General features: G+C 46.0%; 50 protein-coding genes (2 of these 50 running past the window's edge). 44 read left to right on the top strand and 6 right to left on the bottom strand.

Translation table 11 applies throughout. The annotated features are described in order from the left end of the window. The 3 genes in view from nirB to H1230_RS10275 are tightly spaced (at most 47 nt apart) and all read left to right on the top strand, a layout consistent with a single transcriptional unit that may run on beyond the window. Positions 1–403: the 3' end of a nitrite reductase large subunit NirB gene (nirB, locus tag H1230_RS10265; RefSeq protein ID WP_239715376.1), read on the top strand. It extends 2024 nt beyond the left edge of the window; 403 of the gene's 2427 nt are visible here — the last part of the coding sequence; its start codon lies beyond the left edge, outside the window; its stop codon occupies positions 401–403. A 30-nt stretch (positions 404–433) separates the two neighbouring features. Beyond that, entirely contained in the window at positions 434–754 is a 321-nt protein-coding gene (locus H1230_RS10270; RefSeq protein WP_239715377.1) for a nitrite reductase (NAD(P)H) small subunit, read from the top strand. Positions 755–801: 47 nt separating this feature from the next. After that, positions 802–1593: a formate/nitrite transporter family protein gene (locus tag H1230_RS10275; RefSeq protein ID WP_239715378.1), complete on the top strand. Its 792-nt coding sequence runs from the start codon at positions 802–804 to the stop codon at positions 1591–1593. A gap of 65 nt (positions 1594–1658) precedes the next feature. Here the strand turns inward: H1230_RS10275 and H1230_RS10280 are convergent, their stop codons facing one another. Further along, positions 1659–2738 carry an NADH:flavin oxidoreductase gene (locus tag H1230_RS10280; RefSeq protein ID WP_239715379.1) on the bottom strand — a complete coding sequence of 360 codons (1080 nt, stop codon included), beginning with the start codon at positions 2736–2738 and terminating at the stop codon, positions 1659–1661. 177 nt (positions 2739–2915) lie between these two features. Between H1230_RS10280 and H1230_RS10285 the strand changes: the two genes are divergently transcribed. Then, positions 2916–3512: a TetR/AcrR family transcriptional regulator gene (locus H1230_RS10285; protein ID WP_239715380.1), complete on the top strand. Its 597-nt coding sequence runs from the start codon at positions 2916–2918 to the stop codon at positions 3510–3512. Positions 3513–3668: 156 nt separating this feature from the next. Here H1230_RS10285 and H1230_RS10290 read toward each other — a convergent pair whose 3' ends face one another. Continuing rightward, positions 3669–4388 carry a Crp/Fnr family transcriptional regulator gene (locus tag H1230_RS10290; protein WP_154118612.1) on the bottom strand — a complete coding sequence of 240 codons (720 nt, stop codon included), beginning with the start codon at positions 4386–4388 and terminating at the stop codon, positions 3669–3671. Positions 4389–4832: 444 nt separating this feature from the next. Here H1230_RS10290 and H1230_RS10295 point away from each other — a divergent pair, with 444 nt between their 5' ends. The 26 genes from H1230_RS10295 to H1230_RS10415 all read left to right on the top strand — a co-directional run bounded on the left by H1230_RS10295 (position 4833) and on the right by H1230_RS10415 (position 41808). After that, positions 4833–7139 (top strand): glycoside hydrolase family 65 protein, encoded by a 2307-nt coding sequence (locus H1230_RS10295; protein ID WP_239715381.1) that lies wholly within the window; start codon positions 4833–4835, stop codon positions 7137–7139. Beyond that, positions 7136–9427: a glycosyl hydrolase family 65 domain-containing protein gene (locus H1230_RS10300; RefSeq protein ID WP_239715382.1), complete on the top strand. Its 2292-nt coding sequence runs from the start codon at positions 7136–7138 to the stop codon at positions 9425–9427. The genes H1230_RS10295 and H1230_RS10300 overlap by 4 nt, the downstream gene beginning before the upstream one ends. Before the next feature lie 255 nt (positions 9428–9682). Then, the gene (pgmB, locus tag H1230_RS10305; RefSeq protein ID WP_239715383.1) at positions 9683–10333 is read left to right on the top strand and encodes a beta-phosphoglucomutase; all 651 of its coding nucleotides are present in this window, start codon (positions 9683–9685) and stop codon (positions 10331–10333) included. Between the two features lie 63 nt (positions 10334–10396). Next, entirely contained in the window at positions 10397–11194 is a 798-nt protein-coding gene (locus H1230_RS10310) for an alpha/beta hydrolase (protein WP_239717247.1), read from the top strand. Between the two features lie 395 nt (positions 11195–11589). After that, the gene (locus H1230_RS10315; protein WP_239715384.1) at positions 11590–13383 is read left to right on the top strand and encodes a cache domain-containing sensor histidine kinase; all 1794 of its coding nucleotides are present in this window, start codon (positions 11590–11592) and stop codon (positions 13381–13383) included. A gap of 15 nt (positions 13384–13398) precedes the next feature. Then, on the top strand, positions 13399–14727 hold the full coding sequence (locus H1230_RS10320) for a response regulator transcription factor (protein WP_239715385.1): 1329 nt from the start codon (positions 13399–13401) through the stop codon (positions 14725–14727). Between the two features lie 118 nt (positions 14728–14845). Further along, a complete protein-coding gene (locus tag H1230_RS10325) occupies positions 14846–15769 on the top strand; it encodes a carbohydrate ABC transporter permease (protein WP_239715386.1) in 924 nt (307 codons plus the stop codon). Between the two features lies 1 nt (position 15770). Further along, positions 15771–16643: a carbohydrate ABC transporter permease gene (locus tag H1230_RS10330; RefSeq protein WP_239715387.1), complete on the top strand. Its 873-nt coding sequence runs from the start codon at positions 15771–15773 to the stop codon at positions 16641–16643. A 132-nt stretch (positions 16644–16775) separates the two neighbouring features. Next, positions 16776–18245, top strand: a complete 1470-nt coding sequence (locus tag H1230_RS10335) for an ABC transporter substrate-binding protein (protein ID WP_239715388.1) — start codon at positions 16776–16778, stop codon at positions 18243–18245. 550 nt (positions 18246–18795) lie between these two features. Then, positions 18796–21417, top strand: coding sequence for a bifunctional acetaldehyde-CoA/alcohol dehydrogenase (gene adhE / locus H1230_RS10340; RefSeq protein ID WP_239715389.1), 2622 nt, complete (start codon positions 18796–18798; stop codon positions 21415–21417). 261 nt (positions 21418–21678) lie between these two features. Next, the gene (gene pflB, locus H1230_RS10345; protein ID WP_239715390.1) at positions 21679–23940 is read left to right on the top strand and encodes a formate C-acetyltransferase; all 2262 of its coding nucleotides are present in this window, start codon (positions 21679–21681) and stop codon (positions 23938–23940) included. Positions 23941–24110: 170 nt separating this feature from the next. Beyond that, complete coding sequence (gene pflA / locus H1230_RS10350) at positions 24111–24848, top strand: pyruvate formate-lyase-activating protein (RefSeq protein ID WP_239715391.1); 738 nt, start codon at positions 24111–24113, stop codon at positions 24846–24848. 345 nt (positions 24849–25193) lie between these two features. Beyond that, positions 25194–26600 carry an ABC transporter substrate-binding protein gene (locus H1230_RS10355; RefSeq protein WP_239715392.1) on the top strand — a complete coding sequence of 469 codons (1407 nt, stop codon included), beginning with the start codon at positions 25194–25196 and terminating at the stop codon, positions 26598–26600. A gap of 596 nt (positions 26601–27196) precedes the next feature. Further along, a complete protein-coding gene (locus tag H1230_RS10360) occupies positions 27197–28081 on the top strand; it encodes a carbohydrate ABC transporter permease (RefSeq protein ID WP_239715393.1) in 885 nt (294 codons plus the stop codon). Next, the gene (locus tag H1230_RS10365; protein ID WP_239715394.1) at positions 28081–28911 is read left to right on the top strand and encodes a carbohydrate ABC transporter permease; all 831 of its coding nucleotides are present in this window, start codon (positions 28081–28083) and stop codon (positions 28909–28911) included. Before H1230_RS10360 ends, H1230_RS10365 begins: the two co-directional genes overlap by 1 nt. A 28-nt stretch (positions 28912–28939) precedes the next feature. Further along, entirely contained in the window at positions 28940–30793 is a 1854-nt protein-coding gene (locus H1230_RS10370) for a cache domain-containing sensor histidine kinase (protein ID WP_239715395.1), read from the top strand. After that, entirely contained in the window at positions 30771–31565 is a 795-nt protein-coding gene (locus tag H1230_RS10375; RefSeq protein WP_239715396.1) for a response regulator transcription factor, read from the top strand. Before H1230_RS10370 ends, H1230_RS10375 begins: the two co-directional genes overlap by 23 nt. 380 nt (positions 31566–31945) lie before the next feature. After that, positions 31946–34177 carry a stalk domain-containing protein gene (locus H1230_RS10380; RefSeq protein WP_239715397.1) on the top strand — a complete coding sequence of 744 codons (2232 nt, stop codon included), beginning with the start codon at positions 31946–31948 and terminating at the stop codon, positions 34175–34177. Between the two features lie 200 nt (positions 34178–34377). Further along, the gene (locus H1230_RS10385) at positions 34378–34839 is read left to right on the top strand and encodes a Fur family transcriptional regulator (protein WP_239715398.1); all 462 of its coding nucleotides are present in this window, start codon (positions 34378–34380) and stop codon (positions 34837–34839) included. Between the two features lie 2 nt (positions 34840–34841). Then, on the top strand, positions 34842–35105 hold the full coding sequence (gene yidD, locus H1230_RS10390; protein ID WP_239715399.1) for a membrane protein insertion efficiency factor YidD: 264 nt from the start codon (positions 34842–34844) through the stop codon (positions 35103–35105). A 123-nt stretch (positions 35106–35228) separates the two neighbouring features. Further along, positions 35229–35390, top strand: a complete 162-nt coding sequence (locus H1230_RS31595; protein ID WP_481857129.1) for a hypothetical protein — start codon at positions 35229–35231, stop codon at positions 35388–35390. Between the two features lie 71 nt (positions 35391–35461). Next, the gene (gene metG / locus H1230_RS10395; protein WP_239715400.1) at positions 35462–37501 is read left to right on the top strand and encodes a methionine--tRNA ligase; all 2040 of its coding nucleotides are present in this window, start codon (positions 35462–35464) and stop codon (positions 37499–37501) included. 202 nt (positions 37502–37703) lie between these two features. Continuing rightward, on the top strand, positions 37704–38636 hold the full coding sequence (locus H1230_RS10400) for a metal ABC transporter solute-binding protein, Zn/Mn family (protein ID WP_239715401.1): 933 nt from the start codon (positions 37704–37706) through the stop codon (positions 38634–38636). 33 nt (positions 38637–38669) lie between these two features. Next, positions 38670–39419: a metal ABC transporter ATP-binding protein gene (locus H1230_RS10405; protein WP_154118589.1), complete on the top strand. Its 750-nt coding sequence runs from the start codon at positions 38670–38672 to the stop codon at positions 39417–39419. Between the two features lie 817 nt (positions 39420–40236). Further along, positions 40237–41040, top strand: a complete 804-nt coding sequence (locus H1230_RS10410) for a metal ABC transporter permease (RefSeq protein ID WP_239715402.1) — start codon at positions 40237–40239, stop codon at positions 41038–41040. 54 nt (positions 41041–41094) lie between these two features. Further along, entirely contained in the window at positions 41095–41808 is a 714-nt protein-coding gene (locus tag H1230_RS10415) for a cytochrome c biogenesis CcdA family protein (RefSeq protein WP_239715403.1), read from the top strand. Positions 41809–41826: 18 nt separating this feature from the next. Here H1230_RS10415 and splB read toward each other — a convergent pair whose 3' ends face one another. Then, positions 41827–42903, bottom strand: coding sequence for a spore photoproduct lyase (gene splB, locus H1230_RS10420; protein WP_239715404.1), 1077 nt, complete (start codon positions 42901–42903; stop codon positions 41827–41829). 193 nt (positions 42904–43096) lie between these two features. Here splB and mntR point away from each other — a divergent pair, with 193 nt between their 5' ends. From mntR to H1230_RS10435, 3 genes are all read left to right on the top strand, one after another. Next, on the top strand, positions 43097–43522 hold the full coding sequence (mntR, locus tag H1230_RS10425; RefSeq protein WP_239715405.1) for a transcriptional regulator MntR: 426 nt from the start codon (positions 43097–43099) through the stop codon (positions 43520–43522). A gap of 232 nt (positions 43523–43754) precedes the next feature. Beyond that, complete coding sequence (locus H1230_RS10430) at positions 43755–45413, top strand: family 10 glycosylhydrolase (RefSeq protein ID WP_239715406.1); 1659 nt, start codon at positions 43755–43757, stop codon at positions 45411–45413. 59 nt (positions 45414–45472) lie between these two features. Beyond that, complete coding sequence (locus H1230_RS10435) at positions 45473–46399, top strand: patatin-like phospholipase family protein (RefSeq protein WP_239715407.1); 927 nt, start codon at positions 45473–45475, stop codon at positions 46397–46399. Between the two features lie 125 nt (positions 46400–46524). On the opposite strand, the gene H1230_RS10440 is transcribed toward H1230_RS10435, so the two are convergent. Both H1230_RS10440 and H1230_RS10445 read right to left on the bottom strand, forming a co-directional pair. Next, the gene (locus tag H1230_RS10440; protein ID WP_239715408.1) at positions 46525–46869 is read right to left on the bottom strand and encodes a hypothetical protein; all 345 of its coding nucleotides are present in this window, start codon (positions 46867–46869) and stop codon (positions 46525–46527) included. Positions 46870–46876: 7 nt separating this feature from the next. After that, complete coding sequence (locus H1230_RS10445; RefSeq protein WP_481857168.1) at positions 46877–47836, bottom strand: DUF1385 domain-containing protein; 960 nt, start codon at positions 47834–47836, stop codon at positions 46877–46879. Positions 47837–48045: 209 nt separating this feature from the next. On the opposite strand from H1230_RS10445, the gene H1230_RS10450 reads away from it, so the two are divergent. The 4 genes from H1230_RS10450 (at position 48046) to H1230_RS10465 (ending at position 51821) form a co-directional block, all read left to right on the top strand. After that, positions 48046–48537 carry a YqhR family membrane protein gene (locus H1230_RS10450; protein ID WP_239715410.1) on the top strand — a complete coding sequence of 164 codons (492 nt, stop codon included), beginning with the start codon at positions 48046–48048 and terminating at the stop codon, positions 48535–48537. Positions 48538–48611: 74 nt separating this feature from the next. Beyond that, positions 48612–49682, top strand: coding sequence for a M24 family metallopeptidase (locus H1230_RS10455; RefSeq protein ID WP_239715411.1), 1071 nt, complete (start codon positions 48612–48614; stop codon positions 49680–49682). 37 nt (positions 49683–49719) lie between these two features. Next, positions 49720–50277, top strand: coding sequence for an elongation factor P (efp, locus tag H1230_RS10460; RefSeq protein ID WP_239715412.1), 558 nt, complete (start codon positions 49720–49722; stop codon positions 50275–50277). A gap of 290 nt (positions 50278–50567) precedes the next feature. Continuing rightward, the gene (locus H1230_RS10465; RefSeq protein WP_239715413.1) at positions 50568–51821 is read left to right on the top strand and encodes an aspartate kinase; all 1254 of its coding nucleotides are present in this window, start codon (positions 50568–50570) and stop codon (positions 51819–51821) included. Positions 51822–52181: 360 nt separating this feature from the next. Here H1230_RS10465 and H1230_RS10470 read toward each other — a convergent pair whose 3' ends face one another. After that, a complete protein-coding gene (locus H1230_RS10470; RefSeq protein ID WP_239715414.1) occupies positions 52182–53048 on the bottom strand; it encodes a YitT family protein in 867 nt (288 codons plus the stop codon). A gap of 295 nt (positions 53049–53343) precedes the next feature. On the opposite strand from H1230_RS10470, the gene H1230_RS10475 reads away from it, so the two are divergent. From H1230_RS10475 to spoIIIAF, 7 genes are all read left to right on the top strand, one after another. Further along, complete coding sequence (locus tag H1230_RS10475) at positions 53344–53607, top strand: YqhV family protein (protein ID WP_481857130.1); 264 nt, start codon at positions 53344–53346, stop codon at positions 53605–53607. An 84-nt stretch (positions 53608–53691) separates the two neighbouring features. Continuing rightward, a complete protein-coding gene (gene spoIIIAA / locus H1230_RS10480; protein WP_239715415.1) occupies positions 53692–54693 on the top strand; it encodes a stage III sporulation protein AA in 1002 nt (333 codons plus the stop codon). After that, on the top strand, positions 54686–55204 hold the full coding sequence (gene spoIIIAB, locus H1230_RS10485; RefSeq protein ID WP_239715416.1) for a stage III sporulation protein SpoIIIAB: 519 nt from the start codon (positions 54686–54688) through the stop codon (positions 55202–55204). The genes spoIIIAA and spoIIIAB overlap by 8 nt, the downstream gene beginning before the upstream one ends. Before the next feature lie 13 nt (positions 55205–55217). Further along, positions 55218–55421: a stage III sporulation protein AC gene (spoIIIAC, locus tag H1230_RS10490; protein ID WP_154118574.1), complete on the top strand. Its 204-nt coding sequence runs from the start codon at positions 55218–55220 to the stop codon at positions 55419–55421. An 8-nt stretch (positions 55422–55429) separates the two neighbouring features. Next, on the top strand, positions 55430–55819 hold the full coding sequence (gene spoIIIAD, locus H1230_RS10495) for a stage III sporulation protein AD (RefSeq protein WP_154118573.1): 390 nt from the start codon (positions 55430–55432) through the stop codon (positions 55817–55819). Positions 55820–55863: 44 nt separating this feature from the next. After that, a complete protein-coding gene (gene spoIIIAE / locus H1230_RS10500) occupies positions 55864–57099 on the top strand; it encodes a stage III sporulation protein AE (RefSeq protein ID WP_239715417.1) in 1236 nt (411 codons plus the stop codon). A gap of 41 nt (positions 57100–57140) precedes the next feature. After that, on the top strand, positions 57141–57671 hold the 5' portion of the coding sequence (gene spoIIIAF, locus H1230_RS10505; RefSeq protein ID WP_239715418.1) for a stage III sporulation protein AF. It continues 249 nt past the right edge of the window; 531 of the gene's 780 nt are visible here — the first part of the coding sequence; its start codon is at positions 57141–57143; its stop codon lies beyond the right edge, outside the window.

The following is a 57671-nucleotide window of genomic DNA, read 5'->3' on the forward strand; positions in this document are numbered from 1 at the left end:
AGTCAATGGCTGCCCGCGCAACTGTGCAGAATCCTGTACGAAGGATATCGGCATCGTCGGCAATGACGGCGGCTGGGAAATATTTATCGGTGGGAATGGCGGTATCAAGCCCCGTATTGCTGACGCTTTCTGCAAGGTGAAGACGGATGAAGAGTTGCTAGAAGTATGCTCAGCAGTGATGCAATATTATCGTGAAACCGGCAACTACCTGGAAAGAACCTCGGAGTGGGTAGAGCGTATGGGACTGGAAACGATTCAAACAGCCATTATGGACAATGAGCTGAACCGTAAAGAGCTGGCTGCACGGATAGACTTTGCCTTGGCTCAGGTTACAGATCCTTGGAAGAAAATGCTGGAAGATGATAGTACGCGTACGGCACTTTTTGAGAAGACAACGGTTTAACAAAAGAGCTATAGAAGCGGAGGAACAACGATGGAATTGACCAAACAAGAGGTAATTGTAGGAGTAGTAGCGGATTTTCTACCTAGAATCGGCCGTGTAGTTGTCGCAGGCAATGTGGAGTTAGCTATATTCCGGGCCTCAGACGAAACCATTTATGCGCTGGAGAATCGAAGTCCTCATCCAAAAGGTGGACCCCTCGCAGAAGGAATCGTATCCGGCTACTATCTGTATGATCCATTATATGATTGGAAAATCGATCTTCGCACTGGTGAGGTACAAGCTCCAGATCAGGGTCAGGCCGTAACTTATCCGGTCACCCTTGTAGGAGAAACCGTTAAGGTCAGCTTATAGAAGCTGAGAATTGCCAGCTTAAATAGAAAATGGTGGGGTGGAGTGGGATGTTTACGCAAAATGTGGAGAATATCGTAGAAGTAGCGGTGGGTAAAAGGGATAAAATGAACGAAAGCTTGCCTAAGTACTTTCTGGCAGCACTATTAGCGGGGGCTTATGTAGGCATCGGTATTATTCTTATCTTTTCATTGGGAGCGCCGCTAGCGGCTATCAAATCACCTTTTCAACCGCTTGTTATGGGCGCGTCCTTTGGGATTGCACTGACACTTGTTGTCTTTGCTGGCTCGGAGCTGTTTACTGGCAATAATATGTACTTTACCGCGAGTACTCTTGCTGGCAGAACCAGTGTCTGGGATACCGTGAAAAATTGGGTTATCGTCTTCCTAGGCAACGTTGCCGGTGCTGTGATTCTGGCTCTACTGATTCAAGGTACTGGGCTGTTCAAGGCCATCCCCCCTGAGCATCTGATCTTTACCGCTGCGGCCAAAAAAATGAGTTTACCCTTCTCGGAATTGTTCTTCCGCGGGATCCTCTGTAACTGGCTGGTCTGTCTAGCCTTATGGATGTCCTCCCGTGCCAAGAGTGAAACGGCCAAGCTTGTTCTGATCTGGTGGTGTCTGTTCGCTTTTATCGCCAGTGGATATGAACATAGTGTAGCCAACATGACCCTGCTGAGCGTAGCCCTGCTGCTTCCAAACCACCCCGATACCATTACGTTTGCAGGTTGGATGCACAATATGATCCCGGTTACCTTGGGCAACATCATAGGTGGCGGTGTTTTTGTCGGCATGGCATACTGGTTAATCTCTCCCGTACGTGGGATTCGCCAGAACCGCTAAATAGCATTAATTTAAAAAGGCTGTACCCAGATCTAATAGATCACGGGTGCAGCCTTTTTTTGAGATTAGAACAGAGTGCTAATGGCTTCAGGTGTAAAAGCATGAAGTTCATGAAGTCGGCCTTCACGTATTTTGGTAGCCCATGCAGGATCGCCAAGCAGTGCTCGGGCAACGGCTACCAGATCAAATTCATGGTTGTCCAGCCGCTCCAGAAGATCATTCATATCACTATCCATACCTACAGCGCCCACAGTAATCGTTGTTTTCCCACTAAGCTTCTTCACCCAACCGGCAAAGCTAAGCTTGGAACCTTCAAATTCGGACTCCCCGAAGTGGCGTGTCGAGCAATGAAATATGTCCACACCTGCTGTTACCAACACACTCAAGAATTGCTCCAGTTGTTCCGGCGTATCGACCAGCTTCGCAGTATAATCATTCATCTTCCATTGGGACAGTCGCATCGCAATAGGGTATTCAGGACCTACAGCAGCACGGACAGCCTGAACAATTTGGGCGGCGAACTGCATACGGTTTATCATGTCACCGCCATAGCGATCACTCCGCTCATTTGTTTTCTCCCAGAAGAATTGATCAATCAGAAAACCGTGAGCACCGTGAAGTTCAACACCATCAAAGCCTATTGACTTTGCATTTGCTGCTGCATCAGCAAATGCTTGTATAACGCTGGCGATTTCTTCTTCTGTCATCGGTGCAGTCACTTTGTTTCCTTCCAGGTCCAGCCCCGAGGGTCCAATCGACAGAGCCTCCGGATTAGGCTGGGCTCCCAGAGGACGAACCATGCCCATATGCAGAATTTGCGGGAAAATCTTGCCACCAGCTTCATGAACTTGTCGGACCACTTCAGCCCAACCGTTTAAAGCCGCTTCGCCATACATATTAGGCAACCTCGGCTCACTCGTTGCAGCCGGATGCTCAATCATTGCACCTTCCGTAATAATAAGACCGACACCATTCTCCGCACGACGACGATAATAAGCCGCAACATCCACTCCCGGCACACCCTCTGGGGAAAAGGCACGGGCCATTGGCGACATGACTATACGAGTAGGAAGGATTAAATTATGAATCGTAAAGGGTTGAAACAATGCTTCCGTGGAATGAATTTTCTGCTGTTGGTTACTCATGCATAACGCCTCCTATAGGTTCATTTATTGTGTTCAAGCGGGGTATGAGTGCAATCTTAGCAATCTTCTATTTAACCTTCAACCAACAATCTACTCTTATTGTTGCTTATGCGAAAGGAGCGTGAAATTGTTGGATGTTACGTTTATAATAGATTTACCGAAAGGAGTGTTTTGAGGATGCCTGTTATACTTTCACCGAACCCAAACGATCCACGCGTCATTCGAACGCGTCAATTAATTATGGATGCATTCGCAGAGCTATTACATACCATGGACTTCAACACGATGACGATCAGCGATATTACTAGAAAAGCAACCATTAATCGGGCTACGTTCTATGCCCATTTTGCAGATAAATACGCACTGCTTGAAGCCCTTTTGGCAGCTGCGTTTCTGGAGTATTTTCTCAAAAGAATTGATGCTGAGGCACGCTTGACGGAGGAGACCATTCAGCAACTCATTTTTTCATTGTGTGATTATCATGAATCAAGCAATAGCTGCGTCAAAAAATATGATTCAGTGTCACTGATCATTGAAGAAAATATTAAGAAACGATTAGAGAAATTCATACTTCAACTAATAACTAAAGTCACTGACACAACGGATGAAAAAACATTGGAAACAACTGCAACCATGTTAGGCTGGTCAATCTATGGCGTAACCTATCGCTGGAATCTGGAGGGGAGAAAGGAAGCTCCGTCTGCCTTAGCCCAGAGAATCGTACCATTAATAGTTAATGGGGTTGCTTTATTAAATGCCTCAGGCACTAAATAACTTAGCAGTGAATGGAGAGGTAGCCACGTCTGGCATCTGCGGTAGACAAAAAAAATACGCCCGAATTTAGGCGCATTTGACCACTCTATTTTATTTTGCTGAATATTGGGCCATATATGTTTCAATGAGGTGAATAGAGGGTACTGTATTATGAAATTAAATGCGGCAAATTTCGTTCGGACACAATTCGCAGTGGCAAATATCTTGAAGCATGCCTAAGTCCTTGATCACAATCATGCCATTCTCGTACTCTACAGCGTCCTTCTTACGCAGATCGCTTAGCATCCGGTTGACACTTTCACGGGTTGCACCGATCATATTGGACAGGTCTGTATGCGTGATTTTTTTGTTGATCAGAATGTTCTCGCCGCTTCTCTCACCATAGGTGTTGCCCAGACGAATCAGCGTAGAGCAGAGAGCGCCCGGTTTGCCGTACATCATCAAATCACGGAATTTCGTCTGCGTGAGACGGTGGTGAATACCCATCCATTTCATAAAGTCGATGGCAAAATCGCAATGCTGGCAGATGAGAATCTCCAGATCCTTCTGCTCAATAACGCCAACTTCACTTTCTTCAATGACCTCAGCTGTGAAGCTGTGCTTTGTGCTGAAGAACGGGTCAGCTTGGCCCACCATGTCGCCGGCCTGATACATATAAAGAATCAATTCCTTGCCTTCGTCTGTTGATTTGGTTAACTTCACACGTCCACGTTTGATATAAAACAATTTATCCGAGTAGTCGCCTTCCCAGAACAGGTGTGATCCTTCAGGGATCATGCGCTCTTTCATTGTGACTAGAAGTCTGTTAAAATTTTGTTCGGAGAAACAGTTTGTATTCCCGCGGGCTTCGATAACATTATAATGTTCTTTTATCATAATCGACATCCCCTTTATTCCCTCAGTTTTTCAGTAAATTTTAAATTAATTATACCTTGAAATTCCTCTTTATGGTTAAGAAATTTCACGGAAAAGTGTCGAATTTTTTACATTGTGATTAATTTCACTTCAAAGGTGTGAGATTTAATATGCTTTTCCTCTAAAATAGCGTGAAATAGAGTAATTTTCAGTTATTTAAGCATTCGTAATCCATTATGAACAAATAATGGATTGCGAATGCTTTTTTGTATAACCAGACAGAAATGAAGGTAATTTTCGTGAACTGCCGAAATTTCCAACTCCGTATAAATACACACAACTCCATTACAGCCGGACATTGGCGACCCTAGGCCAGAGGGATATCCTAGAGATTGAGCGTTTAATCGTTTCCTGCTGCAACTGGGAAATGGGCAGGGCAAACTCAGGCGAAGGAGAAATCATAATATGGCTAAGGTAGCGGACAAATATTTAAAGGTCGATCCATGGGCAATCATTGAAGAGGGCTTTGATCCAGAGCGGAATCGGACCTCTGAATCCATTTTTTCATTAGGAAATGAGTACATGGGTGTGCGAGGATATGCTGAAGAAGGCTACAGTGGAGATTCCTTGCTGGGTAGCTATTTCAATGGATTAAATGAACAACTTGAGATTGGCAATCATTATAAAGGCATTATTCGCTCCCTGCGCTATATGGTAAATGCAGTCGATTGGCTCTACACCCGCATTACTGTGGATGGAGAACAGCTTGATCTGGCGAAGTGCAGGATATCAGACTATTCCCGCAGATTGGATTTTCGCAGTGGAACCTATCGGCGCGAGTTCGTATGGCATCTGGAGAATGGTAAGAACCTGAAAGTTATCTTCACGCGCCTGGTCAGCATGACCCTCTCCCACTTGGGACTGCAGCAGGTGGCCTTTCAGCCCCTTAATTTCTCGGGAAGTGTAGAGGTATGTACCGGACTTGATTTTGGCATCATTCATGAGGAACGCGGCGAGAATATGTGGAACAGCCTCCGCAGCGCTGAGGAAGGAGCAATAACTGCCATTATGGCCAGTACGGTTCATACCGGCAATAAGCTGTATTCCGGCTTTGCACTGCAATCCCCGCAGTCGCTCCAGACTACCCGCATTGAGCGGGATAAATTTATCGGGCAGAGCTTCAGCTTAAAGCTGTCGCAGGCAGAGACAACCTATTATACGAAGTTTGTGGTCAACTGTGCTGACAGCGATTCTACCCGGACTGCTGATGAGTTGTGGAATGAAGGAATGGGACTTGCTGCAGCTGCTGGTCAGTTGGACGAGACTGCGCTGCTTGCAGAACAGGCCGCCTACTGGAGCGGAATCTGGGAGACAAGCGATATCAACATAGAGGGAGATCCCGAGAACCAGCAGGGTATTCGTTTTTGCATCTTCCAGCTTTATCAGACCTATCACGGTGATCATCCAGGCTTCAATATTGGGGCCAAAGGGTTGACGGGTGAAGCCTATCGTGGCCTGGCATTCTGGGATACGGAATCCTATTGTCTTCCCTTCTATATGTTTAACAATCCCAAGGCAGCGCGCAGCCTGCTGGAATTTAGATATAAGACACTAGCTGAAGCTATAGAGCGTGCCAAAGATGTAGATTGTGAAGGAGCCTGTTATCCGATCGCTACTATTGATGGAACGGAAAGCTGTGATCTGTGGCAGCATTCCAATCTACAGTTGCATGTCGGCACAGCGATTTCCTACGGAATTTGGCATTATGTCAAAAATACCGGTGATCAAGCCTTCCTGCACAGCAAAGGTGCAGAAATGTTGATCCAGATCAGCCGTTTCTATGCCACCCGTGGACAATGGGGACAGCGGAGCGGGGAGTACGGTTATTTTGGCGTAATGGGTCCTGACGAGTTCCAACTGATGGTTAATAACAACTGTTATATCAATCTGATGGCCCAAAAATCATTTGAATACACGCTGGATACCCTCCGGGTGATGAAAGAGCAAGCTCCGGCTGAATATGCCGAGGTTGTTGCCCGAACAACATTGCGTGAAGAAGAACTAGGGGATTGGAGTTCCAAAGCGTTGCATATGCGGATTCCGCTTGACGAGATCAGCGGTGTGTACGAGGAGCATGATGGATTTTTTGATATGCCACATCTTGATATTCATTCTATTCCCGTGACCGACTTTCCACTCTACTCGAACTGGTCTTACGATCGCCTGTATCGTTATGACATGATTAAACAGCCGGATGTGCTGATGTTTATGTTCTTATACAGTGGGCAATTCTCCAAGGAAGCCAAAATTGCCAATTATGAATATTACGAGCCAAGATGCATTCATGAGTCATCCCTTTCGCCGTCCATTCACTCTATTCTCGCCAGCGAAATTGGCAAGCATGAGGAGGCATACAATTTCTTCGAGTTCGCAACACGTCTTGATCTGGATAACTATAACCGCAATACCCGCGAGGGTCTGCATACTACTTCCATTGCGGCAGCCTGGATGAATATAGTGTACGGCTTTGGAGGGATGCGCTCGGACGGAGAACGGTTATCCTTCCAGCCCACGTTGCCGGAGCGGTGGAGCTCTTACAGCTTTCAGGTAATGTACGAAGATGTTTTGCTCCGTATTGTTGTTGATCAAACGACAGTGAAGCTTAGTGCAATTAGTGGTGGGAGTGCCGAAGTAATTGTCTATGGGCAGCAGATTAAGGTGGATGCCTCCGGTACGGCGCTTCCGCTGGGCGAAGGGATGTTGGCAGGTTGAACTGGATCGTTAAAGAGCAGCATTTTGACAAGAATCTGGTGACGACTAACGGGAACAAATATATGATCGGCAATGGCTACCTGGGATATCGCGGTACGCTGGAGGAGTTTAGCAAGGAACAGCTTGTTGCGGTTACACTGGCCGGTCTGTATGACAAGGCTGGCGACAAGTGGCGTGAGCCTGTGAATGGCCCAAATGGTCTGTATACTTCAATAGCCTGTGACGGTGAGGCTCTTACAGTGCTGAACTCTAAAGTGGAGAGCCATGTACAGGAGCTTGATATCCGCAGCGCGGTCCACTTCCGGGAGACCGTGTACAACTTGCCTGAAGGGGGGACATTGACCTTTAGCGCAGAGCGTTTTGCAAGTCTGGCTCATCAACATCTGCTGGTAAGCATGCTGAATATTCACAGTACGCGTGACTGCCGGATTGTTATCGAGACGGGGATAGACGGCAAGGTATGGGATATTAATGGGCCTCATCTCTATGAGCTGCAGGAGCAGTTGGAGAATGATGTACTGATTACATCTGCAATGACAGGAGAATTGAAAATCCCGGTCGTTGTGGCCGAACAAACAGTGTTCAGCTTTGGAGAGCAGCAAATCGACGAAGGTAAAGCTTTACGGCGAATTTCTGTTGATGTCCGGGCAGGAGAGACCTATGAGTGGTTTAAGTATGTCGCGGTATATACAGGCCTGGATGAGCTAACTGCCGGAGGGACCCCGCTTGAGGCGGCGGTGCATGACGTCCACACCGCTCATGAGCAGGGCTATGCAGTGCTGTTGAATATTCATCGTCAGCTGTGGGAGGACAGATGGTCCCACAGTGATGTGATTATCGAAGGCGATGAAGAAGCACAGTTTGCTCTAAGATACAGTATTTATCAGCTGCTGATTATTGCCCCGACCGAATCGGAGAAGGTGTCAATCCCAGCCCGGGGATTATCGGGTCAAGTGTATAAAGGCGCAGTGTTCTGGGATACTGAAATGTTCATGCTGCCTTTTTTCCTGCATAGTGATCCGGGTATTGCTCGTAATCTGATGATGTACCGTATTCATACGCTGGACGGGGCGCGGCGCAAAGCGGTGGAATATGGTTTCCTGGGTGCTTTTTATGCCTGGGAAAGCCAGGACACAGGAGATGATGCCTGTACCTTATTTAATGTGAATGATGTGTTCACCGGCCGGCCAATGCGCACCTTTTTTCGTGATAAGCAAGTTCATATTAGTGCAGATGTTGTGCATGGGATTTGGCAATATGTACAATTTACCGGGGATGATACGCTGTTGATTGATGGAGGGGCCGAGGTTGTCTGGGAATGCGCTCGTTTCTTCTATTCTTATGCCTATTACAATTCGGTAAAAGAGCGCTACGAAATTCTAGATGTCACCGGTCCGGATGAATATCATGAGCGCGTGAACAATAATGCTTTTACCAATGCCTTAGTCAAGGAGACACTAGAAATTGCGCTGCGGATTGCAGAGCTGTTGAAAGAGAACTATCCGGAAGCCTACCGGGGTTTATCTGCACAGTTCAGTGCTGGACCCTATCTGGCAGAATTCGAAGCCATGCTGGACAGCTTTTATGTTCAGCAACCTGATCCTGCAAGTCTCATCATTGAACAATTCGACCGTTATCACAAGCTGGAGGAGGTAACACTGGCTGAGCTGAAATCGCGAGTGATTAACAAGCATGAGTATTGGGGCGGCGGCAACGGGCTGGCAACCACAACCACGATTCTGAAGCAGGCGGATGTTGTCTTGATGCTCAACCTGTTTAAGCATTCCTTCACTAAAGCTGTGAAAAAAGCGAACTGGGAATTCTACGAACCACGTACGGAGCATGGGTCCAGCCTCAGTCCGTGCATCTATGCGCTGGTCGCTGCTGATATCGGTTCTCCCGATTGGGGCTATCCTTATTTTATGCGGACTGCAACCGTTGATTTGACCGGAGAGTCGAAGCAATATGTAGGTGACCTCTATATTGGCGGAACCCATCCTGCCGCGAACGGTGGTGCCTGGATGGCTGCGGTACTAGGCTTCGCGGGACTTTATTTTGACGGTGAGATCGTCCATATCAATCCTTCATTGCCCAAACCATGGCAATCTGTGGAACTGCCAGTTGTTCTGCGGGGCGGAAGCTTCAGGCTGCATATCAGCCGCGATGAAGTAACGGTATCAGCCTCCGCCAGCAACCGCGAAGAATTAGCCTTCGCAATACAAGGTGGGCAGCACGAGCCCTGCTACCCAGGTGCGCAGCTGCGGCTTCGTTTGGAAGCGGCTATATAAGATGAACTAAACAACAAAAGAAAAAGGCAGAAGTAACGGAGGGGAATTTTGGAACTGTAGGAGCGATAGCGACCGCCCACAAGCTTTCCGTAGGAAAGCTCGCATCGTAAGCATAAGCAGTCTCCGGATTTCATCCGCAAACAGCGGCCGGAAGTCCAAACATTCACCGCAGTTATGATTAAAGCCGGTTTAGGGGAATCTTAGGTTCAACTTACTATTGCGCTGAATATATAAACAGAGAGGAAACGTGAGTCCATGCTGCAAACTATGAAAGGCGCCATTTTTGATCTTGACGGTGTCATCGTGGATACTGCCAAATATCATTATCTTGCTTGGGCGAAGCTTGCGGATGAGCTTGGCTTTGCGTTTACAGAAGAGCATAATGAACGACTCAAGGGCGTGAGCCGGATGCGCTCACTGGATATTTTATTGGAAGTGGGTGGCCAGAATTTTTCAGATGAGGATAAGCTCACTATGGCGGACAAGAAAAATAAACTATACGTAGAGTATATCTCCACACTGAATGAATCAGAGCTGCTGCCCGGTGTAAAGGAATATTTAATAGAACTTAGAGCTCACGGTGTGGGTATTGCGCTCGGTTCAGCCAGCAAGAATGCTGTATTCATCCTGGATAAGCTGAACATCGCAGAGCTGTTCGATGTGATAGTCGATGGCAATAAGGTGACACGCGCGAAGCCGGACCCAGAAGTATTTCTCATTGCTTGCACAGAGCTTGGTCTACAACCTGTAGACTGCGTTGTGTTCGAGGACGCCGAAGCGGGAGTGCAAGCGGCTATAGCAGCCGGAATGCAGGTAGTTGGAATTGGCAGGCCGGAAATTCTAAAGGATGCTGATCTTGTTGTTGCAGGATTGCATGTGCTGGAGGGTCTTGATAGACTGAAATAACCGGAGGAATATTTTCCAGCGGATTAATTTATCTATTATAGAAGGAAAGCATGAGGGATGATGATGGAAACGACATTATTATGGCCGGAGGGTGCTCCAGGAGCAACGGGCACTAGTACCGAGGATAGTCCGGCAATTACTTCTTATTTAGTAGAAGGAGAAGGCAATGCTGCAATCGTGATCTGTCCAGGTGGCGGGTACGGTATGCGGGCGGATCATGAAGGAGGGCCAATTGCGGAGTGGCTGAACAGTCTGGGGATATCGGCATTTGTACTGCGTTACCGGGTGGCACCCTACCAATATCCAAGAGCTCTCCAAGACGCACAAAGAGCGATTCGAACCGTTCGTCTGCATGCAGAAGATTACGGGATTGATCCAGCAAGAGTAGGAATTCTTGGTTTCTCGGCGGGAGGACATTTGGCTTCTAACGCGGGTGTACTGTTCGATAAGGGGGATGTGGAGGCAGTCGAACCTGTGGAACAACTTTCCAGCCGCCCGGACCTACTGATCCTGTGCTATCCGGTCATCTCGTTGGATGATCCGTATGTGCATCAAGGGTCAAAAGAAAACCTGCTTGGTGTCCACCCAGATAAGGATTTGGTGACAAAATTGAGCAGCGAGCTTCAAGTCAGCGCAGAAACTCCGCCGACCTTCCTCTGGCATACCTCGGATGACGAGGCAGTGCCAGTCGAGAATAGTTTACTCTTCGCCGCTGCGCTCCGGCGTCATGAAATCCCATTCGACCTTCACGTCTATGCGCATGGCATACACGGACTGGGCATGGCCGATGAAGAACCCCATACCAAAGGCTGGACGGATGCTTGCGCGTCGTGGCTCCGCTTGAACGGCTACACTAAATAAGAACTGTAGATTTCTTTAAAAGGACTGGAGACGCTCTTTATTGGCGCTCCAGTCCTTTCTTTGTTTGCAGTTTTTTAGTGAGGGCAGAAAGTCATGGAGAGGAAATTTGGAACTGGAGGAGCGGTAGCGTCCGCCTGAAAGCTTTCCGTAGGAAAGCTCGCATCGAAAGCATAGGCTGTCTCCGGATTTTATCCGCTAAGAGCGGTTAAATCAGAAAAATCTGGAGACTACAGCGGCCGGAAGTCCAAAGTTTTCTTGTAATGACACTTTGATGACCTCACTAACTTACCTGCCCACAAACAAAACTGCATACAAATAACCATAATAAACTTTAAAATAAACATATGTAAGCGGTTATCATTTTGATATATTATTGAAGCCGGAGGTGTATACAGATGTGGTCTGGGCTAATTAAACCAATTGTAAAGCTGAATGTTAAGCAGCAGTTGATCCTGCTGTTTCTAATTATGATCTCCCCTATTCTGATCCTGAACAGCTACGGTAATATGAAGGCAGAGCAGATTCTTAAGCGCCATGTCACGAATGCTTATGTGGAGCTGAACAAACAGAATTTCACTATTATCAGCAGGGATATCGATACGGTTAACAAAATCACCACCACCGTAATCCAGAATCCCTTAATTCAGCAGATCAATATGACTGGCAACGATCCGATATTGGAGCGGGTGATGCGATATGAAACGATCGAGAAGCTGCTGGCCAGCTATTCGCAGGGAGCCGAACGGGGAGACGGAATTTATTATTCCCTCTATGTCTATGATCCGGATGATTATTATTTTTTCGCTCCCAACTTTCCACAGGTTAAGAAGGCAGGCGTTTATTTTTTCTCCAAAGGTGAGCAACCGTACTGGTTTGAAGAGGCCGTACAGCAGAAGGGCCATGGGTATCTGATGTTCGCGGAGAAACTGAGTCCGCAGGCGGAGAATCTGAAGACGCTGACGTACGTAAGAGCGGTCAATAATATCTATAAGGGAGCAAAGACGATCGGCGTGCTCGTGGTTACCAAGATGGAATCCAAAATTGGTGCCTCACTTCAATCCATCTCATTGCCTGAGGGAGAAATTTACTTAACGGACCTGAATAATCGCGTGCTCGCCTCCACTACCAATGATACAGGTGAAGTTATTACGCTGCCGGATAGTGCCGAAGCAGGAGATCCGGAAGGAACCGTCGATGTGATCACTTCTGATTTTATTTATGTTGTCAATAATAACCATACGCTGGGGCAGAAGCTAGTCTATAAAATCCCCGTAAAAGCACTTTTACAGCAGCAAAACGAAATGAAACGGGTCATTCAATACATAACTGTCGCGTATGCTTTATTCGGGCTTATTATTATTACCTATTTCTGGCGTTCACTAATGACGCCGCTGCAGAAGCTGGCCTTCTTCGTGCGCAAGTATGAACCAGGCAACCGGGTGCCGGAGACGCCACGAAGAGGCAGCAATGATGAGGTCAGTGTGCTGATCGCCTCCACCTATGATATGGCCCGTCGGCTCAACGGGTTGATCATGTATAAGTACCAAATGGAGATCAAGCAGAAGGAGTCGCAGTTGCAGCTGCTTTATCAGCAGATTAACCCGCATTTACTCTATAACACCCTGGAAAGCATCTATTGGAAAAGCTCGCTGGAAGGCAATGTCGAATCCGCTGAGATGATCAAGGAGCTATCGAAGCTGATGAAGATCAGCTTAAGCCGGGGCAGAGAGCTCATCACGCTGGAAGAAGAGCTGGAGCATGCAACGGCCTACATCAAGCTGCAGCAGCATCGTTATGATTATGTGTTTGACGTGGTCTGGAAGATTCATCCGGATGCGAAGAGCTACCTCATTCCCAAAATCACCCTGCAACCCTTAATTGAAAATGCGATTATACACGGTGTCAAAAACATGGGTGAGGATGGAGAAATCATCATCAGTGCTTCAGTTGAGGAGGAGAATATCCGCATTACAATTGAAGACAACGGCTACAAAACCGTTGATTATATGGCTATTGAAGCTGTTCTGAACGATGAGAGTCCTAATCCCGCTAGCGGCTATGGTATTCGTAATATTAATCAGCGGATTCATTTGCATTTCGGACCGGATTACGGAATTGACTATGCTCAGCGTAAGGAAGGCGGAACCCTTGTAACCGTTAAACTTCCGAAATCGGAGAATCAAGAGTGAAAAGGAGATTAGCCTATGTTTAATATTCTGGTTGTGGATGATGAACCGTTGATTTGTAAAGGACTCAGCAGCCTATTAGCTTCTTCTGGGCTGGATATCGAGCATATTTATACTGCGCACAGTGGCTTTGAGGCCTTGGACTGTATTCGGATGGAGGAGATCGACCTGCTCGTCACCGATATACAGATGGGTACGATGAGTGGCATTGAGCTAATGCAGCATGCCAAGCTGGCTAAACCATGGGTTCAGACTATCGTTATCTCGGCGCATGAGACCTTTCAATACGCACAAATGGCTGTAAGGCTCGGGGCCAAAGATTATCTAATCAAGCCACTGAATAGTGAGCAATTTCTGGATTCGGTACGCAATGTGCTGCTTAAGATGAACAGACCAACACCAGAACTCGAAACCTTCATGGCCGGGATTGGCGAGAACTTTCGCCTGGAGGAGCCACTTCCGGAGTATAGCGAGCTATTGAACTTACTGCTTGTCAATCCTGATTCCGTGCTTGCTAATGAAGCTAATCGGGCCAAATTGGATGACCTGAACTTGCAGGGGCCATTTTTCTCAGTGATCAAGATTAAGGCTCCACTCCTAAGCGATCTTCAGGACAAAAAATATAATGCTCAAGATCAACTTTTAATGCGTTATGCCACCTTGAACATTGCCAAGGAACTGCTGGATCAGGAATGGAACTCCATCGCCTTTTATTCTCCAGAGGAAGAAATTACGGTTATTATTCAGTGGGATGAGAAGAGCTATGAAGAATCGTCGTCCGGTCAACTCAACAGGCTTGACGTGCTGGGCCGCAGTCTGCATTTTAATATTCACAAATATTTACATCTGCACGCAGTGATCGGAATCAGTCAGATCCTCAAGGGTTTGTCCTTCATGGATGTGCTGAACCGTCAGGCTTCCAAAGCCATTCTCTGGAACAAAGAGCATAATGATCATTATGTGTTCTACTATGGAGATTTCAACTGGAATAACTATACGGCTGATCCGTCGGTAGAGGAACTGCATACACGGAGTAATCTGATCGTGGAGAAAGCCCAGGAATACATTGATGAGAACTATGCCCAAAAAGGCTTGACCATTCATGAGGTCGCCAAGAAGAATCACGTCAGCCCCAATTACTTAAGTTATTTGTTCAAGAAGAATACAGGCTTTAACCTGTGGGAATATGTGATCAAGCTGCGGATGGAAGAAAGCCGTGAGCTGATTCTCAATACGGATTTACGGCGGTATGAAATAGCAGAGCGGGTAGGCTATGAATCACCGGAGCATTTCAGCAAAATTTTCAAAAAATACTACGGAATCAGTCCGAGCGAATTGAAGAAGTAAGAACAGTCACGATTGCGGTAGATATAGACATGTTCAGCACCTCTCTCTTTTCCTACAATTTAAGGTAGGAGTCATTATGTGAATAATGGCCTAAAGAACAGAGGAATGAGGGAGCCTGATGAACCAAACCGTAAGTATAAGCGAGAACCTGCCGGTGAAGCAGGAGAGTAAGCCGTACAAACAAAATCGTTGGAAAAAGAACTTCTGGGGATATTTGTTTCTCCTGCCCGCGATTGCTATCTTTATTATGTTTATGTGGGTTCCTATATTTAAAGGCTTATTGTATAGCTTCTATAATGTAGACTTTGTAAAAGGCAACAGCTTTGTCGGTTTGGATAATTACAGCAGAGCGCTTAGTGATCCCGACGTGTTGACGGCGGTCAAGAACACCCTGTATTACATGGTGTTAGGTCTCGCTATCGGCTTCTGGGTCCCCATTGCCTTTGCCATCGCGATTTCAGAGCTGCGGAAATTCGGGGGATTTGTACGGGTCGCGGCCTATCTGCCGTTCGTTGTTCCTGGTGTGGTACTGTATGGACTTTGGAGATGGCTGTATGATCCGGTGGGACCGATCAATGCCTTAATTGGTTCGCTCGGTTTGGACCAAGTTGCCTTTCTGACCGACAGTAGGTGGTCGATGGTGTCCCTTGTTTTTATGGAGACCTGGCAGCAATTCGGTTCAGGGATGCTGATCTATCTGGCCGCTGTGCTCAGTATTCCACGTGATTGGTATGAAGCGGCTGAAATCGATGGCGCTGGCGTTTGGGCTCGTATCCGTCATATCACGCTGCCTTCACTACGAAATCTCATTATTCTAATGTTGATATTGCAGATTATTGCGACTTCACAAGGTTATCAGTCACAGTTAGCTTTGCTGGATGGTGGGCCGAACAATACGACGCTGACCTATGCGCTGCTGATTGTGAAGTACGCTTTTACAAGGCTGGATTATGGAACAGCTACTGCGCTTGGCATGCTGATGTTCATTGTCCTTGGTGGTTTGGGCATCTTACAGTTCAAGCTTAACAAGGAGGACAATTAAGATGAAGAACACGGAAAGAGGCATACTTTCGCAGCATGATCTCAAAAAAACGAGCAACAAAGTAATTTACGGAATAATGGTTCTAGTTCTCCTTATTATGGTCTTTACCATGCTGTATCCGATACTCATGACGATGTTCAACGGCTTGAAGTCGAATCAGGAGGTCAACTCGTTTCCACCTCATTTTTTCCCGCAGGAATGGCATTTCAGCAATCTCAAGGATGCCATGAATTATATAGATCTGCCGATGTTCCTCAGGAACACGATTTATATTTTCCTCGGAAATATGGTTGTGACACTGGTGGTGCTGGGCATGGCTTCGTTTAGTATATCCCGGATGAATGTGCCCTACAAAAAAGCATTCTATTTCTTCTTCCTCATGACCTTATTTATTCCGGCGACCAGCTATATGATTCCGAACTTTGTGAATTTGAAGGAGCTTGGTCTGCTGAATCAGTATGCCGCCTTCTGGCTGCCTGCCGGAGCGAACACCTTTTATTTTCTGCTGCTGAAGAACTTTTTTGATGGACTTCATCCGGAAATCTTTGAAGCAGCACGCATCGACGGTGCCTCAGAGCCTAGAAGCTTTTTCTCCATTGCTGTGCCGTTGTCCATTCCAATCTTTGCAACACTGGCGATCTTTATCTTCTCTACGGCGTGGAATGACTGGTTCTGGCCATCTCTGGTCATGCATAGTGAGGATAAATATACGCTGGCGACAGCGATCTATAAATACGTCATTAATGTAAAAGCACTTAATACCAACATCAAATTTGCTATTCTGTTTATTGTTACCCTGCCGCCGATCATCGTCTTCCTGATCTTCCAAAGATTTATTATGCGTGGAGTCGCTTTATCGGCAGTAAAAGGCTGAGCATAGGATGACAGATTTAGAGGTGGATCGTAAACCTGCACATGAAAGGAATATAAATGCACCTCGTTTGTAAGCGATTTCTCTTTTATGATGAAGTTGTAAGATAATAATGAATTGAAAAGGGGAGTTTCAATGCGTAAATTTTCCAGCGTGTTAGCATGCCTCCTTGTGACCGGCACATTGTTGTCCGCCTGCGGCGGTAACAATAATAACAACGGTAACGCACAGGGAAACAAGGAAGGGGAAGCATCTCCGGCAGTAACCAATGCCGCAACTGATAACGCCAGCAGCGCAACCGAAGCGCCAGCGGATGATATCACCCAGAGAAAAGTAACCATTAAGATTCACTATCCTACGCCTGACCTGACAGAGATAAGAGCACAGGAAGATGACAAGATCAAGCGTTTCCAAGCAGAATATCCAAATGTAGAGATCGTTAAAGATGACTGGCAGTACAATGTAAGTGAAATCGGAGTTAAGATGGCGGCTAATGAAGCACCAACTTTCTTTAATACCTACGCTACTGAAGCTAAATTCCTGGTGGAAAAAGGCTGGGTTGCTGACATCACTGATCTGTGGAATAAATACGAATTCAAAGATCAAATTAATCCGGTGCTGCAGAATCAATTCATTATTGATGGCAAAGTATTCGGGGTCACGCAAAAGGGTTATGTTACAACTACGATGATTAATAAGAAAATGCTCGACGACAAAGGTGTTGCGGTTCCGCCTATGGATTGGACCTGGGACGATATGCTGAATACTGCCAAAGGTGTAGCTGATACCAAAAAAGGCATCTCCGGTATCGCACCCATGGGTAAAGGCAACGAAGCAGGTTGGAACTGGACCAACTTCCTGTTTGAAGCAGGCGGCGATATCCAAAAGATTGATGGTGGCAAGGTTGTCGCAACCTTCAATTCTGATGCAGGCATCAAAGCACTGGATTTCTACAAAAAGCTGAGATGGGAAGCCAATGCGATTCCTCAGGACTGGGCACTGGGCTGGGGTGATGCTGTAGGCGCATTCCAACAAGGACGTACGGCTATGGTTATGGCTGGCTCCGACGGTGTAATTGAGCAAGCCTTGAATCAAGGTGGAATGAAGCCTGAGGATGTGCTTACGTACCCAATGCCAGCTGCTGAAAAAGGCGGCAAGCATACCGGTGTACTCGGCGGCGATTATCTCGTCATCAATCCTAATGCCACAAAAGATGAGCAAGAAATGGCTTTCCGCTATATTACCTTCGATTATTTCTCTGACAAAGGCTTAGAAGCACTCGATGCTGTGTTACAACAACGGACAACAGACGGTAAATATTTCATTCCACCGCTTCTGGATTACTATTCCGCAGATTCCGATTTCGGCAAGAAAACAAAAGCTGTCTACGATAAGTATACCAATGTCTACCAATATAGCCCTGACATCATGGCTCTGTTGGACGGCAAACCGGAAGCGCAATACAATACGCAAGATTACTATGCAACAATGTCTAACGTTATTCAGGAGCTGTTCTCCAAAAAAGGCACAGATTCCAAAGCTCAGCTGGATGCTGCAGCCAAAACCGTACAAACGAAATTTTTTGATACTATTAAAGTGGAGTAGTCGTCGAACAGATCTTATAGCTGGATTGAACTAAAATGAGCATGCCAAAAGCCGGCCCTTTGGAGGGCCGGCTTTTGGCATGCTTGCTGAAGGATGGAAAGCATCTTACACTCCGGAAATGCCGCTTACATACGAGTGATACTGAACGGCCTTAGGCATTAAATGCCTAAGGGTGACTTTTGTTCAATGGTTATACTAATAATTGAGCGGGCAAAGTATCTAGATGGTACACTATTAACCTAGGAGGAGCTTGAAGGATGACTGGAAGCAGGTAATATGGCAACCTTATTGCATTCAAAAAGAACAAAGCAAAATCCAGGTGACGCAAAAGGAATTAAGGTCTACAATTTCATAATGAATGGAATTTTAGGCTTGGAAAAAATGAAAAAAATGGATTAAAATCCACAATATAATCGAATGAAAGCGCTTTGAAAACGAATCAAAAAAAGTTTAAAGTATGTGAAAGATTTCACTATGCATATTGGATAGAATGTGATAGAATGAATTTGTAGAGAAAAACAACTCAAAAATTGACAGGAGGACGAGGGAGATGGCAGTAAAGAATGAAGTCGCCGCCCAAGTTAAACAACCTACCGCTGAAGAATATATTCAAACGGTAGTTGACAAAGCAAAGAAAGCTTTAGCAGAATTCATGTTGCTCGACCAGGAACAAGTGAATAACATTGTTCAAGCCATGGCATTGGCTGGACTTGATAAACACATGTATTTGGCGAAATTGGCTGTCGAAGAAACAGGACGCGGAGTATACGAAGATAAGATCACGAAGAACATCTTCTCAACAGAATATATCTGGCACGGAATCAAGTACGACAAGACAGTAGGTGTTATCGAAGACAACGCTTATGACGCTTTCCAGAAGATTGCAGAACCAGTCGGAATCATTATGGGTATCACACCGGTAACTAACCCAACATCAACCACAATGTTTAAGGCCCTAATTTCCGCGAAGACACGTAACCCTATTATATTCGGTTTTCATCCATCTGCGCAACAGTGTAGCTCCGAATCCGCAAGAATTCTTCGTGACGCTGCTGTTGCAGCTGGCGCTCCTGAGAACTGTATTCAGTGGATTGAAATGCCTACAATGGACAAAACAAACGCATTGATGAATAACCCTGATGTTGCTCTGATTCTGGCAACTGGCGGATCGGCAATGGTTAAAGCAGCTTATAGCTGTGGCAAGCCGGCTCTCGGCGTAGGTCCTGGTAACGTGCCTGCCTTCATTGAGAAGAGCGCGGATATCGATCAGGCTGTAACTGACCTTATTCTTTCCAAATCTTTTGATAACGGCATGATCTGCGCATCCGAACAAGCAGTAATCATTGAAGAAGCTATCTTTGATCAAGTGAAGAAGAAAATGATCGCAAACGGCTGTTACTTCGTAAATAAAGAAGAATCTGCCAAACTGACTTCCGGCGCAATGAACGTTGAAAAATGTGCAGTTAACCCGGCAATTGTTGGACAATCTGCAACGAAGATCGCTGAAATGTGCGGAATCCAGGTTCCAGCTGGCACTAAGATCCTCGTAGCCGAACTTGAGGGCGTAGGTCCGAAATACCCGCTTTCTGCTGAGAAGCTCAGTCCTGTTCTAGCTTGCTACAAAGTAAAAAATGCTGATCAAGGTATCGAACGCGCAGCACAGATCGTTGAATTTGGAGGCATGGGTCACAGCTCAGCTATCCACTCCAACAACGAGGAAGTTATTATGAAATTCTCGCACCGTCTGCAAACCGGACGTATTCTTGTGAACTCTCCTTCTACACATGGAGCAATCGGTGATATTTACAATACAAATATTCCTTCTCTGACTCTGGGCTGTGGATCTTATGGTCGCAACTCGGTATCGCAGAACGTTACTGCCATCAACTTGATCAACGTGAAAAGGGTGAACCGTCGTAAAGTGAATATGCAATGGTTTAAAGTGCCGGATAAGATTTATTTTGAAAAGGATTCTACACAATACCTGACCAAAATGCCTGATATTACCCGTGTTGCTATTATCACTGACCCTATGATGGTTAAACTTGGATATGTAGAAAGAGTTGAACATTATCTGCGTCAACGCCAAACTCCGGTAGCTATCGAGGTCTTCTCGGAAGTTGAACCAGATCCTTCTACAACTACAGTTGAAAAAGGTACGGCTATGATGAACAGATTCAAGCCTGACTGCATCATCGCACTGGGCGGCGGTTCCCCAATGGACGCAGCCAAAGGAATGTGGTTGTTCTATGAACATCCAGATGCTGACTTTAACGGACTGAAACAGAAATTTATGGATATCCGCAAACGCGTTTACAAGTTCCCAGAATTGGGTAAAAAAGCGAAATTCGTTGCCATTCCAACAACTTCGGGTACAGGTTCGGAAGTAACTTCATTCGCTGTTATTACTGATAAAACTGGCGAAAACCACATTAAATATCCGTTGGCTGATTATGAGCTTACTCCGGATGTTGCGATCATCGATCCAGTATTTGTTTACAGTCTGCCTAAAACAGCTGTTGCCGATACAGGTATGGACGTATTGACACATGCGATCGAAGCTTATGTATCTGTAATGGCGAGTGACTACACTGATGGTCTGGCTATCAAAGCTATCCAGTTGGTACACCAATACCTGATCAAATCAGCGTTGGAAGCCGATAAACTTGCCCGCGAAAAAATGCACAACGCGTCGACACTAGCTGGTATGGCATTTGCCAATGCCTTCCTGGGTATCAACCATAGCTTAGCACATAAATGGGGCGGTCAATACCACACGGCTCACGGACGTACTAATGCCATCCTGATGCCACACGTAATCCGTTATAATGCGAAGAAACCATCGAAGTTCGCTTCGTTCCCTAAATACTCGCATTTTATAGCTGACGAGCGTTATGCTGAGATTGCCCGCATTTTGGGATTGCCTGCTCGTACTACTGAAGAAGGCGTAAACAGCTTGATTAACATGATTCGCGATATGAATAAACAGCTGGGTATTGAAGAATCATTCCAACAACTGGGCTTTGATCCAAAAGACTTTGAATCCAATGTAGATTACTTGGCTGATAAAGCTTTTGAAGATCAGTGCACGACTGCTAACCCTAAGCTTCCACTGGTTTCTGAACTGGCTGAAGTATACCGTGATGCATTCTACGGAAGATTCGAAAACTAAGAGACTGTAATTCAGGCAATAATAAAGCACTGCGAAATTAGATGGGAGTGACAAATATCACCGAAAAGGTGATATTTGTCACAGTCTTTTTTCAGAAAACAAACTAAAATGTATGTATAGACAAGGTCCCGGTTATGAAGTATCGATTGTGAAAATTATTACAACCATTTCATATTCTTAGGGATCAAACAAGACGCGGGATTAACCTTCAAGCCTGCGATCTCACAAAAATAATATAAATATAAATGGAGGGATTTAGCAATGTCGGTGATCGAAAAAGATGTACAAGAGGTTAAGTCGGGATGGCGCGGATTTACAAAAGGCAAATGGTCAAGAAAAGTAAACGTTAATGATTTTATTGAGAAGAACATTTTACCTTACCTGGGCAAGGAAGAATTCCTTGCAGGCGCAACTCACAATACCAAAGAACTTTGGAAACTTGTTTCCGAAATGACTAAGCAAGAAATTGCTAATGGTGGCGTTCTTGATGTGGATGTTAACACTGTATCCACTATTGTATCGCATAAACCTGGATACATTGACAAAGACAAGGAACAAATTGTCGGCGTTCAAACAGATGCACCTTTCAAACGTTCGATCCAACCATTTGGCGGTATTAAAATGATGATCGATGCTTGTAAAGCCTATGGCTTCGAGCTTCCACAAGAAATTGTTGATATGTTCACGAATATTCGCAAAACGCATAACCAAGGCGTGTTTGATGCATATACCAATGAGATGAGAGCAGTCCGCAAAGCAGGTATTATTACTGGTCTTCCTGATGCTTACGGCCGCGGTCGTATTATCGGTGACTACCGTCGTATAGCTCTTTACGGTATTGATTTCCTTGTTAAAGACAAGAAAAAAGACCTTCTTAATCTTGAATTGGATTCAATGAGCGAAGATCTAATCCGTCTTCGTGAAGAAGTTTCCGAACAAATTCGCGCTCTTGGCGAACTTAAGAAAATGGCTGAAATGCATGGCTTCGATATTTCCAAACCTGCTAACACAGCTAAAGAAGCTTTCCAATGGGTATACTTCGGCTACCTGGCAGCAATCAAAGAACAGAACGGTGCGGCAATGTCTCTTGGACGCGTATCCTCATTCCTTGATATCTATGTTGAACGGGATCTTGCAGAAGGCGTTCTGAGTGAAGAACAAGCACAAGAACTGGTTGATCATTTCGTAATGAAACTTCGTATTGTTAAGTTCCTACGTACACCTGATTACAACGATTTGTTCAGCGGTGACCCTACTTGGGTTACAGAATCCATCGGTGGTATGTCAGTTAACGGAGAAACTCGTGTTACGAAGAACAGTTTCCGCTTCCTGCACACTCTTTACAATCTGGGACCAGCACCAGAACCGAACCTTACTGTTCTGTGGTCCGAGAAATTGCCTGATGGTTTTAAGAAATTCTGTGCTAAGGTTTCTATTGAAACTAGTGCAATTCAATACGAGAACGATGATTTGATGCGTCCGATTTACGGCGACGATTACGGGATCGCTTGTTGTGTATCCGCAATGCGTATCGGTAAACAAATGCAGTTCTTTGGTGCTCGTGCCAACTTGGCAAAAGCATTGCTGTATGCAATAAACGGTGGTGTCGATGAAAAGTCCGGCGTACAAGTTGGACCTGAAATGCCGCGTATTACTTCCGATATTCTTGACTATGATGAAGTTATGTTACGCTTCAAAGCAATGATGGAATGGCTTGCAAAGACTTATGTAAACACATTGAATGTTATTCACTATATGCATGACAAATATTCCTACGAACGTGTTGAAATGGCTTTACATGACCGTGATATTCTACGGACAATGGCTTGTGGTATCGCTGGTCTGTCGGTTGCAGCTGACTCCCTGAGTGCTATCAAATTTGCTAAAGTAAAACCTATCCGTAACGAACAAGGAATTGCTATTGACTTCGCAACTGAAGGCGAATTCCCTTGCTACGGTAACAATGACGACGCTGTGGATAGCATCGCAGTAGAACTGGTAGAATCTTTCATGACTATGATTCGTAAACATCACACTTACCGTGACTCTCTGCCAACACAATCAATACTGACAATTACTTCAAATGTAGTATACGGTAAGAAGACTGGTACTACTCCTGACGGACGTAAAAAAGGTGAACCATTCGCACCAGGTGCTAACCCTATGCACGGACGTGATAAGAAAGGTGCTTTGGCTTCCCTGAGTTCCGTAGCCAAATTACCGTACGAAGATAGCATGGATGGTATCTCCAACACCTTCTCTATCGTGCCAAAAGCACTGGGTAAAGAAGAAGAAGGACGTAAATCCAACCTTGTATCTATGCTTGATGGATACTTTAACAGCAAAGGTCATCACCTGAATGTTAACGTATTTGCCCGCGAACAATTACTGGATGCTATGGAGCACCCAGAGAATTATCCGCAATTGACTATCCGCGTATCTGGCTATGCAGTTAACTTTGTTAAGTTGACACGCGAGCAACAAATGGATGTTGTTACACGTACTTTCCATGGTGCAATGTAATTTAATTAATGATGATATTAAATACGCAGTGAAATAGCTGCAAGGCCATACCGCCCTTGTCTCAAGGGCGGTATGATCTTGTTACAAGATAGTTAAAATTTAAAACTTCGTGGCCGCGATATTGGAGAAAAGCAGACTGTCATTCAATCGTGGAGAAAGGATGTCATCATATGGCTAAAGGACGTATACATTCCTTAGAAACTTTTGGAACCGTTGACGGCCCAGGTATTCGTTTTGTTCTATTCATGCAAGGTTGCTTATTGAAATGTCAGTACTGTCATAATCCAGACACATGGGAACTGAATGAAGGTAATGAAATGAGCCTTGAAGAGGTACTGTCTGAGATAGAACCTTATTTGCATTACTATCGTTCCTCAGGTGGAGGATTGACTGTATCAGGTGGAGAACCAACACTCCAAGCACATTTTGTAAAAGAACTATTCACCGAAGTGAAGAAACGCTGGAATTTGCACACTACACTTGATACTAATGGTTATAACGAAGGCGATAAGATCAATGATCTGTTAGATGTTACTGATTTGGTGTTGCTGGATTTAAAGCACATTGATGATGAAGCTCATATTAAACTCACAGGTAAATCTAATGAACGTACGCTGAAGCTTGCTCGATGGTTGTCTGATCACAATCGCAAGATGTGGATTCGTCACGTCTATGTTCCTGGCATTCATAATCGCGAAGAGGACTTAATTAACTTGGGCCGCTTCATAGGGACCTTGAATGGTGTAGAGAAATTTGAGATTTTACCTTACCATCAAATGGGTATCTACAAATGGCAGAGTATGGGTAAACCATACGAGCTGGAAGGTGTCCCATCTCCATCAGAAGAAGAAGTGCAGCGTGCTTATCGGCTGATTGAAGAAGGACGTAAACAGACTGCGTTAGTATAATATTTTCGGCAAATATAGTACGAGCCGTTCCGACAGTAATTTTTACTGGAGGGACGGCTCTTTTTGTCGTTGGTAGGCAGTGTGGAATTTATGGATTTGTGTAAATTATGATGTAGAGGTTTTATAACAGCAGCAGAGTATTTTAGATTGTGTAACAATAAAACTGAAATGTTTGCATTATGAATGTAAACTAAAATTACATAATAAGTCACGAAAGATGATTGTCAACGCTTACATCAGAGTATTTTGTCCCTTTTGTAGATGAATCTTGACCTTACGATAACAAAAATCATTTTCTATAATAAGAAGTGTAAAGGAAATCATAAATAGGGAGGGTCACCAACAATGAAAAAAAGTTTAACTATGCTTTTGTCTCTGATCTTCGTCACCTCTGCTTTATTGACTGGTTGTGGAAGTAATAATAATACAGCAAATAACGCTGAAGGAGACGCCACTGCGACCAACGCAGCGAACGCCACTAATGCGGTTGCAACAGAGGAGCCTGTCAGTACTGAACCATTCGAAATGACGATTCGTCATACTCAAGTCGGTGCAGATAAACAAAAACGTCTGGCCATCTTGGAAGACGTTGTAGGCAAAGTTCAAGCAGAAGTACCGGGCTTAACATTCAAGCTGGATGGGGTAGATTCGGATGTGAATCGTAAAGAAAAACTTCGCGGGGAAATGGCGGCAGGGAACCCTCCGGAAATATTTGATCTATTCGGCAGTCCGGACTCTAAGATCTATGCTAAAGAAAGCAAGTTGCTGGACCTCACACCTATTCTTGAAGAGCTGGGTATAAAAGATAAATTCTCGAACCTGGACCCTTTTACTTATGAAGGGAAGATTTATGGATTGCCAATTGGTGGTTCTGGCGAAGGGTTCTTCTATAACAAGGAATACTACACTAGCAAGGGCTGGCAGGCTCCGACTACTTTTGCAGAGCTTGAGAAACAGTTGGCTGAAATCAAGGCTGATGGCAAAGTGCCACTGGCTGGCGCATCCAAAGCAGGTTGGGTACCACTTATGCTGGCTAACCATTTATGGTCCCGCTATGCTGGACCGGATGTAACAGCTAAATTTGCTACAGGCGAAGCTAAGTGGAGCGACCCAAATGTGGTGAAGGGTTTTGCGAAGTATAAAGAATGGATCGACAAAGGTTATTTCAAAAAAGGCGAGCTCGGCTTCGAGTATGCAGAATATACAACACAATTTACTAGTGGTGAAGCGATTCTAATGTATGACGGTACTTGGAAATCCTCCGTGTTTAAAGCCGGACAATCTGGTGAAGGCTTGATTGGCAAAGTCGGATTCTTCAACATTCCAGCTGTTGATGGTGGTGTTGGTGATCAGACAGCGCTAATGCGGGATGTTAACAACGGTTATGGATTCTCAGCTTCCGTAGAAAAGGATCCTCGTCAATTGGCGGCAGTGAAATCATTCATCAAAAATATGTTCAATGAAGAAATGCAACTGCGTGGACTTGTAGAAGATGGTGTACTGCCGGCTATGAAGATTGATCAAGCCGTATTGAATGCGAATATTACGGATGATCTGATGAGTGAAATCGTAGGTGTACTCAATAATTCCAAGTCATCATTCCCAGCGTTTGACTCCCTTGTTCAGGCTGATGTAACTACTGAAATCAGTAACATTCAAATTCAGAAGTTGATTGGCGGTCAGACTACTCCTGAGAAGATGGGCGCAGCTCTACAAAAGATTCAAGAAGAAGCAAACGCAGCAGTGGAATAAGAAGACTCGCAAATTGAATGTACCCTGGTGCTTGCTCCAGGGTACATTTTTTAAAATATAAGAACATATATGTTTCACGCAATAATATATCTTTATATTTCTCGAAGAACCGGACGCCGTCCATATAAGGGCTGGCGAAGCCGGTTCATCTTGAAATATAAGAACATATATGTTTCACACAATAATTAATCCTTATATTTCTCGAAGAACCGAACGCCGTCCATATAAGGGCTGGCGAAGCCGGTTCATCTTGAAATATAAGAACATATATGTTTCACACAATAATTAATCCTTATATTTCTCGAAGAACCGGACGCCGTCCATATAAGGGCTGGCGAAGCCGGTTCATCTTGAAATATAAGAACATATATGTTTCACACAATAATTAATCCTTATATTTCTCGAAGAACCGAACGCCGTCCATATAAGGGCTGGCGAAGCCGGTTCATCTTGAAATATAAGAACATATATGTTTCACACAATAATTAATCCTTATATTTCTCGAAGAACCGGACGCCGTCCATATAAAGGACGACGAAGCCGGTTCATCTGGAAATGATCCATTATAGAGGATGTCAAAGCAATTGGAGGTAGTCATGAATAAAGCACTGAGAAATCCCGTAGTATTCACCCTATTTATCCTTCCCGGACTCATCTTGTTCCTAATGTTCTTTATTTATCCGATCTTTAGCTCCATCTATTATAGCTTTACTAGCTGGAACGGTGTGTCGGATACGGTTAAATATACCGGTCTCAGTAATTTCAAAAAGGCGTTCGGTGATGAGCGCTTCTGGATTTCGGTCAAAAACAATGGCTGGTTTATTCTTTTCTCCATCTGCATACAGGTACCTTTGATTGTATTCTTCTCCTTATTGATCGCTAATGTGAAGAAGCTAAAGGGCCTTTATAAAACAGCGGTATTTATGCCTTCTATCATGTCCACAGCGGTGATCGGCATCCTATGGGGCTTTATTTACGAGCCAAACATTGGCCTGTTTAACAAACTGCTAGGACTTGTTGGAATTGAGCCGATTTACTGGTTGTCTGATGAGCGATTCGCCATGCTGTCCATACTGATCACGAACGCCTGGCAGTGGACCGGATTCTACATTGTAATGGTGCTGGCAGCAATTCTCTCCATTCCTGGTGAACTAGATGAAGCTGCAGCCATTGACGGCGCTACCGGCTTCCAGCGAGCCACACGCATCACTTTGCCGCTAATAGTTCCGATTATCTCCGTTGTGATTATGTTATCCATCGCGGGAGCGATGAAAGCGGCGGATATCGTCATCGTCATGACGAAGGGCGGTCCAGCTGGATCGACTGAGGTTATGGCAACTTATATGATTAAATATGCGATAACAAACTTTAAGTATGGGTACGGAAACTCCATCGCTGTTTTAATCTTCATGTTTACGCTGGTGGTTACAGCCCTTTATCAACTGCTGGTTGCCCGGCGTACCGAAAGGATTGAATACTGATGCCACGTTTCCTGAAAAAGAGTCTGCCGCATGTTGTACTACTTTCTTATCTGCTTGTTGTTCTTTTCCCGTTCCTCTTCGTATTGTTCTCGTCTGTAAAGAAGGATAATAATTCCATTGCTTTGAATCCATTCGGCATTCCCAAGAATTTTGAATTCTCCAACTATGTAGAAGCATGGGTGAATGCCAAGATTAGCACCTACTTTTTTAACAGCTTGTACATTTCTGTTCTGTCATCGGTAGTCGCTATATTGCTGGCATCCATGTTTGCTTTCGCGGTGACACGGATGCGTCAAGGGAAATGGAATGGGATTCTATTTTCAATGGTACTGATTGGAATGCTTATTCCTAACAATGCGCTTATGCTGCCGATTTACACCATTGTGCGGAAGCTGCACATCTTAAACACGCACTGGGCACTAATCATTCCGTATATTGCCAATGCTATCCCGTTTACGATTATCATTTTGGCAGCCTTTATGCGTTCATTACCTAGTGAAATTGAAGAAGCAGCAGTTATGGATGGGTTGAAGGCACCAGGTATCTTTGCTAAGATAATTGTACCTCTGACGGTTCCCGCCATGGTTACTGTATTCATCATAAATTTCCTGGGAAATTGGAATGAATTCTTATTGGCCAATTATTTTCTTTCGAATGACGATTTGCGCACCCTTCCGGTGGGAATGGTCCAATTCCGCGATCAATATCAGATGAATTATGCTCAGATGTCTGCGGGTATCGTCTATAGCGTGGTGCCGGTAATTATCATTTATGCTGTTTTGCAGGAAAAAATTATTGAAGGTGTGACAGCGGGCGGCGTAAAAGGATAATCTTATTCACAGTCAGGAGCACTAGCCGATGAATTTGCGCTATAAATTATTTACGGCATTTCTGGGCCTGATTATCATCCCCTTGTTTATCCTTGGCATGTTTATGTTCTTCGTAACTTATAATTCAATTGAGAAGAAATATAGCCAGCAGTCCGAATATTCGCTTAAAGCGATCAGCTACAGTATTTCCAATGTGTTTAAGGATATGGATAACGTTACGGACAACGGAATTGCTACCTCGGTATTTCATATGGCTCTCAGCGCAGAGGACCCTTCCAAACAGGATCTGACTGATGCTGAGCAGCTAAGTCTGAATGCCAGTCAGCGTAATTTTCGAAGTTTGTTATATAACCATCCTTCGATTAGCTACGCTTTTTTGTATAACTTTAATGGAAAAGGCAGCTCGGAGATCGTATCTATTTTTAATAAAGAGAATTTCCGCACGCTTCCTTATGACAAGTTCAAAGAAAGCAGTCTGTATCAGGAAGTGATGGCGCTGAATGGTGTACCCAAATGGATTGCTCCGCATGAATATCCGGATCTAACCGGCGTTGAACCCGTATTTACGCAAATTAGGCTTATTAAGGAACTGAGCTTTTTTCAAAATATCGGTATTCTCGTAGTGCAGATCAAGAATTGGGAGTTTGAATCGATCTTTCGTAATTTGAAAATCGGCGACAGCAATCAGGGTGTTTCGTTTATGCTTGTTAATGATGACGGGATGATTCTGTTTGATCCGGATAGGAAACTGGATGGTCAGGATTTTCGGTCGTTTACAAACAAAGAAATTACCTTCAAACCGGGATTTCAGAGCTTCAAAACGCAGTTTGCCGGAGAAAAAAGCATTCTTTCCGTGTATCACCTCAAAGGATATCCTTGGAGTCTTGTGTCTACTACCTCATGGAACTCCTTATCGCGGGAGGTTACGGTTTTTGCCCGCTGGTTTGTTTTAGTCATCTTCCTTTGTTTTCTGGCTGCTGTAATCTTTAACTTGTTCTTTATGAACCGTATCACTGGTGGTATAGCCGTTATAGTCCGCTTTATGCGCCGGGTTGAAGATGGTGATCTTACTACACGTGTGGAAGAAAAGGGGAACGATGAGCTAACTCTGCTTGCCAAAGGCTTTAATGACCTGATGGACAAAATCAACGGGTTGTTCAACAGAATTCAGGTGGAGCAGCGACGTAAGAACCAAGCTGAAATGCGCGTGCTGCAGGCGCAGATTAAACCGCATTTTTTGTTCAATACCCTGGAATCTATCAATGTGCTGGCCGTTCAGAATGAAGGGCGTAAAGTTAGTGAGATGGTGTACAGATTAGCCAGTATTCTGCGTATTAGTATTCAGGACAGAGATGAAATTACACTGGAAGAAGAAGTGAAGCATCTGCGTAATTACCTCGACATTCAAAAATTTCGTTTCGAGGATTTATTTGATTATGAGATTGATATTCCTGACGCTCTGTTGAGTTGCGGTATCCTGAAACTTACGCTCCAGCCGCTTGTGGAAAACAGTATCCAGCATGGCTTTGAAGGTATTGCTTATAAAGGAAAAGTAAAGGTTAAGGGCTGGGAGGAACGGGGGAACCTGATTCTGCGGATTGAGGATAACGGTATCGGAATGACTTCATCTCAGTTGTCTATTTTTCAATATATGGTGAATGAAACACTTGAGCAGAAGGTAGGCATGGAGCCAGTAAGCCGAATGCATCTTGAACGTCGGGGGCTCGGCATCCGCAGCGTTGCTGATCGTATTCGTATTGAGTACGGCCACAGGTACGGTATATTTATATGCTCCACACCAGGTGAAGGGACAATGATCCAGTGCGTCATACCTAAATACGAGCAGGGGGAAGACCATTATGCTAAAAGTATTACTGGTTGACGATGAAGCACCGATTCTGAACAACCTGAACAAGGTGCTGCCTTGGGAGGAGATGGGGATGGTTGTTTCGGGAATGGCCCGTAGCGGTATGGAGGCACTACGTATCGCCGAGGAACAGCAGCCGGATCTTGTACTCTGTGATATTCGCATGCCGGTAATGGATGGTTTAACGTTCATCGGCAAGCTGCGGGAGATGGGGCTGGACAGTGAAGTGCTCCTCCTCAGTGGCTATCAGGAATTTGATTATGCGCGGGAAGCCATCCGCTTGGGTGTGAAAGAATATATTTGCAAACCGATCCATTATGAAGAGCTTGGCGATAAAGTACGGGAGATCGGAGCGCAAATCCGCAGCAGGCAGTTTAAAGATAAGCTGTATAACAGTATTCCTTTATTTCAGGAAATACCGGCTCTTGATCATGATTCTGCCAAAAAAACACCGGACCAGCAAATGAGTCTGGCTGCACAATATATTACTGAACGCTTGAATTCGGATATTGGTATTGAAGAAGTGGCGAATAAGATTGGGATCAGTAGCAGCTACTTTTGTCTGTTGTTCAAAAACCACTTTTCTATGACCTTTGTTGAATATGTGACACTTCAGCGGATTGAAGCCGCCAAGTTTATGCTCGTGAACAGTGATAAGAGTATCACGGTCATTGGCACAGGTATCGGATATCAGGAACGCCGGTATTTTACGAAGGTGTTTCAGAAGCAAACGGGAATGTCCCCCAAGGAGTATCGGGAGCAGCATCGTAAGGCTGAAGCACGGTAAGTAACTCATATCTACTTAACCTCGACTAATGCCCATCCTCTCTCTGTTTACTGCGCAGGAGTGAGGGAGGGCTTTTACTCTCTCCGTGTAAGGCTCGCTTTACAAACATTAAACCTCCAAATATCATTGGCAAACAGCGGGCTATTTTTCATTTGAATAGGGATTCTATTTTCATTTTATCCTGAGTTAATCTTTTCTTTACATAACTGAAACTTTTTAGTAAATTGTGCGTCTAATACTATGTTTTGTTATAATGAACGTGGCAAAAACATACTGCCGCCCTCTTGAGGGCGGCTGCGTTTTTGCGGGGAATATGAGCAGAGTATAGAGAGATAGATACTTTGTTGTATTTTACAAATGGGAGCAGAAGGAGTCATACAATGAATTTCAAAAAAATTGCCTTAGTTGCGGTTTTGGTCGTTTCACAGGTCGCCTCGGCAGTACCGGCTTTCGCCGTAGCAGCTAGTTCTACTGCAGTATCCAAGTCCACGGTTACACTTGAAGCTACTCCTACGCCAGTCCTGGAGCCAGAGGCTACTGATCCACTGCCTAGTCTGCAACCTACCGGCATCGTATCACCGACGGCAACGCCGTTGCCTGTATCATCATCAATACCAACTGCAACACCAATGCCAACAGCTACTTCACTGCCAGCTATAACACCGATTCCTAGTGCAACACCAGGAGCAACGGTCCAACCGACACCATTTGCCGGTCAATCTTTAAGCGCATCAGGCAATAATCAACTTGTTCTCTTGATGAACAGCAATAAAATGTATGCGAATGGCATTCTATTTTTGGCTAATCAGCCGATGGCAGTTAAGAATGGCGTATCCTACGTTTCAATCCGTGCTATGGTTGAGCGGGTAGGCGTGAAATTTATTTACGACTACAAAACGAAGGAAACGATCGTTACAAGCGGCAATAATATCATGCGCTTTAAGACGGACAGCAAGATCTACACCGTTAACGGTAACAAGGTGACGATGAAAGGTCCAGCTTATCAATATAAGAATACATTTATGATTCCGTTGACGTCGATCACGGCGGCATTGGCAATTCCTTATACGGTTGATAATGTGAAGAAGCAGGTTATTCTTACGTTGAACACCAAACCGACTGCATCATTCACTGTTCAGCCTACGGAAATCTTTGCAGGTCAAACTACAGTGAATTTCATCACTTCCAGCTCTTCGCCAAATGGAACAGCCATTGTCAATGAGCGTTGGGAAGGGAATAAGCAGGATATTTATGATCAACCCGGCTATTATGCAGTGACTTATTCCGTAATGGATGCCAATGGACAATGGAGTAATCCTTACACATTGACTATTAACGTTATTCAACCCAATCAACCTCCGGTTGCCAACTTCACCACTGACAAGGATGAATATAAAATGGGCGAACCGGTAACGATAACCGATCTTAGCTCCGATCCCGAAGGTGACGTGCTGACGACTGAATGGATGAATCGCTCTTTGGCTTTCTTTAATCCGGGCCCACTTTCGATTCAGCTGAAAGTAACCGACACACATGGCCTAAGTAGTGTTTTTGAGAAAACAATCAACATCACGAATGAACAATTGTACACCAGAGAAGAGGTAGAGAAGCTGTTTACTCCTCAGGGTGATGTCCTTGCCGGTGATGGAAGCTCAATCCCTGCTTTGCCCAACTTGACCTATAACATTTCTTCAGAGGCCTATACATTGATCCGCAGCAATAGCCCGGAGACTGTTAACACCGAGGGTGTTCTCTATCGTGAAACTGCATTTGGAGCAACTCGCTTTCTGGTTCATCACAAGAATAATATGAGCACGAGACAGAAAGTATATATCATTGCAACTAATAACAACCTGTATCCAACGACGATTACTACGCAATATGTAGGATTTGCAGGTCCAGCTTCTTCGCCAGAATACACTGGTAAAATTTCGGTGTTGAAGTATTACAGTTCATTACTTAACGGCGGGAATATTGGAACAATAACGCTGCAGCCAGGCGAAAGTGTACCGATTTTGACTGACACCAGCAAGATCGCGATGAAGCCAGGAGAAATTATATCGCTCAGCGCTGATCTGTTCAGTGATTATCCTGTGCAATATAATGTAATTATGGTTGAGCAGACGAAGGACCCTCTGGTTGCATTGCCAACGTTGCCTATTCTTGACCGCGACGGAGTACACAACCGCGGAACATATCCAGATTCAACTCGCATTATTAACGTTACTGATGTAGTGGGGACAACCCAATCCAAGCTTTTGCTTGGTGATAATAAAAGCGATCTAAATCTAATCGGTGTCGATCCTATGAGTGCGACTGAAGCCTCCAATTCTGGCAACTTCGGCGTCTTGTACAAAATTAAGCTGGATCGCGTCGCACCTAATACGCTGATTACATTTAACCCGCGTGGGGGTAATTACCTTGGGTCTGTAGTCGTGAATGGAACGATTGTGAACCTATCGAACAAGGGAAGTTTAGCGAACGCAGACATGAGTGCAGTAGTGTACCGTACTGGCCAATACGAAACTGCGGTTGAAATATTGTTTACAGTCGCTTCTGGTAGCAACCTGCCTGTAAACTTCGTCTTTACGCCGCTTCCGGCATTGAAGTAAGCTACTACAGATTTAAGTAAAAGCAATGATTTTCAAGCTTAACAGATGAGCCCTGACAAGCGTTCCATAATGGAATGCCTGTCAGGGCTTTATATGTTCAATACGTTGCAAGGTGCTGCCCTTCATTGACGGGGCATTTGTTTTGGGGCATTATAAAGAGAGTGTTATACAAATGAACTTATGTTATGGGAGATGAGCGTATGCTGTCGACAGAACAAATATTGGAAACCATGTCGGGGCAGGGACTGCGAATCACCGATCAGCGCAAAACGCTTGCCAACTTATTCGGCGAGAATGAGGGATATTTGTCAGCGAAGGATGTTTACGAGCATATGGGCCGTAAATATAGCGGACTTAGCTTTGATACGGTGTACCGTAACCTGCGTGTAATGGAGGAGCTGGGTGTGCTGGAGCAAGTGGTCTTTGAAGATGGAGTGAAATTCAAAGGGAGCTGCAATCAGGACCATCACCATCACCATATGATCTGTCTTCAGTGCCAAAAGACCTACCCGATAAATTTCTGCCCGATGAATTTAACCGATGCACCTGATCAGTTCCGGGTAGTCAAGCATAAATTTGAGGTGTTCGGTTATTGTAAGGAATGTGAAGAGAGTAGAGAAGAAGAGCCAGTCGCTGTCGCAAATAGCAAAGTTGGTCTGTAACCATGGCTATCGGACGCAGAACAATTCAGGCTCCAATCCGTGTTTATCGCAAGTTTATTTCGCCGATTAAACCGGCTACCTGCCGTTTCTATCCAACCTGCTCTGCCTATGCGCTAGAAGCGATTGAGGTCCATGGTCCACTTAAAGGCTCGTGGCTTGCTGTGAAGCGTATATCGAGATGTCATCCCTTCCATCCTGGAGGGCTTGATCCAGTACCGCCACTGAAAGAGAAGACTCCCAAGGAGAGTAATATCCGTACAACTTGACACGGAGGCCTCTCTTTGGTTATATTTTCAATAATAGTATGAATTCCGAGGAACGGATGAGTAGATCGGAACGTCCATTGCAGAGAGCCGGGAAATAGCTGGGAGCCGGTATGGAAGGTTGGATTGAATATGGTCCGGGAGGAACTGTCTTCGAGCATCGAACCGCTAAGTACGGTTTACGTAAGAGGACGGCGTGATCCAGCGTTAATGGACAGTTCTCCTAAGCGGGAACTGGCGAAGCCTGCGCTCTGTGAAGAGACAGGAAATTTGGGTGGTATCGCGTGAGTTCAACTCTCGCCCCATTATAGGGGGCGGGAGTTTTTTGTCTTTTTCAGAGAAGAAGGGATGATTAACCTATGAGTGAACAGAAAACATTTTATTTAACAACACCGATTTATTATCCGAGCGATAAGCTGCATATCGGACATGCGTATTCAACTGTGGCAGGAGATGCAATGGCTCGCTACAAACGTCTGCGCGGCTATGAGGTGCGTTACTTGACAGGTACTGATGAGCATGGGCAAAAGATTGAACGCAAGGCAGAAGAAGCAGGGAAGACCCCTCAGCAATTTGTAGATAATATTGTAGTGGGCATTAAGGATCTGTGGCGCAAGCTGGACATTTCCAATGACGACTTTATCCGTACAACAGAAGAGCGTCACAAAAAAGTAGTACAGGACATCTTTGATCGGTTGCTTAAGCAAGGTGATATCTATAAAGGTGAATATGAAGGCTGGTACTGTATCTCGGACGAAACCTTTTACACAGAAACACAACTGGTTGATATTGAGCGTGATGCTGAGGGTAACATTACTGGTGGGAAAAGTCCTGACAGCGGCCACCCCGTTGAACTGGTGAAGGAAGCAAGTTATTTCTTCCGGATGAGCAAATATGCCGATCGGCTGCTGCAGTATTATGAGGACAATCCGGAGTTCATTTTGCCGGAATCCCGCAAGAACGAAATGATCAACAACTTCATTAAGCCGGGTCTGGAAGATCTTTCGGTCTCCCGTACCACTTTTGACTGGGGGGTTAAGGTCAAGGGTGACGAGAAGCATGTTGTCTATGTATGGATAGATGCGCTGACTAACTATATTACAGCTTTGGGTTACGGTTCCGAGGATCGAAGTCTGTATGATAAATTTTGGCCAGCGGATGTGCACATTGTAGGCAAGGAAATTGTGCGTTTCCATACCATTTATTGGCCGATCATTATGATGGCGTTAGGCGAGCCGCTTCCGAAGAAAGTATTCGCACACGGTTGGCTGTTGATGAAAGAAGGCAAAATGTCCAAATCCAAGGGAAATGTCGTTGATCCGGTGACCTTGATTGACCGGTATGGCTTGGATGCCCTGCGATACTACCTACTGCGTGAGGTGCCGTTCGGTTCGGATGGTACATTTACTCCTGAGAGCTTTGTGGACCGGATTAACTTTGATCTGGCCAATGATCTAGGTAACCTGCTGAACCGCACAGGGGCAATGGTCGAAAAGTATTTTGATGGTGTGCTTCCGGCCTATGAGGGGAATGTAACAGCGTTCGATGGTGAGCTTGAGGACATGGCACAGAGCACCTATACCAAAGTAGAAGAAGCAATGGAAAAAATGGAATTCTCCGTGGCGCTAGCTGCAATTGGAGCATTCATTAGCCGTACAAATAAATATATTGACGAAACTCAGCCTTGGATTCTTGCTAAGGACGAGAGCAGAAAGGCTGAGCTGGCTTCAGTCATGAGACATCTTGTGGAAGGACTTCGTACGGCATCTATTCTGCTGCAGCCATTCTTGACAGAAGCACCAGCGAAGATCTGGGAGCAGCTTGGCATTGAGTCAGGTGAACTGACCACCTGGGATAGCGGCAGAACCTTTGGATTGCTTGCGGGTGGAACAAAGCTTACGAAGGGCAATCCAATCTTCCCGCGTCTGGATGTGGAGCAGGAGGTTGCCTTTATCGCTGGGGCTATGGGTGGCGCTGGTAAACCAGCTACCGAAACAACAGAAGCAGCCGCTGAGCCAGCGGTTGTTGAAGGCGGCGCCGCTGCGGTGATCTCTGAGCTGGAGGAAGACCATAAAGATGAAATCGGCATCGATGATTTTGCCAAGGCTGAACTGCGGGTGGCACAGGTTATTTCGGCCGAGCCGGTTAAGAAAACGGATAAGCTGATGAAGCTGCAACTGGATCTTGGCTATGAGCAGCGTCAGGTCGTTTCCGGTATTGCCAAGTTCTACACACCAGAAGAGTTAGTAGGGCGCAAAGTGATCTGCATTGTGAACCTGAAGCCAGTAAAGCTGCGCGGTGAACTGTCGCAAGGAATGATTCTGGCGGCCTCCAAGGGAGATCAGCTCACCATTGCCACCGTTCCGGATAACATGCCTAACGGGGCTATTGTGAAGTAAAGCTAACAATATTAATGTTGTACAATAGTTTGATTGAAAATGGGATTGCTGATAAGCCGATGAAGCGGCTGGTTGGCATTCCTTTTTTCTAAATATAGAGCTAATCGTTTCTTCTTGATTTCTGCTTCGGGTTGACTTATCGTAACGATTACTATTATAATTTTACTAGTAAAATTTACGATTTAAGGAGTCGATAGTTATTATGGTTTCGAATTTATCACGCAAGGGCCTGCTGACGCTTGCCTTGATGCTGGTCTTAGTCCTTGCTGGATGCGGTGCGAAGAGCGGTGGCAGTATTGTTGAGGGCAAAGTGAACGTTGTAACCACTTTTTATCCTATATATGAATTCACTCAGGAGATCGGCGGCGCAGATATTCATGTGATCAATCTGCTTCCGGTTGGTGTGGAGCCGCATGATTGGACTCCGCGCAGTCAGGACATTATTAACACCTCCAAAGCGCAGCTGTTCCTTTATAACGGGGCCGGGTTGGAGGGCTGGGTTCCTAATTTTTTGAAGGGGCTTGAGAGTGGTAGCAAGGTTCAGACGGTTGAAGTAAGTCATGGGGTTGATTATATTATGACCGATGAGGCAACGGATAATAATGACACCCTGCATACTGATCCTCACACTTGGGTTAGCCCGAAGTCAGCGCTGATTATGGCTGCGAATATAAAAGACAGTCTGCAAACCGTTGATCCTGAACATAAAGCAGGATACGAGGAGCGCTACAATGAACTTATTGCGAAATTGCAGGCACTGGACAATAAATTCCAGACAGAGCTTGCGAAGCTTCCTAATCATGAAATTGTTGTTTCCCATCAGGCCTTTGCTTACCTTGCCCGAGACTATGGCTTGACTCAGCATGCCATTATGGGATTATCACCTGACGCAGAACCACGCGGACAGGACATGGTTGCGCTGACGGATCTGGTCAAGAAGGAAGGCATCAAATATATCTTTTTCGAAGAGCTTGTATCGGATAAGATGGCTAAGACGCTAGCGGCTGAAGCGGGCGTATCTACAATGGTGCTCAATCCTGTAGAGGGACTTACCCAGAAACAAGAAAAAAATGGTGACAACTACTTTACGCTGATGGAGAAAAATTTGCAAAATCTAATTCTGGCTTTACAATAAAAAGAAAGTATTAGTGAGAGGCGGTAGTTAATCATGGAATCGTTATCCTTGGACTGCCATCAGCATATAATCGAAATAGAGGATCTGTCCTTTTCCTATGGCGAGCAAAAGGTAATTTCAGATCTGAACTATACCGTGAAAGAACGAGATTTTCTCGGCATCATCGGTTCAAATGGTGCTGGCAAGACGACACTGTTAAAGATGATCGTTGGCTTGCTGCCAGCGACTAGCGGGGAGATCAAACTATTCGGCCATCCCGTGCGCAAATTCAAGGATTGGGAACGGATCGGTTACGTTCCACAGAAGAATGCTTTTAATCCGCTATTTCCCGCAACGGTGCGCGAAGTAGTGTTATCCGGCTTGTACAACAACAAGAATCTAATCCGCCGAGTTACGCGGACACAGCAACGCCAATGCTTGGATGCACTCGAAGTAATGAAGATACAGGATATCGCCGACAAAAGAGTAGGCCAGCTGTCCGGTGGTCAGCAGCAGCGTGTATTTCTGGCGCGCGCTCTGATTAACCATCCTGATCTGTTAATTCTGGACGAACCTACAGTGGGCATTGATGCGGAGACTCAGGCCGGATTCTTCGAGCTGATTATGCATATGCATGCTCATCATCACATGACTTTCCTGATGGTTTCACATGATATCGACATGATCAAAAATTACTTGGGTCATGAACCAGTACAAAGCAACGGCAAAATCAACTTTTACTCCCGTCACTCCCATGAGGTGCAGGATTGTGTAGTAGATAACCTGCAGCATACGTTTACTTAAGCAGTGTTGTGTTGAATATTTGCACTAACGTATGATGGGATGCAACTGACAAATTAGATGAGATTACTGCCTCTAAATATAGGCATATACCTCCTCTGGAACATTTAACATGATTTGCTGCCGTTAATTTTGGGAATTCAATTCGTAAATAGCAGATATGGCTAAATTAGCAGCATAATTTGCATCTATATTACGGATATCATCTTTATGGAGCGATTTAGCGGCATTTTTTGCTGCTAAACATGTGAAATGATTATCTGCCACTGTCATTCGTAGTTAGTCAGGTTAGTTTGCCGGGCGCAGCCTATCCGTTGATCTATACGGGTCATCCATAGTACAACATAGGATGGCCCAGTCTTTTGTTCTTGGTCTTTAGCTCTTGACCTTAGCCCTTAGCCCTTAGGTCCTTAGCCCTTAGGTCCTTAGCCCTTAGGTCCTTAGCCCTTAGCCCTTAGGTCCTTAGCCCTTAGTCCTTAGCTCTTAGTCCTTTACGCAGCTAGACACTGCCAAACGTTAAGCGTGTCCCGTTAGGGACGAAAGCGATCCCCCTCTATAGCAACCCGACACCAGAATCCTGACCTCGCACGCTAATTGAACTTAGCCGGTGTCCAGAGGGTGCAACCCTTGGAGCCCTCCCTTGGAAGGGAGGGTTTGGGAGGGATCGAAAGGTAGGGATCGAAAGGTAGGGATCGAAAGTTAGGGATCGAAAGGTAGGGATCGAAAGGTAGGGATCGAAAGGTAGGTATCGAAAATTAGGGATTAAAAGGTAGGCATGGATGGTAGGTTTTGAAAGGTAAGAAATTAAAGGAGAATTAATTTGGAAATCCTATTCAGTGATTTTTTTCAGCGGGCGCTTGCCGGCGGACTGTTGATTGGTATTACGGCGCCGCTTATAGGCGTTTTTCTCGTGCTTAGACGGCTGTCCATGATTGGGGATACGCTGGCGCATGTAACGATAGCTGGTGTTGCGCTTGGTTTTTTGACTGGCTTTTATCCGCTTGGAGCGGGGCTAATTTTTGCAGTAGCGGCATCCTTTGGGATTGAGAAGCTCCGCAAGGCTTACAAAAGCTATGCGGAGCTGTCGATCGCGATCATCATGTCAGGTGGAGTAGCGTTGGCCTCCCTCTTTTTCACCTTGGGGAAAGGATATAATGCGGACGTTATGAGCTATCTGTTCGGCAGTATCTATACACTCGACAATATCGACCTCATCGTAGTGGGTATTGTGACCATAACTGTGGTTGTAGTAGTGACGTTATTCTTTAAGGAATTTTTTCTGCTTAGCTTTGAAGAAGATGCTGCCAGTGTCAGCGGCTTGCCTGTAAAGGTGCTCAATATGCTGATTACGGTTCTGACAGCTCTGGTTATCAGCACCGCGATCAAGATAGTAGGTTCTTTGCTTGTGTCTGCCCTGCTTACCGTTCCGGTAGCCATCAGCCTTTTGCTGGCTCGCAGCTTCAAATCAACCGTAGTATTGTCTGTGATCATAGCAGAAATTGCTGTTGTAGGTGGACTTGTTGTGGCTGGAATCTGGAATCTGGCACCAGGTGCGACGATTGTCCTGCTGCTGATTGCTCTTCTGGTATTGACCTTGGTCGGCAAAAAAGGATTGCCCGCTTAAAAGGATGTAGACTTGAACGAAGTGACTTGAACCCTAAGAAGGAGAGCTGCCACTTTGTCTAACATTAATGTTGGAATAGCATTTGCCGGCGGGTTAGCGTCATTTATTTCTCCCTGCTGTCTGCCGCTTTATCCCTCTTATCTGTCTTATATCACCGGTCTATCTGTGCAGCAATTAAAGTCAGGCAGCAATACAAAAGAGGTCCGTTTTAAGACTCTTACACATACCTTGGCATTTTTATTGGGATTCTCCGTAGTCTTTTATACGCTCGGATTCGGGGCCGGGCTATTTGGTCAATTCTTTAATGGGCAACGTGAATTGATCCGCCAGCTTTCCGCCATCCTTATTATCGCGATGGGGCTGTTTCTGCTGGGCATATTTCAACCGCAGTTTCTGCTGCGCGAACGTAAGCTGAACATAAAATGGAAGCCTGCAGGTTACGTCGGATCATTCGTATTTGGGATTGGCTTCTCCGCTGGCTGGTCACCCTGTATTGGATCAATTTTAACTCCAATTATCGCCCTTTCAGCAAGTAACCCAGGCACATGGTTTGCAATGATTACAGCTTACAGTATCGGATTTTCACTGCCATTTTTAGCTTTTGCCTTTTTCCTTGGTGGGGCACGACATATCCTTAAATACTCCAACCTGCTGATGAAGCTCGGCGGCGGGCTTATGATATTGATGGGTTTCCTGTTATTTACGGATCAAATGTTCCGGATTACTGTCTGGCTGCAGGGCATTACTCCAGAATGGCTGAAATTCTGATTGACAGCGGAACTGTTTTTAGGTAAAATAATCAATTCGTGCTTCCGGGAAATGCTCGAAAATCCGCTCTGTAATATACTCGCGCAGGGCGGTTTGCTGTTCGTCTGGATATACATATTTATTTTGCCCCCAGCGGCCCCATTTCTTTTTGCGCTTCTCAATATCCATCTCTAGCTTGGATTTGGGGTAGCGCTTCTCGATCAGGGTTTTGGCGGTCTTGGTGAAGCGATGCTGGATGAGCTCGAAAGTCAGACCTTTACCTATCTCTGGCTGCAGAGTTCGTGCCAATTGAGCCAACAGCTCTCCATAGCCTTCCTCCCAGCCGTCATACCAGATGATCGGGGCAATGATGAAGCCAAGCGGATAACCGGCGCGTGCGACCTTCCCGGCAGCCTCAATTCGTTCTTCGAACCGAGAGGTAGCAGGCTCGAAATTTCGGATAACATAGTCGGCGTTAATGCTGAAGCGTATTCGGGTATGGCCCTTGTGCTGTAAAGAAAGCAGAGGCTCGACATGCTGGTATTTGGTCACAAAACGAAGGCGACCCAGTGGTTCTTCAGCCATAAAGTTGATTAGCTCCTCCAGTGAACCGGTGATATGCTCCAGTCCGAGTGGGTCAGAAGTACAAGCTGCTTCAAAAGTTGTGATTTCCGGTGCCCGTTCTTCAATATAGCGCTTAGCTGCATTGATAACGTCTCCGGTGTTCACATATACACGGATGTAGGGCTTTGCGCCTAATGTGGTCTGTAAATAGCAATAATGGCAATGACCCATACAACCGGTGGCAATGGGGATCGCGTAATCGGCGGATGGCTTGGATTGGTCAAAAGTTAACGTTTTGCGTAAGCCGACAACGAGTGTTCTTTTGGCAATTTTGTATTGCTCTGATTCCGTTTCACCTGGCAGATTGGTGATGCGGTTATGTGACGTTGTCATTCGATAGGGAATATTCTGAGCTTTCACCCATTCCATGATACGTTCGCCTTTAGGGTAATTCAGGGCGCTCGGTTCGAAGAACACAAGCTCGGGAATGAAGAGACCCGTTGCCTTCCTTGGTTTCTTGAGGGTAGGCTGTACGGGCGTTACAACTGACATGAGATCACGCTCCTTAGGAATGAGGTTAACGATATTGTGCCATTACTAAGCTGTGTGAAACCTTGGTAATCCTATACAGGAGATGAGCGGTTTGCTCCCCGGGACTTGCCAAGGAGCGGCAGAAACATGTATCATTGTTAGAGCAAGGTTTGGCTAAGGCGCCATGCTCATAATAGAAAAGAGGTAAAATTTGATGCCAACACCCAGCATGGAGGATTATTTGGAGCGCATATACAAGCTCATAGATGAGAAGGGTTATGCGCGGGTCTCGGATATTGCCGAGGGATTGGAAGTACACCCCTCCTCTGTGACCAAGATGATCCAAAAACTGGATAAGGACGAATATCTCATCTATGAGAAATATCGTGGGCTTGTCCTGACCAATAAAGGGAAAAAAGTAGGGAAACGGCTTGTAGATCGTCATCAGCTGTTGGAGGAATTTCTGGGTCTGATCGGAGTTCAACCGGAGCATATCTATCAGGATGTGGAAGGAATTGAGCATCATTTAAGTTGGGACTCCATTACCCGTATAGAAACTCTGGTGGAGTATTTCCGCCGGGATGAAGCGCGTCTACAGACGTTATATGATATACACCTTGAGCTGGTTAGCGATTCTTAAACAGGTATAATAGTTGCTATTTCTGTTAAAACCGCAACCTTTTTCCTTTATTTACGTCAAAACGGATACCGTTCTTTTTTTGGAATCTTAAAAGAAAGCATCTTCAAGCCTACTTTTACGTATTCTGATGAGAAACAGTTACCGTCCATATAAGGTCGGCGTAAGCCGTTTCTTGTATGGATGGTAACTGTTTTTTATTTTTATACAATTCTTACTACCTGGGGGAGAAAAGATGAACTATCGTAAATGGATGTTTGGATTGCTGGTGATCTTGTTGTGCTTGCCCATGTGGTCTTCTGGTGCACGTGCAGCCACACTACAGATCACGATTGAACTGGATGGAGAGACACTGGTCAGTGATGTACCTCCATATATCACAACTTCCAATGTAACGATGGTGCCAATCAGTGTAATTAGTAAGGGATTGAGTGCTGGTGTAGATTGGAATCAGAGCACCAAGGCCGTTACGATCACTAAAGGGGATACCGTCCTTAAGCTGACTAGCGGCCAGAAATTTGCAGTTGTGAATGAAACATCAGTTGCCCTCGACACTTCAGTGCAAATCAAGCAAGGCAGGGTAATGGTACCCCTCCGATTTGTAAGTGAGCAGTTGGGACTGCAGGTCATATGGAATCAGGCTACCAAACATATAGCTCTGTATTCTAATATTGAGCCGCCTCAAGTAGCAGATCCGCAGACGCCTACTTTGCCAGTAACGCCAACGGTTCCGGCCCCAAGTGTGCCTTCGATACCGTCTGTGCCGGGTGCGAAGACTAGTAAAGCCATGAAGGGTGCCTGGATCTCCACAGTGTTCAATCTGGACTGGCCTTCTGTCTCTTCTGCAGGCAAAGCAGATAAGCAAAAGCAGGAGTTCGACAGCTTGCTGGACAAGCTGAAGGCAGTCGGATTTAATGCTGTCTTTGTTCAAGTAAGACCCTCTGCCGACAGCCTGTACCCATCAGCGCTGGTTCCTTGGTCGAAAGTGCTGACAGGAACTCAGGGCAAGAATCCTGGGTATGATCCGCTTGAATATATGGTAAGTGCAGCACATGCCCGGGGCCTGGAATTCCATGCCTGGTTCAACCCCTTCCGTGCCACAACAGATACCTCTGCCGCGACCTTAGCTTCGCTCACGAGCAACCATATTGTGAATGCACATCCGGATTGGATTGTAACTACAGGAGGCAAGAAATACATAAATCCAGGAATTCCACAGGCACGCCAGAGCATTATCGACACGGTTATGGAGGTCGTAAATGGCTATGATATTGATGGTGTGCATCTGGATGATTACTTCTATCCTTCAGACAGTTCCTTTGCGGATGATGTTGCCTATAAGACCTATAATTCAAAAGCCATATCCTCTAAGGAGAATTGGCGCCGTGATAATATTAATGAATTTGTTCGCGAGCTGGGCGCAGAAATTCATGCTGCCAAACCTTCCGTTTCTTATGGCATCAGTCCTTTTGGTGTATGGCGGAACAAAAAGTCAGATAGCACCGGCTCAGATACAACAGCAGGGGTATCTGCTTATGACAATATGTACGCGGATGTACGGACATGGATTAAAGAAGGCTGGATCGACTATGTCGCCCCGCAAATCTATTGGAGTCTTTCCTTTAGTGCAGCCCGCTATGACAAGCTGGTGGATTGGTGGGTCCAAGAGGTAGCGGATACTAACGTGGATCTATATATCGGCCAAGCAGCCTATAAAGTTGGGGCAAGTGATCAGAGCGCCGAATGGCAAAGCGGCCAACAGATCATCAACCAGCTGAAATACAATGAGAAATACGATGAGGTTGGCGGAAGCATTATGTTCAGAGCCAATGATATTGTGGTCCGGAATCCCTTTGGACTTGCCAGTCTGTTAACCTTTTATAATAAGTCATGAAATATCCCCCGTGCTCATAGATAAGCAATAGAATCTATGGGAACGGGGGATGTGTGTTTATGGAGATTAACGCGGTGTTTGAAGGTGGAGGTGTAAAGGGAATATCGCTCGCAGGAGCCGTAGAGGCAACGGAAAGGTCGGGCCGTACGTTTAAAAGAGTAGCAGGAACCTCTTCAGGTTCCATTATAGCCTCCTTGCTGGCCGCAGGTTACGATGGCAAGGAGATGAGCCGGATCATTCGAGGCACGTCCTTTACAGCATTTCTGAAAAGGGCACCGGTTTACAATACCCCCATTGTTGGACCTGCGCTACGAGTAATCACGAAGAAAGGGTTATATTCCGGTGAAGCACTAGAGTCCTGGATCTATGGCATTTTGCAGAAAAAAGGGATTGTGACTTTCAGCGACCTGCCCCGTGGGAAGCTATCGATTATTGCTTCGGACATTACGAACGGGCGGATTCTAGTGCTGCCGGAAGGGCTGGAGGAGTATGGGATTTCTCCCGACCATTTTGAGGTAGCAAAGGCTGTGCGCATGAGCTGCAGTATTCCCTACTTTTTCGATCCGGTCATGCTGCGGTTGAATGGGCAGGCGGCTAAGGGGAAATCCTTTAGGGAGCAATTTGTGTATCTTGTGGATGGCGGACTATTAAGTAATTTTCCTCTATGGTTGTTTGATGAGAAGAAAGAGGGAGCTAAATCTCCTGCTGGAATACCCACTGTAGGCTATCAGATGATCGGTAAGACGGACCCGCAGCCCCATAAGATTACAGGTCCATTCAGTATGCTGCAGGCCATGGTGGAGACCATGCTGTCGGCTCACGACGAACGTTACATTGAACAAGAGAAATTTGTTCGCAGCGTCAAGATTTCCACTCTGGGAATCGCTACAACCGAGTTCAATATCACACCTGCTCAAAGTGATGCGCTATATGCAGCGGGGCAGAAGGCTGGAGAGGATTTTTTCCGGGAATGGCGGCCGCGCTAATAGTCACTTATGAAAAAAGGCATCTCTTAACGTCAGGAATGACGTGAGAGATGCCTTTTGAATCAAATATAAGAATTTATATGTTTCACGCAATAATTTATCCTTATATTTCTCGAAGATAAACTTTAGTGATACTTCGGTAAATTCTCATCGTTCTTCCCTTTACTGCCTTCTATCACCTGGAAAGGATAGCTTTTACGTTTGCCAGAGGTGGCCTGTCCCTTACGCTTGCCAGCAACCTTAGCCATAGTCTTCTGTGAAGGCTTGACTTGTGTCTTCGATCCGCTGCTGCTAGTGCTGCGTGCGGATCGGGCTGGAGCTATTTTGTAGGCATAAAAAACAACCGCCAGCAGCAACACGGGGAATAATAAATTTCTTAACGAAATAATGCCACTACCTAAGATCCCTGTTATAAGACCAACTATTGCGAGTGCCACTGCACTCCAGAATATTAAAGCATGTCTGATCAAAAGGGCCTCATCCTTTCGCAGGATCCAATATGCCGCCTGACACACTTGCCTCCGTATATCCTCTTGCTTCAATCTCGGCATCAAGCTCACGCATACGATTGAAGGAAGCGATGGATACTTCCAACTGTTCCTCATTGGGTTCTTTGGTTGTAAGCAACTGCAGCCACAATCCAGGATAGCCCAAATATTTCAGACCCGGAATATCCTTCACGGCATTAGTTCCTTTCAGAACCTCAAAGGATATGCCAATGACAAACGGAATTAGAACAATGCGTTGTAATACCCGCTCCATAAGATTATCCCAAGGAATTACCGAGTAAATAATAACGCCCAGTATAATGGTCAGCATCATAAAGCTGCTCCCGCACCGGTAATGCAAGCGGCTGTACTTCTGTACCTTGCTCGGGGTCAGTTCTTCACCAGCCTCAAAGGCGCTGATAACCTTATGCTCGGCTCCATGATACTGAAACAACCGCTTGATAACAGGGGTCTGGGAGATACCCCATAAATAAACCAACAGCAGCAACAGTTTAATACCGCCCTCTACGAGGTTGTGCAAAATATAGTTATTAAATGCATTATGGAATAAAAAATCTTCAACGAATACCGGTACAAGCGTAAAAATGATCTTCCCGATCAGAAAAGAGAGAATTCCCATGACAGCTACGCCAAAAATCATTCCAAGACTCCAGCCCTCATCTTTTTTCTTCTGCTTCTCGATCTGCTTTTCAATCTGCTTTGCTCGATCCTCTGGCTCCACTTCATCATCGGCATAAGCCTCCGCCGAATAATTCAAGTGCTTGGAGCCTTTGGCGCTGGAATCTATAATACTGACAATGCCGCGAAGCAGCGGAATCTTGCGCAGTTTAATGACCCAGCTCTTATCGCTTTTCGGCACCTCCAAAAATGTAATTTCCTGATTCTTCCGCCGTACGGCTGTTACGTTAATGTGCTTGCCGCCGAACATAACGCCTTCGATAACGGCTTGGCCGCCGTAACTTGGAGTTCCTTGGGACAACCCATTCACCTTCCTGTAATTAAAATGGTTTATATATAATTCATTGTAACTAATTTTTGACTGTATTACTAGTTGGATTGCCTTTTGCTGTACATACTACTTGTTAGAGAGATCAAAAGACCATTCGTGGAAACTATATATGAAAGGGAGGCAGCCCTATGAGCATGTCGCATCAACAGAAATCCGATCCTACCAACCCCTGGATATTTGCTTTGGAATTGGGTTATTTTGCAGGTCTTATATGGGGAGGAGCACGCTGGCTCATGTATACCTTACACTTTACCAAGGTCATCCCTGGTTTTTTGGCGGAGCCCTTTTTTAAGCACGATTTTTTGGTGACGGCAGCAGGACATCTGCTTGGGTATTTATTTTTTATAGGCTTCTCGGTAGTGATGTCCTTGCTTTATGTGCTTATTCTGCGAAAACTGAAGGGGCCTTGGCCTGGAATGTTATATGGGGTTCTATGGTGGTCAGCTTTATTTCTCGCAGGCTCGCAACTTTTCTTGATGCAGCGGCCATTCCGGCTGCCTTGGAACTCTATAATTAGTGAATTTTGTCTCTTTTTGCTCTGGGGGCTGTTCATTGGATACACCGCAGCCATCGAATACACTGATGAGCGAAAGCGTGAGCAAACCACAAGACTTGCCTGATGCCCCGAAAAAACTTCTCAAGGGCATATCCCTATGTTAAAATACAATGTGGCTATTTCGAGAGGAGAATGAAAATGGGCAACAAGCGTATCTCCAAGCTACGTAAGGTTTTGCAGGATCATGGATTGGAAGCGATGTTAATAACCAGCGGCATTAACCGCCGCTATTTAAGTGGCTTCACCGGCTCGTCCGGTTATGTGCTGGTCACCGGTGATGACTGTTATCTGCTGACTGACTTCAGGTATATGACACAGGCTGCTGAACAAGCAGCGGGAGTGAAGGTTGTAGAGCACGGTCCGAAGTTCATCGATACCATTCGTGAACTGCTGCCTGCGGGCGAAAATGTACGGATTGGCTTTGAGCAGGAGGATGTAACTTTCAGTGCTTATACCGCTTATGCGGAAGCGTTGAAAGAGGCGGTGTTGATTCCAGTCTCCAAAGCTGTGGAGAATCTGCGCACATTCAAGGATCAAGAGGAGCTTGCCGTTATGGGGCGGGCAGCAGATCTGGCAGATGCTACCTTCAGTCATATTCTGAATGTAATCAAACCAGGGATGACCGAGCGCGATGTTGATCTGGAAATGGAATTCTACATGCGCACTCATGGTGCAACTTCTTCCTCGTTTGATACCATTGTGGCTTCTGGTGAACGTTCAGCAATGCCGCATGGCGTAGCAAGCAGCCGTGTAATTAAGGGTAATGAATTCGTAACCTTCGATTTCGGCGCATTATTGGACGGGTACTGCTCGGACGTGACCCGGACCATAGCTTTGGGATCTCCAGATCCCAAGCTGAAAGAGATCTACGATATTGTGCTGGAAGCTCAATTGCATGCACTAGCACATATCAAACCGGGTATGACGGGCCGGGAATGCGACGCCTTGGCGCGTGACATTATTGTCCGTTACGGGTACGGAGAGTATTTCGGACACAGTACGGGTCATGGCCTTGGCATGGAAGTGCATGAATGGCCGCGATTGTCCAAGCTTAGCGATGAAGTGATGGAGCCGGGTATGGTCGTGACTGTCGAACCTGGTATTTATTTGCCAGGTATTGGTGGCGTCCGCATTGAAGACGACATTGTGATCACCGAAAATGGCATTGCTCTGCTGACACACTCATCGAAAGATTACTTGGTGCTGTAATTTATGTTTTATTATTGATTTTCAGGAGGGATTCTTAGTGATTTCAGTTAACGATTTCAAAACAGGATTAACCGTTGAGGTAGACGGAGATATTTACACAGTTATCGATTTCCAGCATGTAAAACCAGGTAAAGGTGCGGCATTTGTACGCTCAAAGCTCAAAAACCTGCGCAACGGTAACACCGTAGAAAAAACCTTCCGTGCAGGCGAAACCATTGGCCGGGCAATTATTGAGAACCGTGCCGTGCAGTACCTGTATGCAAGTGGTCAAGATCATGTCTTCATGGATAACGAGACTTATGACCAATTCACACTTGATGCTAAACAGCTGGAATGGGAGCTTAACTTCATCAGAGAGAACATGACTGTTAACATCATCAGCTACAAGGGCGAGATTCTGGGCATTAACCTTCCTACCAGCGTAGAACTGAAGGTTGTGGAAACGGAGCCAGGAATCAAAGGTAATACAGCTCAAGGCGCGACTAAATTCGCCAAAGTGGAAACTGGCCTGAATGTTCAGGTTCCTCTGTTCATTAACGAAGATGATGTACTGCTTATCGACACACGTGAAGGTAAATACATCTCCCGCGCGTAGGCATTTGTTATTTAAAAAGATAAGAATTTATACACAATAACTTATCCTTCTATTTCTCGAAGAAACGGGTACCGTCCCTATAAAGGACGGTATTCGTTTTTTCTTGAATATTCTCAGTTAACCAGCCTCCCCGCTTTTTGCGGTGGGGTTTTTGCTGTTTTTCGAGAACAATCCTAGAATTTTTTTGTGAAACCATTAACGCAAGTCACTATTTTCGTATTATACTGGTTTAAAGCGTGAAACCAAAAGGTATGCTACTACATAGACCGAAATAGGGAGTGAATTGGACTTTGTCACTTTATGTTATGAAATTCGGAGGCAGCTCCGTCGGCGACACCGAACGTATGAAACGCGTCGCCAAGCGCATCGCAGACAAGCAGGATGAGGGGCACCACTGCGTTGTGGTTGTATCCGCCATGGGCGACACAACGGATGAATTGATCGATCAGGCGAAGCAACTGAACGGGCAGCCGCCCGCACGTGAAATGGATATGCTGATGACGACTGGAGAACAAATCTCTGTAGCGCTGTTGTCCATTGCTCTTCACGGAATCGGACGGGATGCTGTTTCTTATACAGGCTGGCAGGCCGGATTCCGCACGGATGATACTCACGGACGTGCCCGCATTAATGAAATTGTACCGCGGCGCGTACTGGAATCACTGGAAAAGAATCGAATTGTTATCGTAGCCGGTTTTCAGGGCATGACGCTTGATGGGGAGATTACTACCCTTGGACGCGGAGGCTCAGATACGACAGCTGTAGCGCTGGCTGCAGCGATCAAAGCTGATGTATGTGAGATCTATACTGATGTAGACGGAATTTATTCCACAGACCCGCGTATCGTGAAAAGTGCGCGGAAGCTGAAGGAAATCTCTTATGACGAAATGCTCGAACTGGCCAATCTGGGCGCAGCAGTCTTGCATCCACGTGCTGTGGAATACGCGAAACGTCATCAAGTAAAGCTGGTCGTCAGATCAAGCTTCAACACTAATGAAGGTACCGTTGTGAAGGAGGAAGCGAGCATGGAGCAGGGAGTTGTAGTCAGCGGAATTGCGTATGACAAGAATGTAGCACGTATTAGTATTTTGGGAGTGCCTGATATGCCAGGCGTGCTGGCGCAAGTCTTCGGCAAGCTGGCGGAAGAGGGCGTTGACGTAGATATTATCGTACAGAGCGGAGTGCAGAACAAGAAGGCTGATTTCTCCTTTACCGTCTCCTTGGATGATATGGCACGGGCTAAAGAAGTTATTGAGCAAATGCATGCAACTTTGCCTTATAGTGAAGTTACATCTGAAGATAACCTCGTGAAGGTATCCATTGTGGGCGCAGGCATGGTCAGCCACCCTGGTGTTGCCGCACAAATGTTTGAAGTCATCTCCAAGCAGGGCGTTAGTATCAAGATGGTTAGTACCTCCGAGATCAAGGTTTCCTGCGTGATTGAATCCGGTAATCTGCAACATATCATTCAGGCGCTTCACACCGCCTATAACTTGGATACGACCGAGCAGGCCTTCGTTGGTGGTCCTCAGGATCGCCGCTAAACACTGCTTTAGAATCAAAAAAGGATGTCCTAAAGCCTCTATAGGCTAAGGACATCCTTTTTTGTTGTTCTATCTCAGTTGAAATCAAGAAAGCTTCTTCATCGGGAAGGGGAGGTTTCATCCCTAAATGAATTCTAAGATGAATTTGATTGCATAAAGTGCAATAGAATCCTCTTATCTCCGGCAAAAAAAAGATTCTACTGTATTACGTACATTAGAATTTCGCAAAACACCTGATTTAGAGCACTTCTGCGTCATTTGATTGCACAAAATACAGTAGAAACCAATTTTATCCACTATCAGACCCATTCTACTGTACAAAATACACTCAAAGAGCTATTTGCAGATATCTGCAGAAAATCAAACCATCCTCCGAAACCTGCCCACGATCTCTACGGTCTGCAGCACGTTAACAAATGATTTCGGATCGGTCTCCAGAATGGTCTTTCGCAACGTGGCCAGCTCATAGCGGGTTGTAACGGTCATCAACATCGCATTACCTTCGTGGCTATAGCCACCCTCCGTATTGACCACCGTGACGCCGTGAGGCAGTCGGGTAAGCGACTCCAGCATTCTATCCCGCTCCTTCGTAACAATGAAGCAGGTTAATTTCACATGGCGGATATGGATCATATCTACCACTCTGCTCTTGACGAAGATACAGAGCATGGCGTACAGTGCGGAGTCCCAGCTTTTGAAGAACCCGAGACTTAGAATAACGAGCCCGTCCATTACAAAGAGTACGCTCCCCATAGGGATATCATGCTTACGGGTAATAATAGAGCCTAATATGTCAAATCCACCGGAAGAACCTCCAGCACGCAGCGAGAAACCCACTCCGCCTGCAATGATTACCCCGCCAAATATACTCGCCAGAATGGGGTCCTTGGTCAACTGCACCACAGGAATAATATTCAGAAACCAGGTCGTGGCTAGAACGGATAACATGCTTAAACAAATATATTTCTTGCCTACAACGATAAAGCCCCAGATAAGAATAGGAAGGTTAATAGCAAAATAAATGAGCGAGATAAACTTTGGATTCGTTAAATAACCGGCTACGGAAGCCACTCCGGCTACTCCTCCACTTAAAAGCTGGTGAGGAATGAGAAATAACCGAAGCCCGCTTGCCACCAAAAAGGCCGAGAAAATGATAATGACAATTTCCCGAACTTGTTTGGCCACAGTTCCAGTAACGAGCGGTACTCCGTAATTACGAACGTGCATAACAAAAATCCCCTTTTTTCTTGTGTTTTTACCACTAACTCTGTTCAAAAGATTAGGAAGTATAAGTTTAACCTATCTGAGGTCCTTATATTTGCCTTTCTGCTTTTTAAACACATGCAAAGTTTATTTTATCATACTGATGATATTTTTTTATTGCTGGAAGCTCTATGATTTCTTTCACACTTTTAATTGTCTAAAGTAGGCCAGTCCCGCATAACCATGGATAATAGCCGCTTACAGCAGCGATTGGAGGCATAAGTCTGGGGCTTAAATCAATAAAAAGGAGTTGAGCAGATTGGACAAGTATGTAAGCTGGATGGCAGTGCTGCGAATAATATCCGGCAGTGTGGAAATTTCAGCTGCACTTCTTATGCTGCGCTTGAATCAGGTGGACAAGGCGCTGGTAGTGAATTCGGCGCTAGCACTGGTAGGTCCGACTGTATTGATCTTGACTACAACCATTGGCCTTACAGGGATGACCCAGCAGCTTTCGTGGAGCAAGATTGGCTGGATCGGTTGCGGAGTGGCCTTTCTCTTAATCGGCATTCTGAAAAAATGATAGATGATAGGCATAAACGACACGTACAAGCATAAATATGGATTAAAGCAAATGAAGTAGAGGACAACTTGGGGGTTCATGGGTATGGCTAACGATTGGCTTCAATTGTTTCCTGAAAAAGTGAGATCTTTGCTCCAAACACTCCCCAGCCCGCTGCTTGGGATGGTTGAGGAAATACGTGTCCGCGAAAGCCGTCCGCTTGAAATTAATTATTCCGGAAGGTATCACTTTCTCTCCGGGGACGGCAGCCTGACGCAGATTCCAGAAGAAGCCTACAAGCCGGACCGGGAAGACACTCACCGGCTGCTGGATCTGATCAGCAACCATTCACTGTACACGATGGAGGAAGAGCTGCGCAAAGGCTTCATTACGATTCCCGGTGGGCATCGGATTGGACTGGCTGGTCGAACGGTGCTGAGTGGGGGTGGCGTGGAGCATTTGCGCGATATTACCAGCTTCAATGTGCGGATTGCCCGTGCTGTGCCTGGCATCGCCGATGGTGTGCTGCCTTATCTGCTGGACAGGGGGCGGCAGCGGATTATGCATACGCTGATCCTATCGCCACCTCAGCACGGCAAGACAACCCTGCTGCGTGACCTGGCAAGGCAAATCTCCACTGGTGTGCAAAGCAAGCGGGAGGGCGTACGGCCTGGGCTGAAGGTTGGAATTGTTGATGAACGTTCGGAAATTGCCGGTAGCAGACGTGGTATTCCGGCCTTTGACGTCGGCCCGCGCACAGACATTCTGGATGGGTGCCCCAAAGCGGAAGGCATGATGATGATGATACGCTCGCTCTCGCCTGATGTGCTAATCGCAGATGAGATTGGCCGCCCTGAGGACGCTGAGGCCGTGACGGAGGCGCTGCACGCCGGAATATCCGTTGTAGCGTCTGCACACGGCAAGGAAGTGTCCGAGCTGGCCCGCAGGCCGGGCCTAGGCGGATTGCTGGAGCACAAGATGTTCGAACGGTATGTTATCCTACACCGCTCAGAAGCGGGCCTCTCCTTTCGAATCCTCGACAGCCAGAAACGCGGGCTGCTGCTGGTCTCTGCGGAGGAACGGATAGGCGGTGACGTTCATGCTTAAGCTGTTTGGCGCCGTGTTGATCGTGCTGGCGGGTACGCTGGCAGGATTCCAGCGTGCTCGGCAGTATGCTGACAGGCCGCAGCACATTCGTGGCTTAATCGCCGCTCTACAACGGCTGGAGACCGAAATTATGTACGGGTTCACACCGCTGCCGGAAGCCATGAGGCGGATCGGGCAGCAGTCCAGAGAACCGCTAAAGTGGTTTTTTGTCAAAACTGCCGAAGAGATGAGTCCTCCACATGACCGGAGTGCCCAGGATGCCTTCCAGCGGGTCATGGAAGCTCACTGGAAGACGACCGCAATGAAGGGGACAGAGAAAGAGATTCTCCGACAGCTTAGCTGCACGCTGGGTACAAGCGACAGGACGAATCAGAGTACCCATATTGCACTGGCTTTGCAGCAATTGAAGCAGGAGGAAACAATGGCCAGAGAGGATCAGGGCAAGTATGAAAAAATGAGTAAAAGCCTGGGTCTGCTGCTTGGAGCATTGATCGTCATTTTGATCTTTTAGCGAGGTGCCAGGAATGAATATTGAAGTTAACGCCATCTTTCAAATTGCCGGCATCGGCATCATTATAGCCATGATCCACACGGTGCTTAAGCAGATGGGCAAAGAGGATATGGCTCATTGGGTGACGATCGTCGGGTTTATTGTTGTGTTGTTTATGGTGATCCGCATGCTGGATGGATTGCTCCAGGAAATAAAAACGATCTTTCTTTTTCAATAAGGTGTGCCATGGAAATCATTCAGGTTGTTGGAATCGGGCTGATGTCGACCATCCTTATCCTTATTCTCAAGGAACAAAAGCCACTGTTCGCCTTTCTGCTCGCTACAGCAACAGGCATTATGATCTTTCTGTTCCTGATGGGCAAGATTGGGATGATCCTCTCTACGCTTGAGCGCGTGGCTGAATCATCAGGGATGGAAATGATCTATCTGAAGACAGTGTTCAAAATTATCGGGATTTCGTATATCGCGGAATTTGGAGCCCAGATTGTACGTGACGCAGGTCAGGAAGGGATCGCCTCCAAAATTGAGCTCGCAGGCAAAGTGCTCATTATGGTGCTGGCCGTACCTATTATCAGCATTATTATCGAAACTGTGATGAAGCTTTTGCCTGCTTGAACCTATAAATACGCTTTGCCAGTCGGCTAACAGGAGGAGAAGTTATGCAAGTGCGCAGTATTTTTCGGCCTCCCAAATTAAAAATGATACTGCTGCTGCTTCCTTGCTTATTGTTTCTTTGGTGCGCTGGGACTGCTCAGGCCTCTCCTGTCAGCTCCTCCTCTACCGACTCTGACTCTAGCTCACCCGTCGATAAATGGGTGAAGAGCCAAGTCCAGGACCTGCCTAAGGACGGAGTTGAGATGTACTGGGATCAGTTGATGAAGGATTACGGCGGGTTTTTCCCCGATGGGGCCACACCTTCACTTATGGACATGCTGCTTCCGGGGGATAAGGGGCTTAGCTTTCAGGGTGTATTATCCGGTCTTATGGGATACATGTGGCATGAAGTGCTGTATAACGGCAAGCTACTGGTGACGATTGTCATGATCAGTGTGCTCAGCATGATTCTGGAGACGCTGCAGACCGCTTTTGAACGTAAAACAGTCAGTAAGGTTGCTTATACGCTCTGTTACATGGTCGTGCTGGTGATCGCCGTCAACAGCTTCAATATATCGATAGGGTATGCACAGGATGCGATCGACCGGATGATCGACTTCATGATGGCCATGATTCCACTGCTGTTTGCGCTTTTGGCTTCTATGGGCAATGTCGTTACCGTCTCAGTGACCCATCCGTTGATTGTTTTTATGATTCATACCGTTGGGACGCTGATCCATACTGTAGTCTTCCCGCTGCTGTTCTTCTCGGCGGTGCTGCATCTAGTCAGCGCATTGTCGGAGAAATATAAGCTGACTCAGCTGGCCAATCTGCTGCGCAATATTGGAGCGGGACTGCTGGGAGTGCTGCTGACCGTGTTCCTGGGCGTGATTTCAGTCAGAGGAATTACCGCATCTGTAACGGATGGGGTCACAATCAGGGCCGCTAAATATATAACAGGCAATTTCGTGCCGGTCATCGGTAAAATGTTCGCAGATGCTACGGATACGGTAATCTCGGCCTCACTGCTGGTGAAGAATGCCATCGGGCTGTCGGGTGTCATTATCATTTTGTTCATTTGTGCTTTTCCAGCGATCAAAATACTGGTGCTGGCCCTCATCTACAATGTGGCCGCCGCGGTAATGCAGCCGCTGGGAGAAACACCGATCGTAAGCTGCCTGCAGACTATCGGAAAAAGCATGATTTATGTCTTCGCCGCATTGGCTGCTGTATCGTTAATGTTTTTTATGGCGGTCACGATTATGCTGACTGCCGGTAATGTCACCGTCATGATGAGGTGAGACTCAAGGCTACATTTCGAAACGAGTTTAGGAGGGTTACCATGACCTGGTTAGGCGGGTGGCTGCGGGAGATCATTCTGGTTGTGCTGCTGGCAGCTTTCGTGGAAATGCTGCTTCCGAGTAAGTCCATGGAGCGTTACGCCAGGCTGGTGCTCAGTTTGCTGGTACTGCTCACCATGCTGAGTCCGATTGTTTCACTACTGAAGGGGGACGCTGCGTCAGAACTAAGTGTTGCCATAGCGAAGCAGGAGAAAGATGGCGGACTGCTCTCAGGAGCCAAACAAGGAGACGATTCGCTGCAGAAGATTCTGGCGGATGGGCAGATGCTAGCCAAGGGGCGCCAGGAGCAGAGCTTGAAGTTGGCCGCTCAGGAAGTTGCTGGTCAGATGAGAGATCAAATCACCAGTGAGACCGGAGTGCGCGGGGCACAAGTTACAGTGAAACTTGGGATGGGAAAAGCCGCTGATGCAACTATCGGCCAAGAGGTCCCGGTGATTTCTTCGGTGAGCGTCTCCTTGCCAGCAACAACTGGCGGAGCCACTGGAACTAGCAGTCCTACAACCACGGGAACA

The organism is Paenibacillus sp. 19GGS1-52, assembly GCF_022369515.1.
Lineage (GTDB): Bacteria > Bacillota > Bacilli > Paenibacillales > Paenibacillaceae > Paenibacillus_AQ.

Coding starts and splice junctions, on each gene's coding strand:
- H1230_RS10270 (WP_239715377.1), top strand. CDS start 434: ATGGAATTGACCAAACAAGAGGTAATTGTAGGAGTAGTAGCGGATTTT.
- H1230_RS10275 (WP_239715378.1), top strand. CDS start 802: ATGTTTACGCAAAATGTGGAGAATATCGTAGAAGTAGCGGTGGGTAAA.
- H1230_RS10280 (WP_239715379.1), bottom strand. CDS start 2,738: ATGAGTAACCAACAGCAGAAAATTCATTCCACGGAAGCATTGTTTCAA.
- H1230_RS10285 (WP_239715380.1), top strand. CDS start 2,916: ATGCCTGTTATACTTTCACCGAACCCAAACGATCCACGCGTCATTCGA.
- H1230_RS10290 (WP_154118612.1), bottom strand. CDS start 4,388: ATGATAAAAGAACATTATAATGTTATCGAAGCCCGCGGGAATACAAAC.
- H1230_RS10295 (WP_239715381.1), top strand. CDS start 4,833: ATGGCTAAGGTAGCGGACAAATATTTAAAGGTCGATCCATGGGCAATC.
- pgmB (WP_239715383.1), top strand. CDS start 9,683: ATGCTGCAAACTATGAAAGGCGCCATTTTTGATCTTGACGGTGTCATC.
- H1230_RS10310 (WP_239717247.1), top strand. CDS start 10,397: ATGGAAACGACATTATTATGGCCGGAGGGTGCTCCAGGAGCAACGGGC.
- H1230_RS10315 (WP_239715384.1), top strand. CDS start 11,590: ATGTGGTCTGGGCTAATTAAACCAATTGTAAAGCTGAATGTTAAGCAG.
- H1230_RS10320 (WP_239715385.1), top strand. CDS start 13,399: ATGTTTAATATTCTGGTTGTGGATGATGAACCGTTGATTTGTAAAGGA.
- H1230_RS10325 (WP_239715386.1), top strand. CDS start 14,846: ATGAACCAAACCGTAAGTATAAGCGAGAACCTGCCGGTGAAGCAGGAG.
- H1230_RS10330 (WP_239715387.1), top strand. CDS start 15,771: ATGAAGAACACGGAAAGAGGCATACTTTCGCAGCATGATCTCAAAAAA.
- H1230_RS10335 (WP_239715388.1), top strand. CDS start 16,776: ATGCGTAAATTTTCCAGCGTGTTAGCATGCCTCCTTGTGACCGGCACA.
- adhE (WP_239715389.1), top strand. CDS start 18,796: ATGGCAGTAAAGAATGAAGTCGCCGCCCAAGTTAAACAACCTACCGCT.
- pflB (WP_239715390.1), top strand. CDS start 21,679: ATGTCGGTGATCGAAAAAGATGTACAAGAGGTTAAGTCGGGATGGCGC.
- pflA (WP_239715391.1), top strand. CDS start 24,111: ATGGCTAAAGGACGTATACATTCCTTAGAAACTTTTGGAACCGTTGAC.
- H1230_RS10355 (WP_239715392.1), top strand. CDS start 25,194: ATGAAAAAAAGTTTAACTATGCTTTTGTCTCTGATCTTCGTCACCTCT.
- H1230_RS10360 (WP_239715393.1), top strand. CDS start 27,197: ATGAATAAAGCACTGAGAAATCCCGTAGTATTCACCCTATTTATCCTT.
- H1230_RS10365 (WP_239715394.1), top strand. CDS start 28,081: ATGCCACGTTTCCTGAAAAAGAGTCTGCCGCATGTTGTACTACTTTCT.
- H1230_RS10370 (WP_239715395.1), top strand. CDS start 28,940: ATGAATTTGCGCTATAAATTATTTACGGCATTTCTGGGCCTGATTATC.
- H1230_RS10375 (WP_239715396.1), top strand. CDS start 30,771: ATGCTAAAAGTATTACTGGTTGACGATGAAGCACCGATTCTGAACAAC.
- H1230_RS10380 (WP_239715397.1), top strand. CDS start 31,946: ATGAATTTCAAAAAAATTGCCTTAGTTGCGGTTTTGGTCGTTTCACAG.
- H1230_RS10385 (WP_239715398.1), top strand. CDS start 34,378: ATGCTGTCGACAGAACAAATATTGGAAACCATGTCGGGGCAGGGACTG.
- yidD (WP_239715399.1), top strand. CDS start 34,842: ATGGCTATCGGACGCAGAACAATTCAGGCTCCAATCCGTGTTTATCGC.
- metG (WP_239715400.1), top strand. CDS start 35,462: ATGAGTGAACAGAAAACATTTTATTTAACAACACCGATTTATTATCCG.
- H1230_RS10400 (WP_239715401.1), top strand. CDS start 37,704: ATGGTTTCGAATTTATCACGCAAGGGCCTGCTGACGCTTGCCTTGATG.
- H1230_RS10405 (WP_154118589.1), top strand. CDS start 38,670: ATGGAATCGTTATCCTTGGACTGCCATCAGCATATAATCGAAATAGAG.
- splB (WP_239715404.1), bottom strand. CDS start 42,903: ATGTCAGTTGTAACGCCCGTACAGCCTACCCTCAAGAAACCAAGGAAG.
- mntR (WP_239715405.1), top strand. CDS start 43,097: ATGCCAACACCCAGCATGGAGGATTATTTGGAGCGCATATACAAGCTC.
- H1230_RS10430 (WP_239715406.1), top strand. CDS start 43,755: ATGAACTATCGTAAATGGATGTTTGGATTGCTGGTGATCTTGTTGTGC.
- H1230_RS10435 (WP_239715407.1), top strand. CDS start 45,473: ATGGAGATTAACGCGGTGTTTGAAGGTGGAGGTGTAAAGGGAATATCG.
- H1230_RS10445 (WP_481857168.1), bottom strand. CDS start 47,836: ATGTTCGGCGGCAAGCACATTAACGTAACAGCCGTACGGCGGAAGAAT.
- H1230_RS10450 (WP_239715410.1), top strand. CDS start 48,046: ATGAGCATGTCGCATCAACAGAAATCCGATCCTACCAACCCCTGGATA.
- H1230_RS10455 (WP_239715411.1), top strand. CDS start 48,612: ATGGGCAACAAGCGTATCTCCAAGCTACGTAAGGTTTTGCAGGATCAT.
- H1230_RS10470 (WP_239715414.1), bottom strand. CDS start 53,048: ATGCACGTTCGTAATTACGGAGTACCGCTCGTTACTGGAACTGTGGCC.
- spoIIIAA (WP_239715415.1), top strand. CDS start 53,692: ATGGCTAACGATTGGCTTCAATTGTTTCCTGAAAAAGTGAGATCTTTG.
- spoIIIAB (WP_239715416.1), top strand. CDS start 54,686: ATGCTTAAGCTGTTTGGCGCCGTGTTGATCGTGCTGGCGGGTACGCTG.
- spoIIIAC (WP_154118574.1), top strand. CDS start 55,218: ATGAATATTGAAGTTAACGCCATCTTTCAAATTGCCGGCATCGGCATC.
- spoIIIAD (WP_154118573.1), top strand. CDS start 55,430: ATGGAAATCATTCAGGTTGTTGGAATCGGGCTGATGTCGACCATCCTT.
- spoIIIAE (WP_239715417.1), top strand. CDS start 55,864: ATGCAAGTGCGCAGTATTTTTCGGCCTCCCAAATTAAAAATGATACTG.